The 57,671-nt window shown below is 50.1% G+C and carries 52 protein-coding genes (2 of these 52 running past the window's edge); 44 read left to right on the forward strand and 8 right to left on the reverse strand.

Annotated features, from left to right (window positions below):
* Positions 1–1,623: the 3' portion of a copper amine oxidase N-terminal domain-containing protein gene (locus tag MHH28_RS31965; protein WP_405109740.1), read on the forward strand. 651 nt of this gene lie to the left of the window's left edge; the window shows 1,623 of its 2,274 coding nt (coding positions 652–2,274); the start codon falls outside the window, past its left edge; the stop codon is at positions 1,621–1,623.
* 86 nt (positions 1,624–1,709) lie between these two features.
* On the opposite strand, the gene MHH28_RS31970 is transcribed toward MHH28_RS31965, so the two are convergent.
* Positions 1,710–2,165 carry a hypothetical protein gene (locus MHH28_RS31970; protein ID WP_405109743.1) on the reverse strand — a complete coding sequence of 152 codons (456 nt, stop codon included), beginning with the start codon at positions 2,163–2,165 and terminating at the stop codon, positions 1,710–1,712.
* A gap of 166 nt (positions 2,166–2,331) precedes the next feature.
* Between MHH28_RS31970 and MHH28_RS31975 the strand changes: the two genes are divergently transcribed.
* On the forward strand, positions 2,332–2,709 hold the full coding sequence (locus MHH28_RS31975) for a DUF423 domain-containing protein (RefSeq protein ID WP_405109746.1): 378 nt from the start codon (positions 2,332–2,334) through the stop codon (positions 2,707–2,709).
* 87 nt (positions 2,710–2,796) lie between these two features.
* Here the strand turns inward: MHH28_RS31975 and MHH28_RS31980 are convergent, their stop codons facing one another.
* Positions 2,797–3,330: a hypothetical protein gene (locus MHH28_RS31980; RefSeq protein WP_405109749.1), complete on the reverse strand. Its 534-nt coding sequence runs from the start codon at positions 3,328–3,330 to the stop codon at positions 2,797–2,799.
* Positions 3,331–3,545: 215 nt separating this feature from the next.
* Here MHH28_RS31980 and MHH28_RS31985 point away from each other — a divergent pair, with 215 nt between their 5' ends.
* Positions 3,546–3,848 carry a YunC family protein gene (locus MHH28_RS31985; RefSeq protein WP_405109751.1) on the forward strand — a complete coding sequence of 101 codons (303 nt, stop codon included), beginning with the start codon at positions 3,546–3,548 and terminating at the stop codon, positions 3,846–3,848.
* 277 nt (positions 3,849–4,125) lie between these two features.
* Complete coding sequence (locus tag MHH28_RS31990; RefSeq protein ID WP_405109754.1) at positions 4,126–4,587, forward strand: Dps family protein; 462 nt, start codon at positions 4,126–4,128, stop codon at positions 4,585–4,587.
* Between the two features lie 56 nt (positions 4,588–4,643).
* Here the strand turns inward: MHH28_RS31990 and MHH28_RS31995 are convergent, their stop codons facing one another.
* Complete coding sequence (locus MHH28_RS31995) at positions 4,644–5,126, reverse strand: MarR family transcriptional regulator (RefSeq protein WP_405109757.1); 483 nt, start codon at positions 5,124–5,126, stop codon at positions 4,644–4,646.
* Positions 5,127–5,344: 218 nt separating this feature from the next.
* Here MHH28_RS31995 and MHH28_RS32000 point away from each other — a divergent pair, with 218 nt between their 5' ends.
* The 8 genes from MHH28_RS32000 (at position 5,345) to MHH28_RS32035 (ending at position 15,869) form a co-directional block, all read left to right on the forward strand.
* Entirely contained in the window at positions 5,345–6,373 is a 1,029-nt protein-coding gene (locus MHH28_RS32000) for a nitroreductase family protein (RefSeq protein ID WP_405109760.1), read from the forward strand.
* Positions 6,374–6,546: 173 nt separating this feature from the next.
* The gene (sufC, locus tag MHH28_RS32005) at positions 6,547–7,329 is read left to right on the forward strand and encodes a Fe-S cluster assembly ATPase SufC (RefSeq protein WP_405109763.1); all 783 of its coding nucleotides are present in this window, start codon (positions 6,547–6,549) and stop codon (positions 7,327–7,329) included.
* Positions 7,330–7,355: 26 nt separating this feature from the next.
* The gene (sufD, locus tag MHH28_RS32010; protein ID WP_405109766.1) at positions 7,356–8,657 is read left to right on the forward strand and encodes a Fe-S cluster assembly protein SufD; all 1,302 of its coding nucleotides are present in this window, start codon (positions 7,356–7,358) and stop codon (positions 8,655–8,657) included.
* Complete coding sequence (locus MHH28_RS32015; RefSeq protein WP_405109768.1) at positions 8,654–9,880, forward strand: cysteine desulfurase; 1,227 nt, start codon at positions 8,654–8,656, stop codon at positions 9,878–9,880. Before sufD ends, MHH28_RS32015 begins: the two co-directional genes overlap by 4 nt.
* Positions 9,867–10,283 carry a Fe-S cluster assembly sulfur transfer protein SufU gene (gene sufU / locus MHH28_RS32020; protein WP_405109771.1) on the forward strand — a complete coding sequence of 139 codons (417 nt, stop codon included), beginning with the start codon at positions 9,867–9,869 and terminating at the stop codon, positions 10,281–10,283. The genes MHH28_RS32015 and sufU overlap by 14 nt, the downstream gene beginning before the upstream one ends.
* Positions 10,284–10,325: 42 nt before the next feature.
* Complete coding sequence (gene sufB, locus MHH28_RS32025) at positions 10,326–11,723, forward strand: Fe-S cluster assembly protein SufB (RefSeq protein WP_405109774.1); 1,398 nt, start codon at positions 10,326–10,328, stop codon at positions 11,721–11,723.
* A gap of 511 nt (positions 11,724–12,234) precedes the next feature.
* Entirely contained in the window at positions 12,235–14,004 is a 1,770-nt protein-coding gene (locus tag MHH28_RS32030; protein WP_405109777.1) for an ABC transporter ATP-binding protein, read from the forward strand.
* Positions 14,001–15,869 (forward strand): ABC transporter ATP-binding protein, encoded by a 1,869-nt coding sequence (locus MHH28_RS32035; RefSeq protein WP_405109780.1) that lies wholly within the window; start codon positions 14,001–14,003, stop codon positions 15,867–15,869. Before MHH28_RS32030 ends, MHH28_RS32035 begins: the two co-directional genes overlap by 4 nt.
* Before the next feature lie 79 nt (positions 15,870–15,948).
* On the opposite strand, the gene MHH28_RS32040 is transcribed toward MHH28_RS32035, so the two are convergent.
* Entirely contained in the window at positions 15,949–16,197 is a 249-nt protein-coding gene (locus tag MHH28_RS32040) for a hypothetical protein (RefSeq protein ID WP_405109783.1), read from the reverse strand.
* Between the two features lie 301 nt (positions 16,198–16,498).
* Here MHH28_RS32040 and licT point away from each other — a divergent pair, with 301 nt between their 5' ends.
* Both licT and MHH28_RS32050 read left to right on the forward strand, forming a co-directional pair.
* Positions 16,499–17,344: a BglG family transcription antiterminator LicT gene (gene licT / locus MHH28_RS32045; protein ID WP_405109786.1), complete on the forward strand. Its 846-nt coding sequence runs from the start codon at positions 16,499–16,501 to the stop codon at positions 17,342–17,344.
* 231 nt (positions 17,345–17,575) lie between these two features.
* On the forward strand, positions 17,576–19,441 hold the full coding sequence (locus MHH28_RS32050; protein ID WP_405109789.1) for a beta-glucoside-specific PTS transporter subunit IIABC: 1,866 nt from the start codon (positions 17,576–17,578) through the stop codon (positions 19,439–19,441).
* A 127-nt stretch (positions 19,442–19,568) separates the two neighbouring features.
* On the opposite strand, the gene MHH28_RS32055 is transcribed toward MHH28_RS32050, so the two are convergent.
* Together MHH28_RS32055 and MHH28_RS32060 are read right to left on the reverse strand one after the other, a co-directional pair.
* A complete protein-coding gene (locus tag MHH28_RS32055; RefSeq protein WP_405109792.1) occupies positions 19,569–20,609 on the reverse strand; it encodes an HD-GYP domain-containing protein in 1,041 nt (346 codons plus the stop codon).
* A 159-nt stretch (positions 20,610–20,768) separates the two neighbouring features.
* Positions 20,769–21,017 (reverse strand): MoaD/ThiS family protein, encoded by a 249-nt coding sequence (locus MHH28_RS32060; protein ID WP_405109795.1) that lies wholly within the window; start codon positions 21,015–21,017, stop codon positions 20,769–20,771.
* A gap of 154 nt (positions 21,018–21,171) precedes the next feature.
* Between MHH28_RS32060 and MHH28_RS32065 the strand changes: the two genes are divergently transcribed.
* The 11 genes from MHH28_RS32065 to MHH28_RS32115 all read left to right on the forward strand — a co-directional run bounded on the left by MHH28_RS32065 (position 21,172) and on the right by MHH28_RS32115 (position 35,506).
* Complete coding sequence (locus MHH28_RS32065; RefSeq protein ID WP_405109797.1) at positions 21,172–22,611, forward strand: bifunctional metallophosphatase/5'-nucleotidase; 1,440 nt, start codon at positions 21,172–21,174, stop codon at positions 22,609–22,611.
* A 76-nt stretch (positions 22,612–22,687) separates the two neighbouring features.
* On the forward strand, positions 22,688–23,509 hold the full coding sequence (locus MHH28_RS32070) for an undecaprenyl-diphosphate phosphatase (RefSeq protein WP_405109801.1): 822 nt from the start codon (positions 22,688–22,690) through the stop codon (positions 23,507–23,509).
* A 58-nt stretch (positions 23,510–23,567) separates the two neighbouring features.
* On the forward strand, positions 23,568–24,674 hold the full coding sequence (locus MHH28_RS32075; RefSeq protein WP_405109804.1) for an HD-GYP domain-containing protein: 1,107 nt from the start codon (positions 23,568–23,570) through the stop codon (positions 24,672–24,674).
* A gap of 204 nt (positions 24,675–24,878) precedes the next feature.
* Positions 24,879–26,021 carry a radical SAM/CxCxxxxC motif protein YfkAB gene (gene yfkAB / locus MHH28_RS32080; RefSeq protein WP_405109807.1) on the forward strand — a complete coding sequence of 381 codons (1,143 nt, stop codon included), beginning with the start codon at positions 24,879–24,881 and terminating at the stop codon, positions 26,019–26,021.
* An 18-nt stretch (positions 26,022–26,039) separates the two neighbouring features.
* On the forward strand, positions 26,040–27,398 hold the full coding sequence (locus MHH28_RS32085; RefSeq protein WP_405109810.1) for a hemolysin family protein: 1,359 nt from the start codon (positions 26,040–26,042) through the stop codon (positions 27,396–27,398).
* Between the two features lie 297 nt (positions 27,399–27,695).
* Positions 27,696–27,911 carry a spore coat associated protein CotJA gene (locus MHH28_RS32090; protein WP_036692819.1) on the forward strand — a complete coding sequence of 72 codons (216 nt, stop codon included), beginning with the start codon at positions 27,696–27,698 and terminating at the stop codon, positions 27,909–27,911.
* Positions 27,912–27,914: 3 nt separating this feature from the next.
* On the forward strand, positions 27,915–28,181 hold the full coding sequence (locus MHH28_RS32095; RefSeq protein WP_405109813.1) for a spore coat protein CotJB: 267 nt from the start codon (positions 27,915–27,917) through the stop codon (positions 28,179–28,181).
* A gap of 48 nt (positions 28,182–28,229) precedes the next feature.
* Complete coding sequence (locus MHH28_RS32100; protein WP_405109816.1) at positions 28,230–28,799, forward strand: manganese catalase family protein; 570 nt, start codon at positions 28,230–28,232, stop codon at positions 28,797–28,799.
* Positions 28,800–28,963: 164 nt separating this feature from the next.
* Positions 28,964–29,845 carry an Rpn family recombination-promoting nuclease/putative transposase gene (locus MHH28_RS32105; RefSeq protein WP_405117366.1) on the forward strand — a complete coding sequence of 294 codons (882 nt, stop codon included), beginning with the start codon at positions 28,964–28,966 and terminating at the stop codon, positions 29,843–29,845.
* A 359-nt stretch (positions 29,846–30,204) separates the two neighbouring features.
* A complete protein-coding gene (locus MHH28_RS32110; RefSeq protein ID WP_405109818.1) occupies positions 30,205–34,395 on the forward strand; it encodes an S-layer homology domain-containing protein in 4,191 nt (1,396 codons plus the stop codon).
* Between the two features lie 169 nt (positions 34,396–34,564).
* Entirely contained in the window at positions 34,565–35,506 is a 942-nt protein-coding gene (locus MHH28_RS32115; RefSeq protein ID WP_405117367.1) for an Rpn family recombination-promoting nuclease/putative transposase, read from the forward strand.
* 88 nt (positions 35,507–35,594) lie between these two features.
* On the opposite strand, the gene MHH28_RS32120 is transcribed toward MHH28_RS32115, so the two are convergent.
* The gene (locus MHH28_RS32120) at positions 35,595–36,356 is read right to left on the reverse strand and encodes an SDR family oxidoreductase (protein ID WP_405109821.1); all 762 of its coding nucleotides are present in this window, start codon (positions 36,354–36,356) and stop codon (positions 35,595–35,597) included.
* Positions 36,353–36,739, reverse strand: a complete 387-nt coding sequence (locus MHH28_RS32125) for a MerR family transcriptional regulator (RefSeq protein WP_405109824.1) — start codon at positions 36,737–36,739, stop codon at positions 36,353–36,355. Before MHH28_RS32125 ends, MHH28_RS32120 begins: the two co-directional genes overlap by 4 nt.
* Before the next feature lie 397 nt (positions 36,740–37,136).
* Between MHH28_RS32125 and essC the strand changes: the two genes are divergently transcribed.
* The 19 genes from essC to MHH28_RS32220 all read left to right on the forward strand — a co-directional run.
* Positions 37,137–41,126 carry a type VII secretion protein EssC gene (gene essC / locus MHH28_RS32130; RefSeq protein WP_405109826.1) on the forward strand — a complete coding sequence of 1,330 codons (3,990 nt, stop codon included), beginning with the start codon at positions 37,137–37,139 and terminating at the stop codon, positions 41,124–41,126.
* A 19-nt stretch (positions 41,127–41,145) separates the two neighbouring features.
* Positions 41,146–41,856, forward strand: a complete 711-nt coding sequence (locus MHH28_RS32135; RefSeq protein ID WP_405109829.1) for a hypothetical protein — start codon at positions 41,146–41,148, stop codon at positions 41,854–41,856.
* Between the two features lie 19 nt (positions 41,857–41,875).
* Positions 41,876–42,127 carry a hypothetical protein gene (locus tag MHH28_RS32140; RefSeq protein ID WP_405109832.1) on the forward strand — a complete coding sequence of 84 codons (252 nt, stop codon included), beginning with the start codon at positions 41,876–41,878 and terminating at the stop codon, positions 42,125–42,127.
* 27 nt (positions 42,128–42,154) lie between these two features.
* Entirely contained in the window at positions 42,155–43,609 is a 1,455-nt protein-coding gene (locus MHH28_RS32145; protein ID WP_405109835.1) for a hypothetical protein, read from the forward strand.
* Between the two features lie 45 nt (positions 43,610–43,654).
* The gene (locus tag MHH28_RS32150) at positions 43,655–43,960 is read left to right on the forward strand and encodes a hypothetical protein (RefSeq protein WP_405109838.1); all 306 of its coding nucleotides are present in this window, start codon (positions 43,655–43,657) and stop codon (positions 43,958–43,960) included.
* Between the two features lie 21 nt (positions 43,961–43,981).
* Positions 43,982–45,028, forward strand: a complete 1,047-nt coding sequence (locus MHH28_RS32155) for an SAF domain-containing protein (protein WP_405109841.1) — start codon at positions 43,982–43,984, stop codon at positions 45,026–45,028.
* A gap of 5 nt (positions 45,029–45,033) precedes the next feature.
* Positions 45,034–45,603: a hypothetical protein gene (locus tag MHH28_RS32160; RefSeq protein WP_405109844.1), complete on the forward strand. Its 570-nt coding sequence runs from the start codon at positions 45,034–45,036 to the stop codon at positions 45,601–45,603.
* Between the two features lie 5 nt (positions 45,604–45,608).
* Entirely contained in the window at positions 45,609–46,442 is an 834-nt protein-coding gene (locus tag MHH28_RS32165) for a hypothetical protein (RefSeq protein ID WP_405109846.1), read from the forward strand.
* On the forward strand, positions 46,435–48,282 hold the full coding sequence (locus MHH28_RS32170) for an ATPase, T2SS/T4P/T4SS family (RefSeq protein ID WP_405109849.1): 1,848 nt from the start codon (positions 46,435–46,437) through the stop codon (positions 48,280–48,282). The genes MHH28_RS32165 and MHH28_RS32170 overlap by 8 nt, the downstream gene beginning before the upstream one ends.
* Positions 48,279–50,360 carry a hypothetical protein gene (locus MHH28_RS32175; protein ID WP_405109852.1) on the forward strand — a complete coding sequence of 694 codons (2,082 nt, stop codon included), beginning with the start codon at positions 48,279–48,281 and terminating at the stop codon, positions 50,358–50,360. Before MHH28_RS32170 ends, MHH28_RS32175 begins: the two co-directional genes overlap by 4 nt.
* A 13-nt stretch (positions 50,361–50,373) precedes the next feature.
* Positions 50,374–50,886, forward strand: a complete 513-nt coding sequence (locus MHH28_RS32180) for a hypothetical protein (RefSeq protein ID WP_405109855.1) — start codon at positions 50,374–50,376, stop codon at positions 50,884–50,886.
* A gap of 12 nt (positions 50,887–50,898) precedes the next feature.
* A complete protein-coding gene (locus MHH28_RS32185; RefSeq protein ID WP_405109858.1) occupies positions 50,899–51,402 on the forward strand; it encodes a hypothetical protein in 504 nt (167 codons plus the stop codon).
* An 18-nt stretch (positions 51,403–51,420) separates the two neighbouring features.
* Entirely contained in the window at positions 51,421–51,945 is a 525-nt protein-coding gene (locus tag MHH28_RS32190) for a hypothetical protein (RefSeq protein ID WP_405109861.1), read from the forward strand.
* Positions 51,942–52,307 (forward strand): hypothetical protein, encoded by a 366-nt coding sequence (locus MHH28_RS32195; protein WP_405109864.1) that lies wholly within the window; start codon positions 51,942–51,944, stop codon positions 52,305–52,307. The genes MHH28_RS32190 and MHH28_RS32195 overlap by 4 nt, the downstream gene beginning before the upstream one ends.
* 15 nt (positions 52,308–52,322) lie before the next feature.
* Positions 52,323–52,874 (forward strand): hypothetical protein, encoded by a 552-nt coding sequence (locus tag MHH28_RS32200; protein ID WP_405109867.1) that lies wholly within the window; start codon positions 52,323–52,325, stop codon positions 52,872–52,874.
* On the forward strand, positions 52,861–53,847 hold the full coding sequence (locus tag MHH28_RS32205) for a hypothetical protein (RefSeq protein WP_405109869.1): 987 nt from the start codon (positions 52,861–52,863) through the stop codon (positions 53,845–53,847). The genes MHH28_RS32200 and MHH28_RS32205 overlap by 14 nt, the downstream gene beginning before the upstream one ends.
* A gap of 15 nt (positions 53,848–53,862) precedes the next feature.
* Positions 53,863–55,002, forward strand: coding sequence for a copper amine oxidase N-terminal domain-containing protein (locus tag MHH28_RS32210; protein WP_405109872.1), 1,140 nt, complete (start codon positions 53,863–53,865; stop codon positions 55,000–55,002).
* Between the two features lie 71 nt (positions 55,003–55,073).
* Positions 55,074–56,282: an S-layer homology domain-containing protein gene (locus MHH28_RS32215; protein WP_405109875.1), complete on the forward strand. Its 1,209-nt coding sequence runs from the start codon at positions 55,074–55,076 to the stop codon at positions 56,280–56,282.
* Between the two features lie 16 nt (positions 56,283–56,298).
* On the forward strand, positions 56,299–57,671 hold the 5' portion of the coding sequence (locus MHH28_RS32220; RefSeq protein WP_405109878.1) for a DUF5704 domain-containing protein. Its footprint extends 2,008 nt past the window's final position; 1,373 of the gene's 3,381 nt are visible here — the first part of the coding sequence; its start codon is at positions 56,299–56,301; its stop codon lies beyond the right edge, outside the window.

A 57,671-nucleotide genomic window follows, 5' to 3' on the forward strand; every position in this document is an offset into this window, starting at 1 on the left:
GCGAACCCTGCCGTGAAGCTGAACGCTGACGCCAGAACGATCGACGGCGACCTGATTAAGAATAATCAGGGCTATACCGTATACGTAGTGACCGTCGGCAAAGGCAATAATACCAGTGCCCTGTCCAGTGCGGCGGCGGTAACATTGCAGAACAAGGCAGTTCCGGCACTGGGCACCCTTCAGGTGAAGGATACCAGTGATTACGGGGACGGGCGGGATCTCTCCGTCAGCTTTAACAAGCTGGCTGATGAGAGCAAGATAAGCACTTACCGGATCTTCGTAGTCAAAGCGTCGAATTCCACCGTGTTTGACCTCGGTAGAGCGAACGCGGTTACTGGCAACAATTATACGCAGATCAACAAGACGGGGAACAATATCAGCATGAATCTCTCCTCCGGCTCCAGAGATACCGATGGAGCGCTGATCAAGACAGGCGTCAGCTACCGGGTATATGTACTGGCGGTTGACAGCAGCAATGCAGCGAATAATGTGCTGTCCCCTGCTTCAGCAGCCCTTACACTGGCCAATGCAGGGGTATCCAACCTGAATGTGACCGATGTGAACGACTATAATGACGGCCGGGATTTGAAGGTTACCTTCAACCATGCCTCAGATGAGACTAATATCAGCCAATACCGCATTCTGGTGGTGCCAACTAACTTGTACAGCACCTTCGGCCTGAGTGATGCGAATAACGTCTCCAGTGCCAATTACACGGCTGTAGGCACATCGGGAGGTTATACCGAACAGATTCTGAACGCCTCCAGCAGAGATGTGCGCGGTTCCCTGATCAGGAACGGTACCAGCTACAGAGTGTATGTACTCGCGGCAGGCTACGGGAACAATTCGGGCTCGAATGTACTCTCTGCCGCTTCTCCGGCGATAACGCTGGCGAATACCTCCGGCCTCAGTGCCATATCGAATCTGAGTGTGAGCGATGTCAGCGATTATGGAGACGGCCGCGATCTGCGGGTATCGTTCACGCATGCCGGAGACGAATCCTACATCAGCCATTACCGGATTCTGGTGGTGCCTATGAACTATTACAACAGCTTCAGCCTGTCGGATGCGAATAATGCGGGGAATTATACTACGGCAAGCACATCCGGCAACAGCACCAATCAGGTGCTCGATAGCGCAGCCAAAGACGTACGCGGCGCAGCCATCAAGCCTGAAATCAGCTACAGGGTATATGTATTGACTGTCAGAAACGGCAGCTACCAGGGAGCTAACGTGTTGTCGGAGGGATCGGCAGCCATCAGCTTATCGGCTAAGCTTCCTGTCACCTCCGTGACGAATGTGACCTACGGCATGGATAACGGTAAAGTAGTGGTTAACTTCACCAAGTCCGCCCGCGAGTCGAATCTCTCCGAATACCGGGTATTTGTGGTCCCGTCCAAGCAGAGCTTCGGTACGGCCGAAGCCCTTAACGTACAATCGTCTTACTATAGATCAGCAGTCCCTAACGGAAGCAATCTCTCGGTTGCGGCTGCAGCGAGGGACATCAACGGTAATCCGGTGGTCAAAGGCACCAAATATAAAGTATATGTGCTTGCCGTAGCCAACAGCTCAGGCGTGCAGAACGGCGGACTGTCCGATTCAAGCGATGAGTTCGAGTTCTAAGCGTCCAGGCCCCTGCTTATAGGACAACACAAAAACACAGCATGTCCCGGTGTGAGGGATATGCTGTGTTTGCTGTAGAGCGGATATCAGGACGCTCCGGCGTTCACCAGAACAACGGATAGCAGGAGCATGAACAGGAGCAGGAAGGCGGCGTTGACGATGGTGCCGATGACAGCGAATACCTTGCGCCGTCTGCGCAGGGTCAGACCGATAATACCGGTAACCGCCCCGATCACATTCACGGCGACAAGGATCAGCATGGATAAGCCCAGATACATGATCGTTTCTGCCGAACCGGCAATCAGCATTTTATTCTCATTCATGAGAGAAGCTGCTTGGGCTCCTACATACACGAATATTATGGCGTAGCAGACCAAGGTAAGCAGAGCAATTACGAACGAAGCAATACCGGGGCCGGAGTGTTTGTAGTCGCGTTTGTTCTCCTGGTATACGTAATCCGGGTTCGTGTCGTGTTCTGAAGAGTCCCATCTTGCCGGCTCAGCTGCGGTAGTGTCCGGTTTGGGAGGTGAATGATAGTCCATAGGCTGCACTCCTTGGGATATAGTAGATTACTACCACTTTTTCACAACCTGGCTTCAAATGCAAGTCTTCAGGGCATGAGCGCCGCAAAAAGTTACGGCTGGCAATCGGCAGAGCAGATACGATAAGATAGTAGAAGTTCAACTGGAGTGAAGGAGCTGTGAATCCATGCAACGAAGATTAATGGGCTGGGGAGCCTTGCTGGGTATGCTATCTGTGGCAATCGGCGCGTTCGGATCGCATATCCTGAAGCCTGTAATCAGTGAGCACTATCTGAAGGTGTATGAGACCGGTGTCCAGTATCATATGTTCCATGCGCTGGCACTGATACTTATCGGGCTGACTGCCGGCCAGTGGGGCGAAAGTGTCCGTCTGCGCTGGGCAGGGCGGCTGATGGTTGCCGGGGTGATCCTGTTCTCGGGCAGCCTGTACATTCTCAGTATTTCCGGTATCAAGGTTCTCGGAGCCATCACTCCTTTGGGAGGCGTATGCTTCATTGCGGGCTGGATCTGCCTGGCCCTGGAGGCCTTCTCGCGCAAGAAGTGAAGTGCGGCAGGAGCAGCGTATTCGCCGCAAAAGCACCAAGACGAAGAAGCACCCGCCCCGGAACCCGGGGCGGGTGCTTCTAACGTCTTACAGGAACTCATCGATTTCATTAAGCTTGAAGGTGTAGACCTGCTTCTCATCCACATGGTACACACTCAGCGAATTCTCCGTTTCGTCAAAGTTCAGAATACGGCAGGGCATGGATACCTGCTTGCCATGCCGGTTCGCGCGCAGCCGGACCAGCTGGTTATTCTGAATGTACTGCCTGATTTTGCCGAAGACATCAGCAGGAGTTTCTACCGGTGCTGTGTGCGGCTTCTTGGCGGCGGGTTTCTCCGCAGGCTTGGCTGCCGGAAGATCTGCCGGCTTGTCCGGCAATTTCACCGGCACCGGAGCGGGTGTGAAGCCATCGGTCTTCAGAGCCAGCTTGGCGGACTTCAGCAGGTGATCAATGGCTCTGCCAAGCTCCAGCCCGGAGTTGATGTTGAAATCAGTGACTTTGTCGCTGGAATTCAACATTTCAAGCAGGTACTGCAGCGCAAGCGGGTTCGTGCGGGCATTAATCAGGATGTCGACATTGAACAGATAATTGCCGTCGGTATGTTGTAGTTTCTTATCCATTAATCCCCCAAATTTATCGTTAGTCACGATTACATTAATTAAATTAGTAATATAAACTATATCATTAAACAGGTGAAAATTATATACCCTCCTGCTGAGAAATAAGGACTTACGGCCCTCCGTTTTTCTCCAGGAACTAGGACCATCGTCCACACGGGCCCCGAGCCGGAAGCATAACCTACTAACGTGAATGTGAAAAGAAGGAGGCGCTGCAAATGGTAACGTTAGAGCCTATGCAGGTGGGCGACCATGTCCTGGTGGGTGTTGAGGTGAAGCTGCCCAAAACTACACTGCTCAGCATCAGCACAGATAAAGGGTATATCATGTGCGGGGCGCTGGATATAGGACTGCTGAACGAGGTGCTGAGCGACCGGCAGATTATTGCGGCAAGAGCTGTCGGGGTACGCACTCTTCCTCAGCTGCTGGCCGCGCCGCTTGAGTCTGTAACTATAGAAGCACAGAAGCTGGGAATTGTGCCGGGCATGACCGGTGCAGAGGCCCTGCTGCTCATGATGTAAGGCGCGTAGCGGTGAGTAGTCAGCCATGGAGCTTTCCGGCCCCATGGCTGATTTCATTTTGCCCCTGAACAGCATCATTTAGCATAACCGGAGCTTGCTTGGTTCATCCTACGGGTTAGGACGGAAGCTTGCCTTGGGCGGGCGGGAAAAAGGGCTTGTCCGGTGTCCATCTTGTTTCGCCCTCCAGGCAAAAGGGTAAATGGAGAATAGACAACTGCAAGGCCGGACAATGGACAAGCAGCCGGCTAAATTCAATGGATAAGGAAGGGATCATCTCATGGCTAAAGCATCAAACAAAGTGAACACCGCTTCATTGGAACAGGTACTTAACCGTCAGGTAGCCAACCTGAACGTATTGTATGTGAAAGTGCATAACTATCACTGGTATGTGAAGGGTGAGCAGTTCTTCGCCCTGCATGTGAAGTTTGAAGAGCTGTATGATGATATCACACTCAAAATGGACGAAGTGGCGGAGCGCATGCTGAGCATCAAGGGCAGCCCGGCAGCTACGATGAAAGAATATCTGGAAATTGCAACCATTCAGGAAGCCACAGGCAAAGAAGATGCCCGGGGGATGGTTCAGGCGCTGATCGAGGATTTCGCTACAGTGGCGGAAGAGCTGACAGAAGGCATTGAGCTTGCTGAAGAAATCAGCGACCAGCCGACAGCGGACCTGTTCATCAAGATCCGCACGGACCTGGAGAAGAACCAGTGGATGCTGCGCGCTTTCCTGGGCTGAGTGCCGGATAGATGTCCAGAATGAAGAAGAGGAAATAAAGCCTCCTGCGGGAGGCTTTATTTTTTTGGACTATGATCAATCATCGTTTGAACAAATTTCAGGGAAGCCTGCAGCTCCGGCTCGGTGAAGGAGGTCATGGTCTCGAGAAATTTCTGTTCAAGATGCTCATGCATCCTGGCGTGGATGTCGAAGAGCTGTCTGCCTTTAGGGGCAAGGCTGAAGTACACCTCTTTCTTGTTGTCGTTCATCCGGCTTCGCTTGATGCAGTCATCCTGCAGGAGCTTGGTGCTGATTTTGGTGATGCTCGCCTTGGACAGCTTCATTTTGTCCGCGATTGCAGTACTGTTAATTGGCTCGTTATTGCCGATACAATCAAGGACATGAATGCTGGTTAGACTGGTTGATGAGAACGTAATCCCGTACTCCTGCAGGAGTTCTGCAACAGCATTCTCCTCCGCGGCAAAATACTCTTCGGATAAATGGGTTAAATGGATAAAACGGTCATACAGCAGGCGCTTAAGTCCTTCGGCTGGATACATGGGGCGGAGCCACTCCTTCTTGTATTTATTAAATCTATTCTAATCGATTTTTGTTCATTAGTAAACTATTGATTGGGAAACTTGATTTTTATAGATATTTAGTTAATCTAAAGGACTTGACTGCTATAATAATGGATTGACATTCCCCGTTTTCGGAAATATAGTTTACTGGTAAATCATTTTTTTGTATGCCAGACTATATCCGGGGAGGAATGAGAGTGAAGAATGTCTCCGGAACTATAAGAGAACGGCGGACTGTCAGGAGATTTAGCGATGTGCCGCTTCAGCAGGAAGTGATTGTATCTTTACTGAATGAAGCCGCCGGTTTATACGAGGCCGAGGGCACACCGCAATGGCGCTGTCTTTACTTCGGTACACCCGGGTCCCGGGAAGAGCTGGCTGAATCCATGATGGCGAAGGTGAATGAAAGCAATCTTGGAAAGCTCCTTCCTGCCAAAATGAAAGGTCTTTTGAAAAAACAAATCACGGCTACTCCCGCTCATATCATCTTTATTGCTGAAGCCGCCGAAACGCAGCAGCAGCGGGATGTGAATTATGCTGCAGTCTGCAGCATTATGCAGAACGTTCAGCTGCTGGGCTGGGAGCAGGGACTTGGCATGCTGTGGTACTCAGATCCCTTGATTCTGAGCGAATCGTTCTATGAGCTCATCGGTTGGCGGGAAGGTGAGAAGTTTGCCGGAATGCTGGAAATCGGCTGCTTCGACAAAGCGCCGCGAGGACGAAAAAGAACACCGGCAGAACGGAAATGGACAATCATCGGCGAAGACAACAGCCAGCTTGCGGATGCCGCCCCTTTCTCCGCATACAATGTTCTGAGGCTGCTGAACGAGGCGGTCTGGGCGCCGAATGATGGCATGCGGGAACCTTGGCGGTTCATCTATGTGACGGGGGATAAGACAGGGGCCGCAGGCAACCTGCTGTTCTCTGACGAAGCGCCTTCACTGCCATTCCTTCTAGTAGTAGCCGCAGAAGAGACGGACCCGCACAAGCAGAACGAGGATTATGCAGCGGTGTGCAGCTTGATACAGAATTTTCAACTGCTGGCCCGGTCCGAAGGGTGGCACTTACGCCGCAGGATTCCGAAATGGGTCTATGACCGGAAGCAATGTGAGTCCTTCGGGCTTCGTCCGCTGGAACGGATCGTTGCAGTGCTTGAATCGGGGGAATATAAGCACTATTCAAATTCCGGGTTTTCTTCGCCTACCGTGAAGATAACCATTAATTAATTTGATAAAAAAGGGCCGATGTAATAAAATTAGTGAGAATCATTGATAATCATCCTGATTCACTTTATAATAATTACAATGTGATAAAAAATCTAAATGCTTGTAATCAGGGTTAACCTGTGACAATACAACTTTCTGATTTCGCAAATCGATCAATGGAGGGAATAATAATTATGGCAGCAGAATTTGTCATTGAGGGACTGAAAGCGACGATTGAAGGAAAAGAAATTCTAAAGGGGATTAACCTTCAAATGAAGGGCGGGGAAATCCACGCCGTGATGGGACCGAACGGTACTGGTAAAAGTACACTGGCCTCAGCTCTGATGGGTCATCCCAAGTATGTGGTTACAGAAGGCACAGCTATGCTTGAAGGGGAAGACCTGCTGGAGATGGCAGTGGATGAGCGCGCCCGCGCCGGGCTGTTCCTGGGTATGCAGTACCCAAGTGAAATCAGCGGAGTGACGAACTCCGACTTCCTGCGCAGTGCGATTAACTCGCGCCGTGAAGAGGGCAGTGAGATCTCCTTGATTCGCTTCATCCGCCAGATGGAAGCCAAGATGAAGGAACTGGATATGAACCCTGAATTCCTGCACCGTTATCTGAATGAAGGCTTCTCCGGCGGGGAGAAGAAGCGTAATGAAATTCTGCAAATGATGATGCTGGATCCCAAGATCGTCATCCTTGACGAAATTGACTCCGGCCTTGATATCGATGCACTCAAAATCGTTGCCGACGGCGTGAACTCCATGCGCAGCCCGGAACGCGGATTCCTGGTTATTACCCACTATCAGCGGTTGCTTAACTATATCAAGCCTGACTATGTGCATGTCATGATGCAGGGACGGATTGTGAAATCCGGCGGTCCTGAGCTGGCACAGAAGCTGGAAGCAGAAGGTTACGAATGGATCAAGGAAGAGCTCGGCATTGAAGACGAAACTGTAGGACAAGAAGCTTAAGAAACGCTGGAAGGAGGAAACCACTTATGACGACGCAAACCATTCTTCCCGTGGACGCGCAGCAGCTCAGCACTTGGTCGCAGAGCAGCGGTGAACCGGGCTGGCTGAAGGACAGCCGCTTGAAGGCTCTGGAACTTGCCGCTGAGCTTGAGCTGCCGAAGCTGGAGAAGACGCGGGTTGACCGCTGGAATATCAACAACTATGGGACATACAAGCCAAGCGAGGCGCTGGCGGCACTTCAAGAGGCACCGGCCTCTATTGCCGGGCTGGTCGAGGGGCAAGAGGAAGGCAGCCTGATCATTCAACGGAATTCAGGTGCCGTATATGCGCGCCTGGCTCCCGAGCTGGCAGCGCAGGGCGTTATTTTCACCGATTTGCAGACGGCAGTCAGAGAGCATGGAGATCTGGTTCAGCGTTATCTGCATAAGGCAGTATTGCCTGATGAGCACTCCATTGCCGCGCTGCATGCAGCGCTATGGAACGGCGGGGTATTCCTCTATGTTCCGAAGAATGTCATCATTGAGACCCCGCTGCAGGCGGTGTTGCTCACGGATGATGCCGAAGCTGCTTTTGCACCCCATATTCTGATTGTTGCCGATGCTAACAGTTCATTAACCTACGTGGATAACTATGTATCGGATAAGTCTGAAGCGGGTCTGCATAACGGAGCGGTTGAGGTATTCGTCGGTGCTGGCGCTACCGTTAGATACGCTACCGTGCATCAGCTGGGACAGGACACTACGGATATTACGTACCGCCGCGCCGTTGTGGAGAATGACGGTACTATCGAATGGATCATCGGTGAGATGAACTATGGCGATACAGCCAGCGATACGAAGTCTGTGCTGAAGGGCAACGGCTCGAGCTCGGATGCGAAGGTCATTGCAGTAGGCTCCGGCTCACAGAAGCTGAGCTACACTACACAGGCCCAGCATTTTGGACGGAATACACCGAGTGATATGATTACCCGTGCCGTTATGCGGGATTCAGCAACCTCGATTATTAACGGAATTACCAAGATCGAGAAGGGCGCTACCCGAGCTGATGGACAGCAGACAGAGAAGGTGCTGATGCTGAGCCCCAAAGCGCGCGGAGACGCCAACCCGATCCTCCTTATAGATGAAGATGATGTCACCGCAGGCCATGCCGCTTCTGTAGGACAGGTCAATTACGAGCAAGTCTACTACCTGATGTCCCGGGGATTATCGCGGCATGACGCAGAAACACTGATCATCTACGGCTTCCTTGCACCTGTTGTGTCGCAAATTCCACTGGAGGGACTGCGCAATCAGCTCCAATCTCTTGTGGAAAGGAAGTTAGGCCAATGATTAGCAGCCACATCCGGGAGCAGTTTCCCATACTGAACCAGAAGATCAACGGCCATCCGCTGGTCTACCTGGACAGTGCGGCCACTTCACAGAAACCGCGCCAGGTTATTGAGGCGGTCAAGTCTTACTACGAATGGGATAATGCCAACGTACACCGCGGGGTGCATACCCTGGGGAGCCGGGCAACCGATGCGTATGAAGGCGCCCGTGAGAAGCTGAAGAATTTCATCAATGCCCGCAGCGTGAAGGAGATTATCTTCACACGCGGTACAACGACCGCGCTTAATATTGTAGCCTCCTCCTATGGTCCTTCCGTCCTGAAGGAAGGGGATGAGATTGTGATTACCCAGATGGAGCATCACAGCAATTTCATTCCCTGGCAGCAGCTGGCCAAGAACACCGGGGCGACCCTGAAATTCCTGCCGCTGCAGAAGGACGGGACGATCACACTGGAGGATGCCGAGCAGACGATAACCGCTCGGACCAAGATCGTAGCCATCGCCTATGTATCCAATGTCATGGGGGTTACCCATCCGATCAAAGAGCTTGCCGCGATTGCCCACCGGAACGGCGCAGTCATTGTCGTAGACGGGGCACAGAGCACACCTCATATGAAGGTGGATGTGCAGGAGCTGGATTGCGATTTCTACGCCCTGTCCGGCCACAAGATGCTTGCGCCTACCGGAATCGGTGCGCTCTACGGCAAGAAGGCGCTGCTGGAAGCTATGGAGCCCGTTGAATTCGGCGGCGAGATGATCGATGATGTCGGGCTGTATGAGTCTACCTGGAAGGAGCTGCCGTGGAAGTTCGAAGGCGGAACACCGATCATTGCAGGTGCCGTTGGCCTCGGGGCAGCGATTGATTTCCTCCAGGAGATCGGAATGGATGAGATCCACCGCCACGAGATGCAGCTTGCCGCTTATGCGGAGCAGCGGCTGTCGGAGCTCAGTGATCTGACGATCTACGGTCCCCGCAACCGGCAGGTGGGAGTAGTGACCTTTAACCTCGGGGATGTCCATCCGCATGATGTGGCCACCGTGCTGGATGCGGAAGGTGTAGCTGTCCGCGCAGGACATCACTGCTGCCAGCCGCTCATGCGCTGGCTGGAGGTCAGCTCTACCGCGCGGGCCAGCTTCTACCTGTATAATACCGAGCAGGATGTAGATTCGCTGGTTCAAGCCTTAATCAAGGCAAAGGAGTACTTCAGCTATGAACTTGGATGACTTATATAGACGCGTAATTATGGATCATTACAAAAATCCCCGGAATCGCGGCTCATTTGAAGATGACGCACTTAAGATCGAACTCAATAACCCGACCTGCGGCGACCGCATTACGCTTCAGCTTAAGGTGGAGGACGGCGTCGTCCAGGACGCCCGTTTCAGCGGCGAGGGCTGTTCCATCAGCATGTCGTCGGCTTCGATGATGACGGAAGCGGTCAAAGGCCAGTCCATCGCGCATGCGCTTGAGATGGCAGACAGCTTCTCCTCTCTAATGAAGGGTGAGGAAGCAGATTTCGGAGACTACGAAGATATTGAAGCCCTGTCCGGTGTTAATAAATTTCCTGCGCGGATCAAATGTGCCACTCTGGCCTGGAACGCGCTTCGCAAAGGCATAGAAACGTAAAAAAAGCTCATCAATAACATTACACTCAAGGAGGCTGACACCATGGCTAAGAAAGCGCCTGATATGGAGGAATACCAGTATGGGTTCCGTGACGAGCACAAGTCGATATTTCAGTCTGGTAAAGGACTCACGGAAGAAATCGTCCGGGAAATCTCCGCGATCAAGAACGAGCCGGAATGGATGCTTGAATTCCGCCTGAAATCCTTGGAGCAGTTCCGCAAGATGCCTATGCCTAAATGGGGCGGCAATCTGGACGATCTGGATTTCGAGGATATTCAATATTACGTAAGACCTTCCGAGAAACAGGGCAAGACCTGGGAGGAAGTTCCTTCCGAGATTAAGGAGACCTTCGACAAGCTGGGCATTCCGGAAGCGGAGCAGAAGTTCCTGGCCGGTGTCTCTGCACAGTATGAATCTGAGGTAGTCTATCACAGCATGCAGCAGAACCTTGAAGATCAAGGGGTTATCTTCACGGATACAGATTCCGCGCTGCGTGATCACCCTGAATTGTTCAAGAAGTTCTTCGGTACGATCATTCCGCCGGCAGACAACAAGTTCGCCGCACTGAACAGTGCCGTATGGTCCGGGGGCAGCTTCATCTATGTTCCGAAGGGTGTGAAGTGTGAAGTTCCTTTGCAGGCTTACTTCCGCATCAACTCCGAGAACATGGGGCAGTTCGAGCGTACCCTGATTCTGGCGGATGAAGACAGCTTCGTGCATTACGTGGAAGGCTGTACCGCACCGATCTACAGCACGAACTCCCTGCATAGTGCAGTGGTTGAGATTCTCTGCATGAAGAATGCCCGTGTCCGTTATACAACCATTCAGAACTGGGCACCGAACATCTATAACCTGGTGACCAAACGTGCGGTAGCCGAAGAGAATGCTACGATGGAGTGGGTAGACGGCAACATCGGCTCCAAGCTGACAATGAAATATCCAGCGGTTGTTCTTAAAGGCCGTGGAGCCAAGGGTTCTGTCTTATCCATCGCGGTAGCAGGCAAGAACCAGCATCAGGATGCAGGCGCCAAAATGATTCACTTGGCACCGGATACCACTTCCACCATTGTGTCCAAGTCGATCAGCAAGCATGGCGGCAAAGTCACTTACCGTGGACTCGCCTCCTTCGGCCGCAAGGCGGAAGGCGCGAAATCCAATATCAAATGCGATACGCTCATTCTGGATAACGAGTCCACCTCGGACACGATTCCTTACAATGAGATTATGAACGATAACATTGTGCTTGAGCATGAAGCCACGGTCTCCAAGGTTTCCGAGGAGCAGTTATTCTACCTCATGAGCCGCGGCCTCACCGAAGCCGAGGCCACGCAGATGATTATCATGGGCTTCATCGAGCCGTTCACCAAAGAGCTGCCGATGGAATATGCGGTTGAGATGAACCGCCTCATCAAATTCGAGATGGAAGGGTCTATCGGTTAACCCGAAGCCTCATCCATGAGCCAGGCAATATCCTAGACGTGTTCCTTGAATCTTAATGGCCTAAGGCCGGAGATTCGGGGGCACGTTTTTTTGTATGGGGACTCATAAGCGCTTATGTCATCATAAAGGCTGCAGATGGTGTTGGGAATAATACATAAAATTCCTATTATCAGGCTGGCAAAAAGCCCCTTCGCCCAGCTGAATCTTGCTATATCTTAATTGAGCAGGATTTGCGAGGAAATAGCAGCAATTAAAACGACAGGCGTCCTTTTGCCCCTGCTTAACCCCGGTTTATTCCGAAAAAAGAGGGAAAACGGAGGTTTCTCCCCTTTGCCGCTTTAAATTAGGGATGATAAACTGCTTAAAGTCCCTAAACTGAAAGCGCTAAAAAGCTAGCTTAAGGTGCGAAGGTTAGAGACCCAGTTTATGCTTACAAGCAAGGTTACTTCGTAAAGCCAAGTTTATGCTTACGGAGCCAGCTTTACTTCGTAAAGCTTTAAGGAGGAGAGATATGGATGTTCTCAGGCAACTGCGGGGCTTTTATCGGGAGAAGCTGCACTATCTGATTCTGTCGATTGTATGTTTGGCGGCCGCAACTGCAGTGGGGCTTATTACCCCCAATTTGTTAAGGAGATTGATCGATGATGTTATTCTTCCCCTAAAGTTTACTGAGGTGCCCGTACTCGCTCTCAGTGTGCTTGCTGTTATTATTGTCAAGGCGTGCTTGCAGTTTGCCCATGGATTCTTCGGCGGACGGCTGGGGAATTTCCTGGCTTACCGGCTGCGTAATGCCTGCTATGAGAAGCTGCAATTTCTGTCCTTCCGCTATTATGATACGGCGAAGACAGGCGACTTGATGTCCCGGCTGACCGGGGACTTGGAAGCGATCCGCATGTTCATCGGCTTCGGCTTTGCCCAATTGCTGAATGTATTCTTCATGGTTCTATTCGGCTCTATTATGATGTTTACCATCAATTGGCAGCTGACGCTGGTTACTCTGATCACGATGCCGTTTCTGGCGGTAGTTGCACTCAGATTTGAATCCAAAATTCATCCGGCCTTTCAGGAGATGCGCCTGGCGTTAAGTTCCCTGACAACGGCTGTACAGGAAAATGTCACCGGGGTAAGAACAGTCAAATCGTTTGCCAGAGAGGCCTACGAAGTTGAGAAATTCTCACACCGTAATGAACGTTATAAAGATAATCAGATTTTTGCGGCTGAGCTGTGGAGTAAATTCTTCCCGTTCATGGAGCTGCTGGCTTCGGTCAGTGTAGCCATCCTGCTCGGCGTTGGCGGTACGCTGGTCATTAACAAGCAGATGTCGCTGGGTGAGCTGGTAGCCTTCTTCAGCCTGATCTGGTACATCATCGGTCCGGTATGGGGACTCGGGTTCCATATCAACAACTATACCCAGTCCAAGGCCTCCGGCGAACGTGTGCTGGAAGTGCTTAATCAGCAGATTGATGTAAAAGATAAAGAGAATGCACGCGAGCTTGCACCGGCTGAAGTAAAGGGTGAGGTGGAGTTCGATCATGTCACTTTCGCATACGGCAACAAAATGCCGGCAGTCAAGGATATTCACTTCCATGCCGAGCCTGGCGCGGTCATAGGATTCCTTGGCGGAACCGGGTCCGGGAAATCCACGATTACCCAGCTGATGATGCGTGCTTATGATGTGAATCAGGGCAGTATCAAGCTCGACGGTGTGGATATCCGCGAGTTCCAGGTCCGCAGTCTGCGCTCGCAAATATCGACGGTGTTCCAGGAGACCTTCCTGTTCTCCTCCTCGATCCGCAATAATATCTCTTATGGGCTCAAGAATGTCAGCATGGATGAGATCATCCGCGCCGCTGAGCTGGCGAAGGCGCATGACTTCATTATGGAGATGCCGGAAGGCTATGATACGGTTGTTGGTGAACGGGGAATGGGTCTCTCCGGCGGACAGAAGCAGCGGATTGCCATTGCCCGTGCGCTCCTGAAGAATCCGCGGATTCTTATTCTGGATGATGCGACCAGTGCGGTGGATATGGAGACGGAGCATGAGATTCAGGCCGGCTTCCAGGAGGTTATGCGCGGACGCACCACCTTGATTATTGCCCACCGGATCTCCTCGCTGCGCCATGCCGATCAGATCATTGTGATGAATGAAGGAAGAATGGTACAGCAGGGCACCCATCAGGAACTGATCGCGGTTCCGGGACCTTATCAGGATGTGTACCGGATTCAGTACGCCGATTATTTAGCCAGGGATAACGGACGAGAGGCAGGTGATCCGGCATGAGTCTTGAGACCTCCAAGCAGACTGCTGACGGTGTATTAAATACCGACAACAGTAAGGTTGAAGAACAGACGCTTGAAGAACGTTTTATCTATAAAGATGACGATGTGATTGACAAGGCCTTTGACTGGAGGCAGTTCACCCGCTTGTTCGGCTACATGAAGCCTTATGCGAAGCAGATGCTGCCGCTCGTCTCGATCATGATGATTCTGGGCACGATTACCAAGCTAACGGTTCCTTTCCTGACAAGTATGGCGATTGATAAAGCGATTGCTCCAAAAGAGGGAAGCGCCAGCTTGACACTGCTCTACACGTTAACGGCCAGTGTAATTATCCTGTATCTGATTCAATGGATCGCCGGTGTATACCGGATCAAATACACGAATGTGATTGGCCAGCGGGTGATCTATGATCTGCGTTCGGACCTGTTCCGGCATATCCAGAAGCTGTCCTTCAACTTCTTCGATAAACGTCCTGCCGGATCCGTTCTGGTCCGGGTGACTAACGACATCAACTCGCTGCAGGATTTGTTCACCAACGGGGTCGTCAATCTGATGATTGACTGTGTGCAGCTGCTGGGCATCATGATTATTCTGCTGCTGATCAACTGGAAGCTGGGGCTCGCGGTGATGATTACCGTTCCAATTATGTTCCTGATCTCGACCAAGCTGCGGCAGCGGATCCGGATCGCCTGGCAGGATGTGCGGATGAAGAATTCCCGGATCAACTCCCATCTTAACGAGTCGATTCAGGGGATTCGCGTAACGCAGGCCTACACCCAGGAAGAAGAGAATATGCATTATTTCGATGCCATGAATATGGATAGCCGGAAATCCTGGAACAAAGCCTCTGCTATGAACCAGGGGTTCGGCCCCATTATTGAAGTTACCGGCGGCTTCGGAACGATGATTCTCTTCTGGTTCGGGGCTTATCTGATTCAATCCGGTGAGCTTACCGTTGGTTACCTGGTGGCCTTCAGCAGTTATGTCAGCAACTTCTGGGACCCGATCAACCGGCTGGGACAGATGTACAATCAGCTGCTGGTTGCCATGGCCTCCTCCGAGCGGATCTTCGAGTATCTCGATGAGCAGCCTGCGGTTCAGGATAAGCCGGGCGCAACGCCGCTGTCCAAGATTAAGGGAGATATTCACTTCGATAATGTTGTATTTGAATATGAGAAGGGCCGTGCGGCACTCAAGGGCATTAACCTGGATGTCCGGGCAGGCCAATCCATTGCTCTCGTAGGGCATACCGGCTCCGGCAAAAGCACGATCATCAACCTGATCGGCCGGTTCTATGATATCAAGAGCGGCGGCATTACCATTGATGGGCGGGATATCCGCGATGTTACCCTCCAGAGTCTGCGCGAACAGATCGGGATAGTCTTGCAGGATACCTTCATCTTCTCGGGAACGATCCGCGACAACATCCGCTTCGGGCGGCTGGATGCCACGGACGAAGAGATTGAAGCGGCCGCGAAGGCCGTGGATGCCCACGACTTCATCGTCAAGCTGCCTGCCGGCTATGATACCGAGGTAGAGGAGCGGGGCAGCGCATTGTCTATGGGACAGCGCCAGCTGCTGTCCTTCGCCCGGGCGCTGCTGGCCGACCCGCGGATTCTGATTCTCGATGAAGCGACCGCTAGCATCGATACGGAGACGGAGATCAAGATTCAGGAAGCGCTGAAGCTGCTGCTTCAGGGCCGGACCTCCTTCATCGTCGCCCACCGGCTCTCGACCATCCGCCATGCGGATAAGATCGTGGTGCTGGATCACGGTGAGATTAAGGAAGAAGGTAACCACGCCGAGCTGACCAAGCATGACGGTATTTATAACGGATTAATTGAAGCGCAGTTCCGCTTTCTTTAGCAGCACAAGCAGCAGCCTGCCCCCATTTTGAGGGAGCGGCTGCTGCTTTTTTGTTAACCGTCTGAGTTTTTTTAACGGCTTACTCCCGTTTTTTACCGGACTTGCCGTTCACCCGGACCTCCAGCAGCTGTGCGCTGATCTCCTGCTGCCACCGGGTGTCTTGTGTATCCATTGCCAGCAGGGCTTCGATATTCAGACGCGCCATCTCCCAGCAGTAGACAGTGTTGATATGCAGGCAGTGCTGAAGCTCGTCTTGTTCCGCCGGAGCCAGCGGATGCTTCAGACTCAGGGTGTACAACTCAGCCAGGCGCTGATGAACCGCAAGCATAGATTCGCCTCCTTACAGGAATGTGAGCATGGGAGTCCGGCTTCATTAGTTCAGTCTCTATGATCAGCGTGGCCCTTGAAGATCGCCTTCAAACATTATTTGTGCAAAAATCTGATTTTTCAGAACAATGAATAAATAAAGTCTTGAAATCGCTTTTATTTATGCTACAATAGCAGTAATACAGGATTGTGACCGGTAACGCGGGCAATGCCTAAGCTGATGCGAGTATCATTTTATGAATGATATTGGGATCAACTTAGGCTTTTTTTGTACAAACTATATGTTAGGAGGTGACATTGAGATGATTATCGAGAAGGTGCTGAACAATAATGTGCTCCTGACCAAGAACCAGAAGGGCAAGGAGGTTATTGTGATGGGCAGAGGAATTTCCTTCAATAAAGTTGCGGGGGATTATGTTGATCCTGCCAAGGTGGATAAGATTTTTCTGTTGAACGAGAATGAATTCACCGCCCGGCTGACCGAGCTGCTGAATGATATTCCTGTGGCACATCTGGAGCTGGCCAGCGGGATCGTCACCTATGCCAATGAAGTGCTGGGGACGGAGCTGAACGATAATCTCTATCTGACGCTGACAGATCACATTCATTTCGCGCTGGAGCGTTTTGAGAAAGGGATTCAGCTAAAGAATGCGATGCTGTTCGAGATCAAGCGCTTTTACCGCAAGGAGTTCGAGATCGGGCTGGATGCCCTGAAGATGATTGAACAGACCACCGGCCTCTCACTGGGTGAGGATGAAGCCGGGTTCATTGCCCTGCACCTGGTCAACGCGAGAATGGATGGCACGGAGGTAAGATCCACGATTAAGATGACGGAGATCGTTCAGAATATCCTGAACATCGTTACCTATCATTATAAGGTGGTCCTGGATGAGAGTTCGCTTAATTATTCGCGGTTCCTGACGCATCTGCAGTATTTTTCCATGCGGGTGCTGAAGAAGGAGACCAATAACAGCGGTGAAGAGTTCCTGTATAACCAGGTGAGACTGACCTACGTCAAGGCCTTCGAATGCGTTGGCAAGATCAATGAGTATCTGGAGAAGACCCACGGCCAGAGCCTCAGCAAGGATGAATATGTGTATCTGACGATTCACATTCAGCGGGTAACGGAACGCAACAGCCTGGAGTAACCCCTAACGCTAATTTCTACATCAGGCTGCATAATTTCATATTTCATCGGACAGGGTGTAACTGGTCATGCAGGCAAAACCTGAACTGATGGCAAAATAGCGTGTACTTTCGCTTTCTTTTGCCTTGAGTTCAGGTTTTTCTTGTTTGCAGAGGGGAACGATATACTATGCTGGCACAATCCGCCTCTGCAGCGATGCTTATATTACAGATCTCAGAAGGAGCAAATTCAAATGAGCAATAAAGATTTATCCAAACAGATTATTACACTCGTTGGCGGAGAAGAGAATGTCAATTCCGTATTCCATTGTGCCACACGCTTAAGATTCAAGCTGAAGGATAACAGCAAAGCCAATAAAGCAGCGCTGGAGAAAACTCCGGGAGTCATTACCGTAGTGGAGAACAGCGGGCAATTCCAGGTGGTCATCGGCAACAATGTGAGCCAGGTATTCGAGCAAATTATGAAGGAAACCTCACTTCAGGATGCGGAGAAAAGCGGCGGCGAGGAGAGCTCGGAGAGTACCGGCGTTCTAGGCAAAGCGGTAGACATTATTTCAAGCATTTTCTCGCCAATCCTTGGAGCGCTGGCCGGAGCAGGGATTCTTAAGGGGTTGCTGGCCCTGATTCTGTCACTGGATTGGATCAGCGCCACCAGCGGCACTTACATGATCCTCAATGCGGCTGCCGACAGCGTATTCTATTTCCTGCCGGTCTTCCTGGCGGTTACAGCAGCCCGTAAATTCAAGGCGAATCAGTTCGTGTCCATTGCCATAGCCGGAGCCCTAATCTATCCCGCAGTTATTGCGGCCGTAGGCTCACCAGACCCGCTGCACTTCCTGGGGATTAAGATTGTGCTGATCAACTATTCCTCCAGCGTGATCCCGATTATTCTGGCGGTATGGGTGCAATCCTATGTGGAAAAATGGTTCCGTTCGTTCATTCATGAGTCGGTGCGCAATATTCTTGTTCCCATGTTCGCACTTCTCATTGTGATTCCGCTGACGTTCCTGGCCTTCGGACCGGTAGGCTCCCTGATCAGTGACGGATTGGCCTCCGGCTACACTTGGCTGTACAACCTCAGTCCGCTGGTGGCCGGAGCGATTGCCGGGGCGTTCTGGCAGGTATTCGTAATCTTCGGGGTACACTGGGGCTTCGTGCCGATCATGCTCAGCAATATTGCTACCTTGGGACAGGATACCATGCTGCCTATTCTCAGTGCAGCCGTCCTGTCACAGGCCGGAGCCGTATTCGGCGTATTCCTGAAATCGAAGAACCCGCAGCTTAAGGCGCTCGCTGGTTCCTCCACCCTGTCGGCCGTCTTCGGGATTACAGAACCGACGATTTACGGTGTTACCCTGAAGCTCAAAAAACCGTTCATCTACGCCTGCATCTCCGGTGCTATTGGCGGTGCGATTATCGCCACAGGCGGCGCAAGAGCGCTGTCCTTCTCCCTGCCGGGTCTGCTGGCCTTGCCGACTTACTTCGGCACCGGATTCATCTGGGTCGTTATCGGTATCCTCGTAGCGTTCGTGCTGGCTGCTGTACTGGTGTTGGTGCTTGGCTACAACGAGCCGGAGACAGAGGCCGCGGCTTCAGCGGGCCCAAGCGGAACCTCGGCTACTGCTACAACTCCGACGCTGATTGATAGAGAGCTGGTTGTAAGCCCGCTGAGCGGAACGCTGCAATCACTGGATACGCTGCCTGATGAAGCCTTCGCCTCCGGCGCCATGGGCAAGGGGATTGTCATTGAGCCTTCCTCCGGCCGGCTGACCAGCCCTGTGAACGGAACTGTAACCACTGTATTCCCGACAGGCCATGCCATCGGCATCACTTCGGAGGGCGGTGCGGAGCTGTTGATTCATGTGGGAGTCAACACCGTGAAGCTTAAGGGTCAGCATTTTACCAAAAAGGTAAAGGAAGGCGACGAGGTGGTCAAGGGTCAGCTGCTGCTTGAATTTGACCTTGAAGCCATCCGTGCAGCGGGATTCGTAACCGCGACACCGGTGATTGTGACCAACTCGGCACAATACCTTGATGTGCTGAAGAGCACGGGAACGGAAGTCCCGAGCGGTGAGCTGCTGCTCACACTAATCCGATAAAATAATAGCCTCCCCCGGGGAGGCTTCAGTTGTTCTTCAACTTCAAGCAGCACCCCTGCGGCAACGCAGGGGTGCTGCTTGATTTTATTTGAAATATAAGAATTTATCCTGCGGACAGAAGGTCCCGCTACTCCATATAAATCTCAACCACGGCAATTTTGCGTTCGCGTGACAGGTCAAGGAACTTGCCTTCGCTCTGTACAAGCGGACGGAAGACATCCAGCGGGTTGTTCATCACGATTACACCCATATCACCGGTGCTCAGCAGCACACGCTTACCGATGAAGTTAGGCATCAGATGATTGATGAAGGCCTGGACCGGTTTGCCGTTCAGCTTGCCGAAGCTGAGTGAGTTGATCTCGCGCAGAACAGAAATCAGCTCCTGCTTGGACTGATAGACCCGGTGAGTGGTCATGGCGCTGTAAATATCCGCCACGGCTGCAATCTGGGCATAAGGATGGATATCCGTCTTGGTCAGCTGCCGGGGATAGCCTGACCCGTCCTCACGTTCATGATGCTGCAAGGCAACCAGAGCTGTGTATGGATCGTTCATGGAATTCTGTATGATTTCGTACCCGTAAACCGTATGTAATTTGATCTCTTCGTATTCGGCAGGCGTCAGTTTGCCCGGTTTGTTCAGAATGGCGGGGGAGATGCGGCAATTGCCGATATCAATCAGATATCCCGCACGCCCGATCTCGTAGCACTCAGTCTTGGAATATCCAAGCCATGAGGCAAGATAATAGGAGAGCATGCCGACCTGAAGGGAGTGGTTGTAGGTGTAATTATCCTCCCGGTCCAGCAGTAGCAGGAGGGTGACTACGTCCTTATGTTTGTCCAGTGTGGACAAGGTCGGCTGAAGTATATCATCCACTACAGACTGATTGAAGCTGCCTTTGCTGAGCGCTTCCATATATATAGACTCGAAACCGTCAATCATGATATCGAAGCTGCCGGTTGCGGACTGAATGATTGAGGTCCGGCTGGAAGGGGCAGGCTCTTCCTGCACCGTGTCAATATCTACATAATCAACGCCATGCTGTATCAGCTTGGCGATTTCCTCCAGTTGCAGCCGTGATCCCTTAGGAAGTACATGCAGCCCGCGGGAGCTGAAGGTATCCATCCGCAGATGATCACCCGGTTTAAGATCCATCACGTGTACTCTCAATGAATAGGCCACCTTACTATAGCAATTTTTTACAGCATAGCAACAAAGTCCGCAATATTCAATGGTGTAAGAGTACTGATTGCTGTTTGCGGATTGTGCAACCCGCTGGTCCTACCTTATGGTGTAGCTGTGCAGATTCGCGGAAGGGGAACGGTCAGGTTAACCTCCGGACACAGGCGGAATGAAAGCCACCTCGGAGCCTTCGGTAATATCTGTATCATCAGACGCATATTCCTGATCAATGGCAACCAGGGATACACCGATCTGTGACGAGGCATCGGGATAGGAGGCGGAGAGCAGCTCCTTCAGTCTGCCTGCTGTCAAAGGGGACTCATGGGCGTGGAAGACCAGAGTGGAGGAGCCGATGATTTCGGCCAGACCGGCGAACAGCCGGATCGAGATATGCATGCTTTCTTCAACCCTTTCTGGACTTAAGCTTTGGACAGCTTATAATGATTACAATATACCATATTGAGTCTGAAAATGTTATGCTAACTCTAGAACAGCACAAGCCTGCCGCTTACTCTATAAACGGCTGTACAAGTGGGAGGGAAGCTAGATTATGAAGCCTGGGGCGCAAAGATTAACCATTATTCATACCAATGATATACATAGCCATTTCGAAATGATGAGTCCGCTCGCGGCAGTGATCTCCGCCATGAAGGCAGCGGCAGGCGAGGAGCCGGTGCTGCTGCTTGATATCGGCGATCATATGGACCGCGCTGCTGTAGAGACGGAAGGCACGATGGGACAGGCCAACATCGATATTATGAATCTGACCGGATATGATGCGGTCACCATCGGCAACAACGAGGGCCTCACCTTCTCCAAGGAGATGCTCTCAGCTATATTTACCGGCATCCAGTGTCCTGTGGTCTGCTGCAATTTCCTGGAGTCCGCAACCGGTGAGCCGCCGCATTGGATGCAGCGTCACGCGATTCTGGAGAAGGACGGCATCAAGATAGGACTGACCGGTGCTACCGCGGCGTTCACCTCCTTCTATTCTCTGCTCGGCTGGGATGTGCTGGACCCGGAAGAAGCGCTGCGCGGGCAGGTTCAGCTGCTTGCCCCGCAGGTGGATATCGTGATCATTCTGTCTCATCTGGGGCTTCAGGCAGACCAGAGGCTGGCAGAGAAGCTGGAAGGCGTGCATGCCATTCTGGGCGGGCACACCCACCATCTGCTGGAGCAGCCGCAGATGATAGGCGGGACAGCCGTATGCGGCGCCGGCAAATTCGGGCGGTATGCCGGACGGCTGGTGTTCGAGCGGGAGCAGCCGCACGGAGCATTTTGCCTGGCAGAAGGCGGCTGCACGGCGGTCGATCCTGCCTTGACGGAGGAGCTTATCGCTCCGGCGGCCGCGATCCATCTGCAGCGCAGCCGGGAGGCCTTACAGGAGACGGTGGCCATCAGCGACCGCATGCTGCCGCTGGACCTTCAGGGGGAGTCTCCTTTCGGCAATCTGCTGGCCCAGGCGGTCCGCCGGTTTACAGGCAGCCCCATCTCGCTCGTGAATACAGGCCAGCTGCTTGGCCCGCTGCCGGAGGGCAATATCACCGCAGGCATGCTGCATGCCTTATGTCCTTCTCCGATTAATCCCTGTATTGTACAGCTGACAGGCAAGGATATCCGCACCGCACTGGAACAGAGTCTGATGGCAGAATTCCGGAATAAGGTCATCTACGGATACGGCTTCCGGGGAGAGGTGCTGGGCACCCTGGCCGTGGACGGATTAAAAATCTTGTACGATCCAAGGGTCATGCCTTATGATAACGGTATTGCGATTTTTGCCGGCGGGGAGCAGCTGGAGGATACCAGGGTTTACAGTGTCGGCACGCTGGATATGTTTACTTTCCGTACAGGCTATGAGAGTATAGCCAACGGCCGGGAGGCGGTCTATTTGCTGCCTCATTTCCTGCGCGATCTGCTGCGGATGGAGCTGCAGCGGCCGGGGAGCCTGGATGAGTGTGAAGCTGTCCGCTGGGAGAGGCACTCCACCTGATGATCCACACCATGCTATAACAACATTGATAGTTCCCGCAGTACAAGGTTTCATTGACTAGATCAGGAGGAGTAAAATGGATACAATTACAGCCATCATTCTGGCAATTGTGGAAGGCATCACGGAGTTCATTCCGGTATCTTCCACGGGACACATGATTTTAACGACTAAGCTTCTGGGTTTCAATGAGCAGGATTCGATTATGAAGACGTATGAGATTGTGATTCAGCTGGGGGCCATTCTGGCCATTGCGCTGGTCTACCGCCAGCGGATCGTGAACCTGCTCGGATTCGGCCGCAGAGACAGAGGGGGCGTAATGCCGGCATCCCGCCTGAACCTGATTCACGTGCTGCTGGGTATCGTGCCTGCGCTCGCTGTAGCTTTTTTCGCCCGGGATTTCATCAAAAGCCTCTTCGGGGCATCGACCGTACTCTGGGCTCTGGTGGCCGGCGGTATTCTGATGATCATTGCCGAATGGGTCAACACCCGCAAGATCCGCGTGACTGCGCATGATCTGGATGATCTGTCCTACGGGCAGGCACTGTCGATCGGACTGTTCCAGATTATTTCCGTACTCTGGCCCGGGTTCTCCCGCTCCGGCTCGACGATTTCCGGGGGGATGCTGAGCGGGGTAAGCTACAAGGCCTCGGCCGACTTTTCCTTCCTCATCGCGATTCCCATTATGTGCGCAGCCTCGGGGTATGAACTGCTGGATTCTTACAAGAATTTCACTAGTGAGACGATCGGGTATTTTGTCATCGGCTTCATTATTTCCTTCATCGTGGCCTATGTGGTGGTGGTTATGTTCATGAGAATGATCCAGAAGATCAGACCGACTCATTTTGCCATCTACCGCTTTATCCTTGCAGCCGCCTTCTGGCTGTTTATTATGCGTTGATTCTCAGCTTGGCATCACAAAAAAGCAATTTTACCGTTAAAGGCAGGAGTGAGCCAAGGTGCGTCTAGTATCCGTCAATCGGCTTCAGTCGGGAATGAAGCTGGGTAAAAAAATATATAATGATGAAGGGCTGGTTCTGCTCGCGGACGGGGTGGAACTGACCGATTCCCTGATCAAGCGGCTCGCCAGAATCGATATCGGCTATATCTATATTGAGGATGCGCTCACGGAGGATATTGTGATTCCCGGAATACTGCAGGATGAGACGCGCAATCAGGCGCTCAAGGTTATCCGGAACCAGTTCCAGCAGATGTCCGGGGCCTCCGGAATTACCAAGGGCTTTTATCATCTGGACAAGAAATTCTCCAAGGTGATGGATTCCATCCTCGATGATATGTCCCTGCAGGAGGACCCGATGATCATGCTGCTTGACATGCACACGGCTGACAACTACCTGTACGTCCATTCCCTGAACGTATGCCTGTATACGCTGGTGCTGGGCATTGCCCATGGCTACAGCAAGGAAGAGCTTCGGGTCATCGGACTTGGTGCGCTGCTGCATGATATCGGTAAGACGCAGATTCCTGTCAAAATTGTACAAAAGCCGGGTATGCTCAGCGAGGAGGAATTTCGCCATATGCAGGCGCATACCGAGATCGGATACCGCATTCTCAAGGAAGAGCCGAATATCCCTTTGCTGGCGGCTCACTGTGCCCTGCAGCATCATGAACGGATTGACGGCTCCGGCTATCCGCGCGGCTTGACGGGCCCGCAGATCCATGAATATGCGAAATGGCTGGGGGTAGCCGATTCCTATGATGCGATGACCTCCAACCGGATCTACAAAAAAGCCATGCTGCCCCATCAGGCGGTAGAAGCGCTGTATGTCGGCTCTGGAACGCTGTATGAGCAGAAGCAGCTGGAGCTGTTCAGAGACCGTGTGGCCATCTATCCGCTGGGGCTTACCGTAAAGCTCAGCTCCGGCGAGAGTGGTGTGGTGGTCAAGATTGATCCCAGCACACCGCATCGGCCTGTGGTTCGGGTGCTGAACGGACCCGAAGGAGAGACGGTCACCCCCTATGAACGTGATCTCAGCAAAGCCCTCTCTGTAGTCATTGTTGATGTGACGGACGGAGGAGAACCTGTAGTGAAGAGTACCGGATAGATGTTCTGCGCAGCGAGGAGAGAATAGGGTATCTGCAGGAATTGCGGAGCTGTATTCTCCGCCTTGCTGTTTTTTTGAAATCCGGGACATAGCGACCGAATGCGCAGTTTTGGAGTAGTCGTGGTATGATATAGGATAATTATCGTTCTTTTTCTTTTGTTTTGGGTTAATAATAAGGAATAAGCATTAAAGGAGCATTAAGAAATGAGTATATTAGAGCCATCATCATCTATCATTCCTGTAAAAGAGCTGTCGCCGGAGTACGATCCGTGGGACCCGATTACTTCACTCCGCGAGTACGGACAGCATGTGCTGACCAGTGTAGAGATGACGGTCACGAATCTGTGCAACATGCGCTGCGAGCATTGCGCCGTCGGCGACAGTCTTACGATGAAAGAGGGAGAACTGCTGCCTTTAACCAAGATGCTGAAGCGTCTGGAGGAGGTGGAGCATCTCCAGACCATCAGCATTACGGGCGGTGAGCCGATGTTCCGTGCCGGAACGGTGGAGAATACCATCGTACCGCTGCTGAAATATGCGCGTGAGCGGGGTATCCGTTCGCAGATTAACTCCAATCTGACCATGCCGTATTCGCGTTATGAGCAGCTGCTCCCTTATCTGGACGTCATGCACATCTCCTTCAATTATGTGAACGGGGATGACTTCCACGAGGTGGGCTTCGCGAACAGCGGGCATCCGGTCTCGAAGGAGGCCGCCTACCGGCTGTACGACACGATGCTGGAGAATTCCCGCCGCCTGAGCAGCGACGGGATGCTGATCTCCGCCGAGTCGATGATCAATTACCGTACACATACCAAGCTGCCCGAGATTCACCGGCTGATTGGGGACATGGGCGCTAGAAGGCATGAGGTTCATCCGATGTACGCTTCCAGCTTCGCCTCGAAGCTGCCTGTGCTGTCGCTCCGGGAGATGAATACTGCCATTCATTCTCTGCTCGATCATCGTGACCCGGAGATGTGGATGCTGTTCGGCACGCTGCCGTTCTTCGCCTGCAGCTTCCTGGAGGAAGACCAAAAGCTGCTGAGCAGACTGCGCAGCGAGAAGAATGTAACGCTGCGCAATGATCCGGACGGAAGAAACCGGGTCAATGTGAACCTGTTCACGGGCGATGTCTTCGTCACCGACTTCGCCGACATCTCCGCCTTTGGCAATATCAGCAGCGCCAAGCTGGATGACATTTTCACCGAGTGGCAGACTAAGCATCCGCTCAATCAGCAAGTGAATTGTTACTGTGATGCAGCAGGCTGCTGCGGGCCTAACCTGCTCGTAGCCGATATGTATTATCCCGGGGTCGATTTCAAAACAAGAAAAGCGATCACTTTGTAGAAATGGGGCGTTATTATAGTGCATACGGAATTTGAAATAGGAAGATTAGTGCTTAATCTTTTGCTCGTTCTGGTGCTCGTATTATTGAATGGCGTATTCGTTGCGGCGGAATTCTCGCTGGTTAAGGTCAGACAGTCCCGTCTGACCCAGCTGGTCAGCGAAGGCAACAAAATGGCCGGCTATGCGCTGAAGGTCAATAAGCGGCTGGATTCGTATCTGTCAGCCACCCAGTTCGGAATCACTCTCGCTTCTCTTGGACTCGGCTGGGTCGGGGAACCGGCGATTTCGGAGTTGCTGGTATCACCTCTGATGTACCAGATTGGTGTTACAGACCAGACGCTCATCTCAACGGTATCTGTGATCATCGGTTTCTCGATTATTACCTTTTTACATATTGTGCTGGGGGAGCTGGCACCGAAATCTCTGGCTATTCAAAAAACAGAAGGCTCCGCGCTGCTGCTGTCCGCTCCGCTGATGTTCTTCTATAATCTGTTTCTGCCCTTCATCTGGGTGCTGAATGCATCGGCGAACGCGCTATTAAGACTGTTCGGCGTGGAGCCGGCCAGCGAAGCCGAGGCTGCCCATTCAGAGGAGGAAATCCGCATTCTGATGAATCAGAGCGCGAAGAGCGGGGTTATCGATCAGGATGAAATGAAGCTGATGGATAACATCTTCGAATTCTCGGATCTGCTGGCCCGTGAAGTCATGCTTCCGCGCACCGATATGGATGTATTGTACAGCAATCTTCCGCTGGAAGAGAACATGCGAATCATCACGGAAACGAAGCATTCGCGTTATCCGGTGGCCTTCGAGGACAAGGACCGGATTATCGGCTTCATCCATATCACGGATCTGCTGTTCGCTCCGCCGGAGCAGCAGAATGATCTGGCTTCCCTGGTCCGGCCGATTCTGAACGTGCCGGAATCGATGGAGATCAGCCATGCGCTGCGGCTGATGCAGAAGAACAAGGCCCAGCTGACGCTGGTCGTTGACGAGTATGGCGGGACAGCGGGGCTGCTGACCGCCGAAGAGATTCTGGAAGAGATTGTCGGCGATCTGCATGACGAGTTCGAGGATGAACGCCCCAGCGTGGAACGCAACGGAGATTACATCTCCGTGGAGGGCCGGATGCTGATTGAAGACGTCAACGATCTTACGGGCGTCGTGATCGAGGATGATGAAGTCGATTCCATCGGCGGCTGGCTGTTCAAGGAGCTGGAGGGCAACCCGGTCAAGGGCAAGCAGGTGGTCGTTGGCGATGTCACCTTCGAGGTGGAGGAGTCCACCCGGCTGCGGATCACCAGGATCAACATCCACCGCGAGCCTTCGCCAGAGCCTGAAGAGGAGGCCGAAGGCGGGGAAGAGGAGAAGGAGTAAGGAGAAGTGTAACTCGTATTTTTAAATATAGCAGGGTACTTCAGAAGCCGGATTGCCGGGCTTTTGGGGTCCCTGTTTTTTTGTTGCGCAGGAATGAAGATCATCGGCGATAGTAGCTGTACTAGTCCCACTCGTTTGCCGTAAGGTTACCGTTCGCTGGCGCATCTCAGGGTGATTTTATTCGGCAGCTGTTCTTTTCCACCCTTAAGCCGTCATAAGTTAGTTACGAAGGTAATGATCAGAGTTCTGGAATGTCATGAAGCAATACCGTCAAAACCCAAAGAGGAGGAATGATCATTGAACTCCCAGGATCGCGTATGGACACCGTACAGGGGACCGTTTGATCCTTGTCCGCCGGTGCCGTTCAAGACGTATGTTGTGCCGCCGAACCAATTCGTCACATTTCAGCCCCCGAATCTGCCGCAGTTCTCCCTGCCGGAAGCATTGAAGCATGGAACGTTATGGCCATCGCTATACAGCCCTTATGAGTCCAAGTTCAAAGGAGGGAAGTAGGCTATGGAAGCTAATCCTTGCGAGCCCCGTTATTACGAGATGCTGGAGCAGCTGCAGGTCCTTGATTTTGCACTCGTAGAGCTGAATCTGTTCCTGGACACTCACCCGCAGGATGTGAAGGCGATCGAACAGTTCAATCAGCTGACGTATGAGCGCACCCAGCTGGCGAACCAGTTCCAGGAGCTATACGGACCTCTGCAGAATTTCGGCCGCGCCTATTCCAAGGCTCCATGGCAATGGATCGAGAGTCCTTGGCCTTGGCAAGTCTGAGGCACGAAGCCGGGAATGAAATAGCCTTAAGGAGGGGGAAGTTCACGAATGTGGATCTATGAGAAAAAGCTGCAATACCCGGTACGTGTCGGCAAATGTGATGTGCGAATGGCCCGGTATCTGATGGAGCAATACGGCGGTGCGGACGGTGAGCTGGCTGCGGCGCTGCGCTATATGAACCAGCGGTATGCAATCCCTGACAAGGTAATAGGTGTATTAACGGATATCTCCACCGAGGAATTCGCACACCTCGAAATGATTGCCACTATGATCTACAAGCTGACCAAGGACGCCTCAGTGCAGGAGCTGGAAGCCGCAGGCTTAGGTCCGAATTATGCGCAGCGGGATCATGCGTTGTTCTACCAGAACTCCGCCGGCGTGCCCTTTACAGCATCCTATATCCAGGCCAAGGGCGATCCCATCGCTGACCTGTATGAAGATATCGCGGCAGAAGAGAAAGCCCGGGCTACATACCAGTGGCTGATTGACATGACCGACGATGTGGATCTGCAGGACAGTCTCAAGTTCTTGCGCGAGCGGGAGATCATTCATGCGATCCGGTTCAAGGAATCGGTGCAGATTTTGATCGAGGAGAAGGATAAGAAGCGGGTGTTTTGAGCGTTGATGCATATACAAATAGTTTGAAACGAAGAGCCACAGGAACAACATCTGCGGCTCTTCTTGTATTGAATGCGAACGTGTGTGCTTTTTGTTATATTTAATTCCACTAAAATGGAATATACTCACAAGAAACAAGCAAGATATAACAGGAGGCGACTAAAATACCCTTACCGCATGATGAAGCTTTTAAGAAGCTGCTGGAGACGTTCTTTCAGGAGTTTATTGAGTTGTTTTTTCCTGAGCTGGATTCTATGCTGGACTATAGTGAAACCCGGTTTCTGATGCAGGAATTGCTCGTGGATATTGTTGGGGAGGAAGCGCGGGAACTGGATCTCCTGCTGGAAATCCGGTACAAAGGACTGGACGGTTATATTTTGATTCACCTGGAGCCGCAGTCGTATCGGGATTCACAGTTTCATGAACGGATGTTCATTTACTTCAGCCGTCTATTTGAACGTTACCGTAAAGAGCATAAGCTGATTATTCCCATTGCCATCTTCACTTCAGATGAGATCAGGGAGGAGCAGGACACCTTGGAGATGGTTATTCCTGAGCATCAGATCCTGCGCTTTCAGTTTCTCAAGGTAGAATTGCGTAAACAGAACTGGCGAAGATTTATTGATTCAGACAATGCAGTAGCTGCTGCGTTACTAGCCAAGATGGGGTATACTACAAGAGAAGCGAGAGATGTGCGCCGGGAGTTCCTGCGCATGTTCATGAAGCTGAAGACACGACTGGATCAAGGACGGCTGGCGCTTGTGATGTCAGTGGCAGATTTATATTTCAAGCCGGACCGGGCCCAGGATGAAGAGATTATAAAAGAATTGATGATACAATATCCGGAGGAGGGTGAAGCGATTATGGAACTCATGCCAGCCTGGAAGCGTTGGGGATACGAAGAAGGTATAGCTGAAGGAATAGAACAAGGCATAGAAAAGGGCCAAGCTGAGATTATCCGTAAGTTACTGCTTCATGGATTTACCCCGGAAGAGGTGTCCGAAGCCGTGGAGTTACCGGTGGACGAGATTAAGAAGCTGGTGTAAGCCAGATCTCTATGTTAAGAGCACTGCAAATAACGCCTCCAGACCCTAATTAAGGGTAGGAGGCGTTTTAAATGTAATTTCTTGCTGAAACGGATACCGTCTTTATAAGGATGCCATAGCCGTTTCCATTTGCAAAAAAATTAATATGCTTACATTGTGATGATTCTACGAACATATTACGCCGTTATGCTGACTATTAGTACAGACAACAAGGAGCGTGAAAGTTCGTGAGTAATTATCCATTTGTAAAGAAAGTATTGAGCGGGATCTTGGCTATGACGGTTCTGCTTCCCCCCCTTATCCCTGCTCTATCTCATTTACCGACTGCCTTTGGGGAGGCAGCGGAGCCCAGCGGGGTCGTGAAGGTTGAGGATTTTGAACTGGTGAGCTTAGCGGACTTAACCTTTGACAGTGCCCGCATTCATAGCGGCAGTCTGGCGCTGGAGTCGAATCCGAAATACGTACATAGCGGAGCGAAGTCCCTGCGGATTGATTATGACTTCATTGGCATAACCGATAACCCCTCTCAGGTTGCCGTTGGTCCGGCGGCTCAGCTGCCGCTCACGAACAGAACCCCAAAAAGAATCGGGATGTGGGTATACGCGAATCAGGAAGGTCATGGTCTTACCTCCAAGTTCTACGTGTCTTCCACCGGTAAATCCAAAACGTATGAAATCCGGAGTGAAGAGACCGGGATCGATTGGAGCGGCTGGAAGTATGTGGAGGCTGATATAGGCTCAGATTTGACCATGCCGGGTACACTGGCCTTCTACTTCCAGATGAAAGAAAGACAAATGAGCAAAAAGAATAAAGGTTCCATATGGATTGATGACGTCAGGCTGATCTATGATGAACCGCTGAATGAAGATATGGATGTGCCTGTGTTAACTCCAGCGGCACCGGCGCCTAATCAAACCTTGAGCGCTCCTGTCTCTGACCTTATTCTGACCGGGGAGGATGCCCAGTCGGGCATTGATCCGGATTCCATCCGGTTAACGGTGGATGGTCAGCCTGCGGCACCGTCAACTTTTGCCTATGATCTGAATCATAAGCAGATTACCTATCACCCGGAGCTCCCGCTGGCCGGAGGGTATCATCAAGTGCTGGCAGAAGTGAAGGATAGGGCTGGCAATCCGGCAGCGGCAGAATATGCTTTTCAGATTGATCATGGGGCCCGATTCACCTTGGAAGCCCCGGAGGAGGCTGTCAGTAATGAGACCTACCGGCTGAAGCTGAAGGCGATAGACACAGGCGCAGCCAAGAGCTTCCATGCCAAGCTCAAGTTCGATCCAGAGACCTTGCAGGCGAATAGGATTACTGCATACTCCGGCTTGAGTAATGTACAGACCACCTTCGATAATACAGGCGGATATGTTGAAGTCAGTGCAGAGGGTCTGCAAGGGGATCGGGCGGATGCGCTGGCAAATATTGATTTCGAGGTGAACCGGTCTGCGAAAATGGAACGCGGTGAGACAGCTAAGCAGATGGCCATGGTGGAGGGCGGTTTCGGGTACGGAAGCGGGATGCCAGTTAGTTCCTTGGCCTCCCCGCTTAGGTATAAGATCGGGTTTCCTTACAAGCTCAGCATCAAGGGATCAGCTTTGCACACCCAGAATATCATTACGGTCACCTCTCGTGCAGGAGCTCCGGTGGAAGGAGCCCGGATTGATTTTACCGACACCAGCGGTCCTCAGACTTATGTGAGTATAACCGCCGAAAGGTCCAATGTATATGCCAAAGCCGATCCGTCGTCCGCAGTGTTGCTTGCTGTAGAGAAGAACGCGCGAATGTTCGCTACCGCAGGCAGTGCCAGCGGATTCATCAAGGTGTATTTGCCGGATGGCAGTAAGGCAGGGTACATCTCATCCGCAGATGTGGAGCAGAGTGATCTTAGCACAGGAATCGGCTTAACGGACGCCAAGGGAGAGATCCATACGTCCCTGACTAACCTTGCCATTGGTACATGGAGTGTGCAGGCCTTCAAGGATGGCGGTACCAGCGAGAGTGTCAGTATGAATGTCGTAGCTCCGTTTGGCGGGGCAGAACCCCAATATATTCAGACCTTTGTTAGCGAAGATATGAAGACGATGCTGAGCGTAGGGTGGCAGACGGCGCCTGGCGTTCAAGAAGCTTACATCCAGTATATGAAAGATAGTGACTGGGCGGACAGTGACCTGACGAATGCGCCGGAAAAAGCAGCTATGCAGCGTGCGCTCTCCGAGGTGGAGGTTATTCCTGAGATTGCAGGGGGACCTATGGGCGAAATCAAGTTCCATAACGCATTAGTCACGGGTCTTGAGCCAGGTACGGGCTACCGTTACAGAGTCGGCTACGAAGGCCATTGGAGCAATTGGTCCTATTACAAGACGGTGGAAGCTGCGCCGGACAAGCCTGTTTCTTTTGTATTTGTAACCGATTCGCATACCAAAGGGGATAACGGGCTGGAGACCTATCAGCAATTGATCAAGAATGCGTTCACTAATTATCCCGACACCCAGTTCGTTATGCATGGCGGTGATATGGTCGATGATGGGGCGGTTTTGAATGAATGGAACCAGTTCTGGCAAGCCTCGTCGGTCTATTCCTCCTCTGTTCCTTCAGCGTATGCCATGGGGAATCATGATGTAAAAGGGGGAGGGAAATATATTTTCGCCAAAGGATTGGGGCTACCAGTAAATGGGCCTGAGATCCAGAAAGAGTATGCCTATTCGTTCGATTCAGGAGAGGTGCATTTCGTGGTGCTGAACTCTGAAGCAGACGAAGTAACGATGGGCAAGCAAGCGGAGTGGCTTCGGCAGGATCTTCAAGCCAGCAATAAAAAATGGAAGATTGTCATGTTCCACAAACCTGCCTATCATACCGAAGATGGACGCGGCAATCTGATTGAATACACTCAGACTTATTTTGCCCCTGTTCTCGAAGAATTGAAGGTCGATCTGGTGCTGGAAGGCCATGACCATGTATATGCGCGGACCTATCCGATGAGCAAAGGCAAACCACTGCCAAGCGGAGAGCAAGGAACGGTCTATCTGGACGGCGGGGCGTCTGGATGGAAGTTCTACGATGGAAGCAAATACGAGTATATTGATTTCATGTTTGACGAGGATGTTCCGGTCTATTCTGCCATTCAGGTGAGCCATGATCAGATCATCATCCAAGCCCGCACTACGCAAAGCGCAGAATTAATTGACAACTATACGATTGTGAAAAAGGATGAGCGGACAGTGACTTCCGTCGCAGTCGCCCCGGCCGAATTGAAGCTGAATGTCGGCGACAAGCACGCGACGGTGCTTACGGCTACCTATAGCGATAACTCCACTGCCGATGTCACGAATCAAGCGGTATGGACATCTTCGAATGAGCAGGCAGCTACAGTAGACGCCGAGGGCGTTATTCATGCCGTTGAAGTTGGCGAGGCTACTATCCAGGCGAATTACGGCAACCTGCCGCCGGTGAAGCTCCCTGTCACTGTTCAGGCAGAAGGTACGCTGCCTAAGCTGCTGAAGCTGATCGCCGATCCCGGTACACATACCTTGAAGGTGAACGACCAAGCGGCTTCCGTGATTACAGCGGTATATGACAATGGAGTAAATACAGTGGTGACGGATCAGGTCCGTTGGACGACTTCAGATCCTGCGGTCGCCTCGGTATCAGACAAGGGCATAATTACAGGCGTTGCAGCGGGGGATGGAGTAACGATTACAGCTTCCTTCGGCGGCTTAACCGTTGCGATTCCCATCGTGGTTGAGGGAGGAAAGGTACCGGTGGTAACGCCGACGCCGACACCAACACCAGCGCCACAAACGGGAGTAACACCGGTAGCAACGCCAACACCAAAGCCGGCGGTAACACCGACAGCAACACCGTCACCCAAAGCAACGATGACACCTGCACTAACAACACCAGCTATAACTGCCGGTCCCATGAAACCGACTGTCACTAGACCTGTGCTGAAAGACAGCTTGGACTTAGATAAGGTTAAATCAATCGTAGCCAAAGGCCGGACAACTACTGTTGTTAAGTTCCAGGATGTACCTGCCGTTCTGTGGAGTGCATCATTCATTGAACGTGCTGCCCGGATGGGGATGATAACCGGTTATGCGGATGGTTCCTTCCATCCTGACGCCAAAGTAACACGCGCCGAGTTTGCTGCCATGCTTGCAAAAGCTTTTGGCCTGACGGGCTCGCAAGGGGCCGGATTCTCCGATACACAGGGGCATTGGGCTTCGGAGGCACTTGCGGCGCTTAAAGAGCATGGTGTGATCCAGGGCTACGCCGATGGTTCATTCCGCCCCAAACAGCAGGTCACCCGTGCGGAAGCTGTAGCTATGCTGGCGCGTCTTACGAACTATGTTCCCGGTGCACCGGCGTCATTCTCTGACCTCACAGCAAGCTGGGCGGCAGAGCCAATCCATGCCTTCGCTAACGCAGGAATTGTCTCGGGGAAAGGCAACGGCGTCTTTAAACCGAAGGAAACTGCTTCCCGTGCTGAATCCGTAGTGATGATTATCCGTCTCCTGGACAAGCTTCTTGAAGCGGGTGAGAAGTAGGTTAGATAGATAAAGCTAATGCTTCTGAGCAGACAAGGGCAGCCATTTAATCGGGGCTGCTCTTTTTTAAGATTGAAATAGGAACGCATGTGCGTTTTATTATACCAAATTCCATTGAATTGGAATATAATCACAAGAAACAAGCAGGATATAACAGGAGGCGACTAAAATACCTTTACCGCATGATGAGGCTTTTAAGAAGCTGCTGGAGACGTTCTTTCAGGAATTTATTGAGTTGTTTTTCCCTGAGCTGGATTCTATGCTGGACTACAGTGAGACCCGGTTTCTGATGCAGGAATTGCTGGTCGATATTGTTGGCGAGGAAGCGCGGGAGCTGGATCTGCTGCTGGAAATCCGCTACAAAGGATTGGACGGTTATATTCTGATTCATCTGGAGCCGCAGTCGTATAGGGATTCACGGTTTCATGAACGAATGTTTATTTACTTCAGCCGACTATTTGAGCGCTACCGCAAAGAGCATAAGCTGATTATTCCGATTGCTATCTTCACTTCAGATGAGATCAGGGAAGAGCAGGACACCTTGGAGATGGTTATTCCTGAGCATCAGATCCTGCGCTTTCAGTTTCTCAAGGTAGAATTGCGTAAGCAGAACTGGCGAAGATTTATTGATTCAGACAATGCAGTAGCTGCTGCGTTACTAGCCAAGATGGGGTATACTACAAGAGAAGCAAGAGATGTGCGCCGGGAGTTCCTGCGCATGTTCATGAAGCTGAAGACACGACTCGATCAGGGACGGCTGGCGCTTGTGATGTCAGTGGCAGATTTATATTTCCAGCCGGACCGGGCCCAGGATGAAGAGATTATACAAGAACTGATGATACAATACCCGGAGGAGGGTGAAGCGATTATGGAACTCATGCCAGCCTGGAAGCGTTGGGGATATGAAGAAGGGATAGCTGAAGGAATCGAACAGGGAATAGAAAAGGGAATAGTTAAGGGCATAGAACAAGGCATAGAACAGGGGATAGAGCAAGGAATAGAGAAAGGCCAGGCGGAGATTATCCGTAAATTACTCCTTCACGGATTTACTCCGGAAGCGGTGTCCAAAGCCGTGGAGTTACCGGTGGATAAGATTAAAAAGCTGATGTAAGCAGGCTTTCTCCAAATAACGCATACGCACGAAAAACAGACCGTCTACCCTAAGACGGTCTGTTTTCGTGCGTTCGGATTCAAATCTTTTATTCAATATAGCTCTTCGTCGCTTCATACATCTGGGCTGCATATTCGTCAATCCGGTCCCGTGACATCCGCAGCCGTTCCACCGAACTGCCATAACCGATCTCTTGAAGTCCCTCCGCCAGTCCCTGAAAGATTCCATCTGTGAATGCATCTAACGGCTCGCCATGGACATGCAGTCCTGATCCGCCGAGATCTGTATTTACGGCCGGCGGGGCAATCTCGATAATTTCAACGCGGGTCCCGGACAGCTGGAGCCTTAGGCTCATGGTGAAGGAATGAAGGGCTGCCTTCGTAGCTGAATAGATCGGTGCGATGGCGAATGGAGTAAAGGCCAGACCTGAAGTCACATTCATGATCGTTGCAGCTTCCTGTGCTGCGAAGAATGGGGCAAACAGCATAGCCAGATGAAGAGGGGCTTCAAGGTTAGTGGTGATTTCATGATTGAAATCAGCCCAATGATTCCTCACATCCGCTGTCTGTATATTGAAGCGCTGCTGAATCCCCGCATTGTTCACCAGGACATTGACTCCGGGATAATTTGCAGTTACCCAGTCGAACAAAGCGAGACGTTCAGACTCTGCTTTTAAATCACATACATGGGTAATTAGATCCGGGAATCTGTCCTGGGCAGCCTGCAATACCTGCTCACGCCGTCCGGTAATGATAACCGTGTTCCCCATATGGATGAGCCGTTCAGCCATGGCAAGTCCAATGCCGGAGCCTCCGCCTGTAATCAGAATGGTGTTTCCTGAGAGCTTCATGGTATAACCTCTTTTCCGTTAAGTTCTAAATACTCCGTATAACGTTCTATTTTCTTATCAATGCCCTGCAAGGATTCTGTCATGAGTGCGATTTGTGCCAATACAGCCTGCTTATGTTCTTGAAACATGGCGAGCCGCAGCGCAGTGGTGCGCTCTCCTTCCGCCATCCAGTCCACATATTGCCTGATCTGGCTTATAGGCATCTGTGTGTTTTTCAAATAAAGAATGATCTTAAGAAAAGCAAGGTAATCTTCCGAAAAAATCCGCCTGCCCGCCTCATCCCGCTCCATCCGGGGCAGCAATCCCTTCTTCTCATAATAACGTATGGTAGATTCCGGAATCCCGAGCCGGGCTGCCGCTTCGCCAATGGAATAATAATTCATCTGGAGGCCTCCAAGTGATGGTTTAGGTGTCGACATTTATAGAATACGACTTAAACCATGGTTTAAGTCAATATCCTTTTTTGGATGTGGTTATTGAAGCAAGTGCAAAATGTAAATCAGACGTATTTCTTATCTTTAGAAATCCTCTTTCATAAAAACAATACTAAGGAACTACAACTTTATACTCTGTTAACTTTAGATTGCTAAAGATAAAAAACACTAATAAGGGATCAATGAACTATATTAGCAGAAAATGTTATGTAAAATATAAACTATTACACAGATGATCCGATAAAAATTAAAGCTCATCCCAGTTTAATGAAAATTTACAATAATTGTTTAAAAATTTAATTATCTGCTCTGTAATCCAAAATTCCTATCCAGTGGTGATGAAAAAATGAACATTCAAGAAATGACAACCAATCAGGTACAAAGAACCCCCCGGATTAAACCTAACTACCCGGTAGGAGTGCTGGAGCTGGAAGATCCCGCCAGGCCTTCGGAAAAACCGTCCTTCTCCTGGTTAACGATTATCGTCCCGCCGCTGGGAATGCTGATCATATCCATTTTTATGTCAACCCTGACCAGGTCCTATATTATGCTTGTCTCCACGATGGGGATGACGGCGCTCACGGTTATGGTCTCGATCATGAATTATAGGGGCAGTGTGAACAAGCATCATGAGCAAAACAAAAAGTTGGAAAAGAAATATCTCAATTACTTATTTCAGGTTCGCAACGATCTGCAAGGTGCAGCCAGTACACAGCGTGAAGCTCATACATATATTCATCCAAGTATTCAAAGCTGTACAGAAATTGCCCGTAGCCGGAGTAAACAGCTCTGGGAGAGAACAGCTATTGAAGACGATTTTTTACATATACGGATTGGGGTGGGGGTTCAGCCGATCTCTCTGGTACCCACATACACGCCGACCACCAAGGCTATTGACGACGAGAATCCGCTCGAAGAGATTGCCAGTAAGATCTGCGAAGAGATGTATTACGTAAAAGATATCCCGGTCTATATCCCGCTAAGCAGTATCAATACGCTCGGGTTATACGGTAAAAGGCCGGAGGTTCGCCATTTCCTGAATGCTGCAATCGTTCACCTCACCACGCACCAGGGATACGATGATGTAAGAATAGTGTGCGTTATGCAGCCGGAAGATCTGGAGCACTGGGAGTGGCTGAAATGGCTGCCGCATACCTGGAATAAGGACCGGGGCCAAAGAACTCTGGCCACGACAGCCTACGAGGCTTCCGCGATTGCCGATGAACTGCTTGCGGACCTCAGGAAGAGAGAAGAAGGTAACAAAGGAAGCTATGGCCTGCAGAATTTGCAGACGCCGCACTATGTTTTTTTGGTTTTTGCTCCTGAACTGTGGGACAGTACGGAAATGATGAAATACTTGTTGTCAGGTGATTCGAAGCTGGGAGTGACCAGTATTTTTGTATCGGAGAAAATTGACGTTGCTTTGCCGCTGAATTGCCAGGTCATTCTGGAGATGAAGGACGGGCAAGGACTTGTCCGCAAGGATACTCATGACCTGCTGGGTCATTTGGCTGATTTTTTCACAGCAGATTCTATGGATAACGTTCAAGCAGAATTTTTCGCCCGTTCACTGGCGCCGCTCCGCATTAAGGCCGGACAGAATAACAGCTACATTCCGCCTATGGTTACTTTTCTGGAGAGCTTTGAGGCCCGGCAGGTCGGGGAGCTGAAGGTACTGGAACGCTGGTCCAGTAACCAGGCCAACCGTACGCTGTCCACTCCCCTTGGGCTGGGTGCAGGCGGAAAGTCCCTTGTCTTCGATATGCATGAGAAAAGCTATGGTCCCCATGGACTGGTAGCGGGTACAACCGGATCCGGGAAAAGTGAGCTGCTTCAATCTCTGCTGCTCGGTCTGGCGGTGAATTATCATCCGCATGAAATTGCGTTTGTGCTGATTGACTATAAGGGTGGCGGGATGGCCAATGCCTTCATAGGACTTCCGCATCTGGTGGGAACGATCACCAACCTGGGCGGCAATCAGATTAACCGGGCGCTGGCCTCAATCAAAAGCGAGCTGATGCGCAGGCAGAGACTCTTCAGCGAAGCCGGTGTGACCAGCATTGACAGCTATATTGTTCTTTACCGCAATAAGGAGGTTCGGCTACCCCTGCCGCACTTGATTATCGTGGTCGATGAGTTCGCGGAGCTGAAATCGGATCAGCCGGAGTTCATGAAGGAACTGGTCAGTGCGGCGCGGGTTGGAAGAAGCTTGGGCATTCACTTAATACTGGCAACTCAGAAGCCATCCGGTGTGGTGGATGACCAAATCTGGAGTAACTCCAGATTCAAGCTGTGCCTGAAGGTGCAAACCCCCTCAGACAGCAATGAGATGCTGAAACGTCCGGAGGCTGCCGAGATCAAGGAAAAAGGCCGTGGCTATCTGCAGGTGGGCAACAATGAGCTGTTCACCTTGTTCCAGTCTTCCTGGAGCGGGGCACCTTATCAAGCGGGCGAAGCTGAAGGCGAGGGGATGCCTAAGCTCGACATCGTTTCATTAAGCGGGGAACGTAGAGCATTGCTTCCGAAGCAGCAGCAGGGTGACAATGCCTCGGTCTTAAGTGAACTGCAAGCTGTAGTACAACACATTGCCGATATTTCAGCAAAAGAATCCATTGGAGAGGCCTTCCAGCTGTGGCTGCCTCCGCTACCGGAGATGCTGGCACTGTCGGCGGTCCTTGATCAGGAACAGATATGGGATGGACAGCAGTGGCAGGCGCCAAGGGATCAGCTGGTGGCAAGCGTTGGGCGGGTAGACAACCCTTCAGATCAGGAGCAGTACAATCTGGATATTAATTTTAATCTAAATGGACATTTGCTGGTCTATGGAGCGCCAAGCAGCGGCAAGACCACTTTGTTAAAGACAATGATCATGTCGCTTGCCATGAAATATGATCCCGGGTATGTGAATTTTTACATTCTGGATTTTGGTACAAGAACTTTGGGCGTCTATCATGAGCTTCCGCATTTGGGGGATGTCATTTATCCGGAGGATGAACAAAAGCTCGGAAAGCTGATTAGCTGGCTGCTCGCCCAATTAAATGAGCGTAAACGCAAATTTTCTCAACTTGGCATCAGCAATCTGGTCTCTTACTGTAACGCAACTGGAGAGAAGGTCCCTTATATCGTTATTATGCTGGATAATTTCACAGGCTTCGCAGAGGCGTACGATGACTATGTTATGGATCTGGCCAAGCTTGTGCGCGAAGGGGGCGGCTACGGAATTTACTTTGTGTTCACGGCCAATACAGTCAGCTCCTATCCTTACCGGATTAGCCAGAATATTAAGCAGTCGCTTGTGTTTCAAATGTCTGACAGGCTGGATTACTCCAGCGTTCTGGGCAGGACAGATGGAATGGAGCCAACCAATACCGTAGGCCGTGGATTGCTAAAAGAAAACGGGATTCTGGAATTCCATATTGCACTGCCTGCTGACGGCGGCTCGGATGATCAAATAGCGGCCTCCATACGCCGGATCAGCGCAGAGATGAGAGCAGTAGCAGGAGACATAAGTCCTGCCGAGATTGCAGTAATACCGGATAAGCTGTCGCTTGCTGAGCTTCTGGAGCGTGCAGAGAAGAACCGGCCGGAAGGAACCGGGGGAACTCTGGTGCCGCTTGGACTCGAACAGGCCACAACGCTGCCGGTAGAACTCAATCTGAAGGAAATCAGCAGCTTTGTAGTCTCTTATACCGAACAGCAGCATGTGGAGTTAACATTTACTTCAATCCTGAAGGCGTTCGAAGCCTCTGCGGATTCCATAACCAAGGAACTGTATGTATTCGACAGCAACACTTCTAAATGGGCGGGTCTGAGATCCATGTCCGCTCTTACGGTTACGGATACAGCAGAGGAATTTCTGCAGTTCACCCATTCTTTCATAGAGCAATTGCAGCTGAGAAAAAATGATGCCCGTCAAGCTTTGGCTGACAGCTCCGCACCTGGAGAATTTGATGAAACGGATTATATTTTGTCCAAGTATCCGCTCCTTGTCATGGTAATGCCGCATTTCAAGTCGGCCTTTGACCGGATGGAGAATGATTCACTGGATCACCTGGAGCGGATTGCCCGCTTTGGCGGCGGACTTGGCGTGCTGCTCATGGTTGGCAGTGATGTGCATGAGCTTAACCAGCTGCAGCTGATCACGAACCTGGCCGGAGAGATGATCAATAGCGGCAACGCGCTGCTGACCGGCGGAAGGTTGAGCGATCATATGGCTTATGCCCATTTACTGGAGAGCATGGAGTATAACGAGCTTAATCAAATGATGGAGCCGGCGGAGGCTATGCTGCTTATTGCAGGCTCCAGAACGCAAATTAGAATGGTGACAGATTTATAGATGGCAGGTGAATGAAGCGATGGAACCGGCACGTGAGATTTTTGAATTACAGGCGCTTGAGATTATATATTTAGCTGCATTAACCGGGGAGACGGGTTTTCCGGGGTTAGCCATAGATTTAGAAGCAGAAACGGAGAACAGGCAGCGCACCTTGATGAATGCCCAGATGAGAACACTTGAGGCGAAGGGATATCTGGAGATCGACTTCATGGGGGTTGCCAAAGTAAATGAGGTGCTTCATCAATGTATTGCCGCAGGTGCCAATAGTACTTCTTACCTCTGCCAGCTTGTACAGAACGGAGATAAACCTTCTAGAATCTATTATTTTCATCAGGGGAACACGCGGTTTCAGCTGGAGCATCTGCCTGAGACAGATACATATATATTGCAGGAACTCTATGCACAGCATGAAATGATGTTCCAGGTTATAGAGCGGATTCCGCTGCTCCAGAGCCTGGAGGACGAAGGGGAATCTGAACAAGTATTCTTCGAAGAGCCGGACCTTAAGCGTTGGGCAGAGGGACTTCTTCACGCTGGAGCATCGCTGTACTCACTGGCGGAAATTGCGTGCATCGACAAGGAAGCTCAGGTCATCCGTGAACTGAACCTGGTGATTGATAAGAATCTCATGTGGATGCTGCAGCGTGAGCCGGAAGAGGAATTCACCCGAGACAGAGTAGCATTGTCAATGGCTATTGAGGAGTTATGCCTATGGCTGCAAGCCGAGTAATGATCAGGGGGGTCAGGAGATGTTAACAGCAGTTACCACAGTAATATTTAATGGAGCACACAAGAAAACAATGGATTTGGAGATCACTCTCTCAATGACCGCAGAGCAATGTCTTGAATGGCTGAAGCAGGCCGGCTGGCTCCCCGGTGACTGGGAATTCAAATGTGAGGTTAGCAGCACTGGAGAAGAGTGGACGGAGCTTGGCCAGCAAGTGGTACTGGCGGATATGATCCAGGGGGACGGAGCGCTTATCCGGATTTGGCCCTATTGAACAGGAGGATTATAGAGGAGGTTACATATGAAAAGCGTACATCTGGTCTGCTCGCCTGATCTCATCATGCTTCTGTCACGGTCGCTGGAGCATGAGGGTTATGTGATCTCAGGCAAACATTCTACACTGCATAGCTTTATTAAGGGCTTCAGCAGTAAAGAGGTAGATCCTTCTTCCATAGTCATTATAGAAGGCGGAGCAGGTCTTAGCACACCTGTGAAGTCAGCCGAAATTGCCTCGCTCATGACACTGATCCGGAAGTATCTTAAAGCTACCCGGCTGATTGTCCAATTAGATCCTGCACTGAAAACAGATATTGAGTTCATCCGGACGATGGTCAATATGAATATTCACGATCTGCAGTTCACCACGGAATTCCGGGGTGAGGAGCTTTTGAACTGGATCAGGGAGAAAAAAACGACAAGAGATTATTACAGCATCCTTGGCAAAAAGAAGCGCCTGTTCTCATTTAAAGGCTCAACCGCAGCCCCTGCTCCTGTTCAGCCTGTGGAAGAATCTGAACAGGCTGCTGCAAGAAGCGTAGATTCGCTTGCCCGTCCGCAGCCGGCTGCAAGTCCAAGAACATCAGCGGCACCGGCTGGTGTCAGGTCTGCTCCTTCAGTCTCTGCCGGAGGGAGAGGTGGACCCCGCCCGAGGCCAGCAGCCAGGACTGAAGCACAGGCAACTGATGCTGGAACGCTAGAGAGTCTGGAACGGTCTATACCAGTAGAAAGCCAGCAACAGCCTTCCTTAGCAGGGAATGCGAGAATACTAGGCAGCCATGTGCCGCTGGTGATTGGCATCTGCGGTGCCGGGGGAGAAGAGGATGTTGGTGCTGCGGCCTTTTTGCTGGCTGCTGGTCTGGCAGATCTCGGCTGGAAGCCGCTGGTATGCGGAGATAACCGGCCGGAGATTAGTTCGCTGGAACAGATCGTATTTGAGGGCGAGCAAGAGGATTCCACATCGACCATGTTTGAATATGAGGGGGTCACCTTCTATCGCAGGGGTTATGCGTGGGATATCTCAGAGCTCTTGGCCAGTGAGTTCACCCATATTATTTTATGGCTGGATATTCATCAGGAGCGTAAGGGAGTTAGCGGACTGGAGCTTTGGTGGAATTCGCAGATTCCGATTCTGATCGGCAATGGAGCCATGTGGAAATACGAGCTGCTGAAAGAAAAACTGAACACGCTGAATCCATATGAACGTAAGCGCTGCAGACTGCTGCTGGAGAATGGGCATCAGGAGGTGCTGCAAATGCTAAAGAAGGACTTCCCGGAGATACAGGCGATGCTGATGCCTGCACATCAAGATCCGCTATACCCGGATAAGGCTGCTGTGGAATGGGTCATGAAGCTGCTGAGTGTTCAGAAAAAACTCATCCGCAAGCAAACAATGCTTTGGGCCATTGCAGGCACCGTTCTGTTTGTGACTTTACTATTAATAGGCATTGGATTTTCGTTTGTTCCGCAGAGCCGCTAGATTTGCAACAGCAGGATACCTTACCAACTTATAAGGAGGCTGAATATGGATTCAGGTACGGTTAGAGGGCTCGCATTCAATTGTCACCGGCTGTTGTCTCCTGCCCAGGAATGCAAGGATAAAATGACCGCTGCCATAACCGGACTTCCGGGTTATTGGGTGGATCTGGGCGGGGAAGAGTTCAAGAATCATTGCACAGACTGGATCAGAAAGATGGAGACCTTCAAGCAGGCGATTAGCAGCCTGGAGACGGATATGCTGAGATATGCGGATACCCTTCAGGCAGAAGAAAAGGCCGCTGCTGACAGGGCTAAAGCAGCTGCAACAAAGATGACGGGGAAAATGAAATAGTCTTAGAAAAGAGGTCATGAAGTGGCAGTACGCAAGCGCAAAAAGATTCTACGCTACACGATTATTTCAGGTTCTCTGGTTGCCGTTATAACATCGGGTGTATGGTTTGCAACCTATCGCCACTATAATGCCAAGCTGATTGACGAACGGGCCGCTTATGAGCAGCAGCTGCTGGATAAGGATCAGGTCTTGCAGCGTTACATGGATCAGTCCCAGACCGCTTATGTGCTGATGACCCCTAAGCTGGCGGGTGAAGTTATTGCTGAGGAGGATGTAATACAGGAGAAGCTCCCGAAGTTCTCCTCGCCGGATAATCTGATCGGTGAGTCCAAGGCGATTGTCGGTAAATATATGAAGATTGATGTGATGCCGGGTACAGCTGTAACGACGGAGATGGTCCGTGATGAGGCAAGACTCGACCCGTCAGAGCGTAAAGAAGAGACGGAATATATTAAACTTCCGCTCCGTCTTACCAAGAAAGACGTTGTAGATATCCGGATTGTATTTCCTAACGGTGAAGATTACATAGTAGTGGGCAAGAAATCTCTTAAGGACGTTGATTTGGCTAACCAGTATACCTTCTTCAATGACAATGAAGAAGAAGCGCAATTGCTTAATTCTGCTCTGGTTGATGCTTATATTAACAATGCAGAGCTGTATATGAAGCAGTATGTAGAGCCGGAGCTCCAGCCTGAACCCGTGATTAACTATGTGCCTAATCTGGATGTACTGGGCGTGATCAAGAGCAATCCGTCCATTATTGAACAGGCCAAGTGGGGACTTGCCGAGAAGCTTCGTACAGAGCTGGATAAACGCCTTAAGGCTATTGACGATGGCCACAAAATCCGTATAGGGGCACAGGAACCAAGCGGAAGCGGAGTCAGCAAGCGGAAGTCTGAGCAGGGAGCGGCACTGGATCAGGCTCCGCCAGTTGATAACTCTCAGTCGGTGAATGGCATTATCGATCAGACCCATCAGGCGCCTATCGACTCAAGTACAGATCAGAATTCAGCGGGCGTACCTACGGAAGCACCGGCAACTGAGAATCAACTGCTCGAAGGAGAGTGACAGCTATGAATATCGTTGTGGCAGGAGATTGTGAGAAGCATGACTTCATACTTGCAGCAGCAATGCTGCTGAAGAACTATTTTAACAATGAGGTTATGGTCATCACGGATAACAACAGGCATTATCAGTATCTGGAAGGGGAGGTGTCCGGTATAACCATCACAGATTCCTCTGCTTCCGTGAAGCCGGATATTGTGCTCTATGACTGGCATCAGGGTTATCCTGAAGGGCTGGCGAATGAGGTTGTTGTGTTTGCAACCACCTATGAACGTCACGCTATGGAGAACATAGATGAGCTGCTTAATCAGAAGCATATCCCTGTTGTATTGCTGGTTATCGAAGAAGAGTGTGGCCTTGGCTTGAAGTACATAGATCAATATTATCCTGTGATTACTTCAAAAATCAGCTACATTAGCAGCCCAGGCCGAAGAATTGACTGGATTCATGATGGAAGAGTGAACCTGAAGGTAGACAGGGATTTCGCTGAAGCTGTAAATGACTTTTTGATTGAAATTTGTAACATTCCAAAGAAAGAGATCAAGAAGCTGTGGCAGTATGCACGGAAACGGGGGTAGTCATTATGCTTGTAGCTTTCTGGGGACCTGCCCAAGGGCAGGGGAGTACGACCTCGAATATGGCCGCTGTGGCGGCAACCATCGCGCTGGATCATCATATCCGGGTGCTGATGACACATACACATTCCGGGCAAGGCATGCTTGAGTATGTCTTCTCGCAGACAAGATCCCTTGGGCTTCCTGTAAGAGGCTCGGGCGGGCTGGATGCGATTGAACGGTTGGTGCAGTGCGGGATGCTTACTCCTGAAGGGATACGGGATCATGCAGAATCCATTCTAAAGAACCGTCTGGAGCTGTTAAGAGGGTCGGCGAGTATGGAGAAGCATGCGATGGAGCTGTTGCTTCCGCACATATTCAAAGATTATAGGCGCTTTTACGAATTGTTGTTTGTCGAGATTGCTGCCGGTGAAGACTCTGAGGTGGCTGCGATGGTTATGAAGCAGGCAGATTTAATTGTAGTGAACCTGAATCAGAGCCAGTCCAGTCTCAATGCCTATTTCGCGCAGAAGGGCAGAGCTCCAGTGCCGGACAACAAACCAGTCTTGTATTGTCTAGGTTCTTATGAGCGTAAAGCCAGATTTAATAAAGAAAAAATTATGAAGCTATACGGATTACATAAGAATGAGGTCGGCTTCATTCCACATCATATCAATTATATGGATGCTCTGAACGAACAACGCATCATTCAGTTCCTGCTCAAGACGCGGGAAGCCAGGAAGCGGTTCCTGGACTTCAACGAGGATGTCTACTTCAATGATGCGGCACGACAAATGGGGAAGCTGATCCTGCAGACCCTGGAGATTTTCCCTGTCATGGAATTGGACGCTGCGAATGATTAATATCGTCCTGATCATTATTGTGTTGGCTGCTATTGGAGTATTCCTGTACTTATGGGTAGGCAAAAGCAAGAAATCGGCGCCCCCTGCCGTTCAATTGAAATATGATATGAACGAAATTGTGCAGTTTCTGAGGAGAGCCTTCGAGGAGATTATTGCTTCTTCTCTATACGAAGGAAGCCCGAGTGAGGAAGAATACAACCGCCGTAAGGCACGGCGCAGAGAATTACAGAAGGCGCTGCGCTCTTGTATGCACGGGGATTTATCGGCGAAGAGATATGTGAAGCTCTATATGAAGGATCTGCTGTTGCAGACCTATGGGCTGGATGAAGGGAACGCGGATAAAATAATCCCCTTCGGTCATGCCAACCGGCTTACTTCTCAGGATTGCTTCGACATTCTGCTCTATACCTTCAAGAAAGACCATGGGCAGGATGCCTTCAATGAAATGGTCAGCAAATACAATTTGGATACGCTGCATAGATTGCCTGATGGTTCTAAAGGCTACAAGGTCACTGAAGAGCAGATTCGCAGCATCTACAGCGCAGAGCAGCCGGGATTGTCCTTTCAGGACAAGGTTGAGGTCATTGTGCAGAGAGCGTACCAAATCTATAAAGGTCTGGGTGTGATCGATGAGCTTCGGGACCAGAATATTGACGGTGTCAACGGGGGGACAAGCGGGATGCCGCCGGATGTTGTCCAGACCACAGACTTTCTGGAGTATACGAAGCAGCAGCATTTCCTTCCTCAATCCTATGATGCTGTCTGGACCTTCTATCGCGGAAAGTCACTCCATCTTGAATTCTTAAGCTTTGGATCGGAGAAGGAGCTCAAACGGGTCTGTCAGAATATCTACGGCTTCGGGAATCCGGGACAGCTGAATGAATCCAAGGGTTACATTATTAACGACATGGCGGATGGAAGCAGAGTTGTGGTGGTCCGCCCCAAAATGGCGGAGAGCTGGGCTTTTTTTGTCCGCAAATTTAATGACTCCTTGGTAGAACTGGAGCAGCAGATCAAAGATGAAGGGGCACCGCTGGCTATAGAAATGCTGGAGTTCCTGATTCTGGGTCATCAGGTTACTGCAATTACCGGCCGTCAGGGCTCCGGGAAGACTACCTTGCTGAAGGCGTTGATCAAATACATTGATGCGAAGAACATCCGGATTCAGGAGACGTCATTTGAGATCTGGGCGAGAAAAATGTATCCGGGCAAAAATATTCTGTCCTTCCGGGAGACTCCTTCTGTCAGCGGACAGGATGGGCTGGATGTGCAGAAGAAAACCGATGGTGCGGTGAATATCGTCGGTGAAGCGGCCACGCACAGCGTTGTCAGTTATGTCATTCAGGCAGCTCAGGTGGCTTCCGAATATACTCTTTTTACGCATCACGGCAAAACATTGCCTAATCTGATCAGCGCTTTGCGCAACAGTCTTGTGGCTTCGGGAGCCTTCAGCAATGAGAAGATTGCCGAGGTTCAGGTCGTTGAGGCGCTCGGCTTCAATGTTCATCTGGTATTGCGTGCCGGCAAACGGTATATCGAGCGCATTACCGAGATCATTCCGGCAGATTCACAGTTCGAGTATCCTCAGGAATATAAGAACCAGGAGACTCCCATGGAGAAGCTGGATGCATTCATGGATACTATGTCCGAATATTTCGGACGGATGACGGACCGGCGTGCTTACAGTTATACAGATATCATCGTATGGGAAGCCGGGGAGTACGTAGCGAAGCAGCCGATCAGCAGCCGGAAAATGGAAGAGATGCTGAAGAATATGGATAAAGATGAGGGTGAGCGTTTTGAAGCCTTTATCGAACAATATTGGGGGCAGTCCGCATGAATCTGCAAACGGTAATGTTGATTGTCCTGATCTCACTGGGCCTGCTGCTGGCGATTCTGCTTATTCTGCTCAGTATAGTGCAGCGCAAATTAAGAGGAACACAGTATCAGGAGCAAAGACGCCTGAAGGCACTGCTGCCAACACGAACCAAGGAGAAAAAATGGCTCGAACAAGCACATAAAGCCTATCCGGTATTGGATGAGCTGCCGGTGGTGAAGAAGCTTCTGCACCGTATCCGTTCACGCCTGACGATCATCCATGCCGGGAATGAGATCATGGTCAGAAGCCGTTCGGCTGCATTGACGGTCATGATCCTTGCCTGTATTGTGCTGATCTCGCTGCTGTCCTTCTTCTGGACCACTTCATGGGTAAGCCGGGTGACCATCATGCTGGTCTCCATCTACATGGGAGGGATACTGAGTGATCTCTTCATCGGACGGTTAGTGAAGCAGATGCTGTATGACCAGTCCTCCATGATTCTGGACATCCGGCATGAATATCATCAGACGCATATGGTACAAGTCAGCCTGGAGAATTCGGCGGAGCGCTCTAAGCCGATGGTTGCTGTTCACGCCCGGCAGATTGCCGGAATTCTTGCGGCAGTAGACCCTGAGGATGAGCTGCAGAAATATTATGAAGTGGCGCCGAACCGGTACATGAAGCAGTTGGCCGGAGTCAGCTACAAGATAGGCGAATACGGCGATGCGGATATTCATAAAGGAGAACGTTCCATTTACTTATCCATGCTCGGTAACATCAGAGAAGAGATACATATGGATATTAACCGCCGGGAGCGGATTGACCGGCTGCTGTATGGCATCGTTTTTGTGGCGATTTCACCAGTCTTCATGCTGGACCCGATCCGTAATTGGGCGGAGAATATGTTTCCGGTTGTGTCTAATTACTATAATTCGGCGTGGGGGCTGTACTCCCTAATCCTGCTGTACATTACTTTCATTGTATCGTTCATTGCATTGCGGATTCTAAAGGGTGTGGATGAAGATACCCAGGCGATCAAGGATGAAGGGAAATGGCTGAACCGGATGCTGAAGCGGAAATGGGTCTTCCGGGCAGCAGACCGGATTACTCCGGCAGAGCATGAGCCTGTTCATTTCAAGGTTGCCCGGCGATTGAAGGATGCCAACTCGGGGCTGTCCCAGCATGCTTATTATCTGCAGAAAAGCTTAACGGCAGCAGCGATTTTCCTGCTGGTTCTGGTGCTTCAATTTTCTATTCATGGGAGTATCAGGCATAACCTTTTGCACCCCAATGTGCAGATTACGACAGGCGGCAATCAGACCGAATCGCAAAGGATGCTCAGCGAGGAACGATATGCCTTTGAACAATCTTTAATGGGCGAACTGATAGCAAAGGATATTACACCGGATGAGATGCTGATCTATATTCAGGAGAAAGCGGAGAACAAGCATTTTTTGCAGTTCAATACGGATCAGAATGCGTATGCGCAGCAATTGATTCACCGGGTAGACCAATATCATCAGGAATATTTCAAATGGTATGAGCTTCTGCTGGCTTTTTCACTGGCCTTTGCCGGCTTCTATGTGCCCGATCTGTTCCTGCTCATCCGCACACAGCTTCGGAAATGGGAAATGCAGAATGAGGTAGACGGCTTCAATACCCTCTCCATGATGTTATCCCAATTTCCCAATATCAGCGTGTATGAAATGATAGAGTGGCTGCACCGGTACAGCTATATATTTGAACGGCAGCTGCTGCGGTGCATGCTGGATTATGAGGCCGGTGGCTGGGATGCGATAGACCAACTGAAAGAGGATGCAAGGTTCGTACCCCTCGAACGTCTGGCCGACCGCTTGCAGGTTGCTGCAGATCTGATTCCAGTGAAGAAGGCGTTCGATGACATGGATGCAGAGCGGGCATTCGCCATGGATCAGCGCAAGGAGCACTATGAGAAGGTAATCAGCAGGAAAAACACACTGGGTAAAATGTTCGGGTTCTTGCCGATGCAGGCAACGTTCACCTTATATTTACTGCTTCCCTTCGTCTATATGGCCTTCCAGCAGCTGGGTGACCTGACTGTTGTAACTGGCAAAATGTGAAGGAGATACAGGTATGGAGAATATAGCAAGCTTCTTGAAGACCACGATATCCATTCTGATTACACTAGCCATCATCTCAGCGGGGCTGTTCCTCTGGGGGAAGACACAGCCTGTAGTCGAGCTGGCCAACAACCAAGCGGCCGCACAGGCCAGGGAGCTCTCCGAGCAGCAATATTCCGCCTTCGACAATCAGCTGGTCAGCGGATCACAGATTCTGACCGCTTACCGGCGGTATGAATCGGAGCAGAATTTCTGTCTATATGTGGAGCGGCCTTATGTCTATGGTCAGACTGATGCTAATAGACAAATTAGTATGAACCCAAGCGAATCCGGCTATTGCCGCGCCTTTGATTACTCGGGGGGGAGCTTCAAAGAGGGAACGGAGAAAGATTATAACAAAGTGAATGACAAGATCATTTCGGATGCTTCTAGCGGATTCTATATCAGTCCCCAGTCCAGGTTCAGGGCGACGCTAATCAAAGACCACAATGAGCGGATTGCCGCTATCTACTTCAGGGCTAATTAAAGGGAGGGCACTATGGAAAATATCTCAACAGGACTTAAATGGGTGATCGGGATCATCGTTACCATTCTGATTATCGCAGCCGGAGTCAGTATCTATCTGGTCATTAACAACTACTTCATCCGCGCCCAAGAGCAGACACTGGCTCAGACCCAGATGATTAACCAGGCAGAGTTCAACAGCTACGACAACAAGGATGTCTCCGGCCAGGATGTCATTAATGCAGCGATGCGTTATAAGGGGCGCCCGCAGTTCGCGATAAAGATATATACAGGAGAGAATAAGACAGGGTTCTATGCTGAGAATACTTATGGTGCTAATTATAAAGATCCGGGTTCTGGTGGAATTGTAGACTTAACTAGCAAAGGATCGACGAATGCAGATGTAAGTATTTCCGACATGATGGATATCGAAAAAGATGATTGTAACGTGAATACGCTGGGACGCTTCCACGCTCAAGTTTACAGAGATAAGAACCAAGAAGTCAGACTCATTGTATTTACACAGCCCGATAAATAACCCGAGAGGAGAGCAACTATGGAGAATATATCAACCGGACTTAAATGGGTGATTGGAATTATAGTAACCATTCTAATTGTAGCTGCAGGTGTAAGTATCTATCTGGTGATTAACAATTATTTCATCCGCGCCCAGGAACAGACGCTGGCCCAGACCCAAATGATTAATCAGGCAGAGTTCAACAGCTATGATAATAAGGAAGTCTCAGGACAAGATGTAATTAATGCAGCTATGAAGTATAGAGGCCGTCCGCAGTTTTCCATTCTAATTAAAACCGGGGTGAATACGAAGGGCTTCTATGCTGAGAATATTTATGATACCTATTACGCTCTTCCATACAAAAAAAATGCTGATGATTTAGAAGAAAAATTTCATTTCGATGAGAAAAGTGCCGGTGAACATTATAGCGTGTCGCAAATGCTTGATCAAAGCGAAACTGCAAAGGATGAGGAAAACTGTAATATTAATACGCTCTCGATTTTCAAAGCTACCATATACAAGGATAAAAATGGTGAGGTTAGAGTCATTCAATTTAAACAATGAAAACTAGCACCCAGTTCCTCCTAACCCTCTTTGCCTGGATTTTGTTCGCTGTGGGCGGCTTTACGTTTCTGCGGCTGGAAGGGGAGAACTCTGCTGCTGAACTCCGGCAGCCGGAGCAGCGAACAGTTGCATCGGCGCTTTACACAGGAACAGGTGATTTAAAGCGGATAAGCGGAGAGCAAGTGCTGGGCATGATCCCTGCGGCGATCGAGGGGGACTATATTTTATATATCGACGGCATGGTTATTAATGAAGCTACAGATCTCACAGCAATTGATTTACGTGGAGTGCCGGGTACGGCTTATCAGTTAGAGGTTACCCGGACGGATGAGATGATTAAGCAAATCTCTGCTACCCGTTGAGAAAGGAGAGCCTGTATGGCAGATGCACTTAAAGGTGTAATTATCGTAATTCTACTGGCTTTCGTGTTCGGGGTGTATCCGGCATTCCGCCAATCTGAAGTTGTCGAGAGGAATACTAAGCTTGCAGTCAATGCAGCAGTGGTAGAATTCGTCGATACGGTTCGCAGCAAAGGGTATGTGGACGTAGGCGATTATGAGCTGTTCCTTCATTCGCTGGATGCCTCCTACGGTGTATTTGACGTCAAGCTGGAATATTACAAAAAGAACCTGCAGCCCTTATACGGCAATCCGGATGACTACTCCACGTTCCAGAACAGCTTCAGTGTCCGGTTCGATGGCTACTTCACCAAAGATATACTGAATGTCTTGTATCCGGCTTCTGGTCCTTCATTCGCAGAGGATGATCCCCATAGAAGATTCACTATGCATGTGGGCGACTTATTCAATGTCCGGCTGGAATCCGAAGGCACAACGCTGGCCTCACGGATGCGCTCTCTGCTGTTTCATAGTGAACTGATTCCGGTCAATCTGAAGTACGGGGGGATGGTACGTAGTGAAGCCCCTTAGTGTGGTGCTTATTTTTCTGATTCTGATTATTCCACTGGTGCTCATGAATGACACGCGAGCGGAGCTTCAGTTATCCAATCAGGAGATGTATAAACGCTATTCGGATGACTTTCAGTCTGCGGTGGATGATGCGGGCGGCTACCTGGCAAGGCTGGAGAAGCAGCCAACCACCACAGCGGTGCATTACGGGAGGGAAAGACAACTGCAGTTGGATCAGGATGTGCTCAGTGTATTTTACAGTAATCTGGCTATGAAGTTTGGACTGGAGAACAATCAGAGCGCAATCCATAATCTGAAAATACATATACCTGCACTGGTGATGTTCGGTTATAACGGATACACCTTAGTGACTCTGGACGACACAGCCAGCTACAGCGGAGATAAAGAGCTGACACCCGTCAGTTGGCCTGAGCGGCCCTATTACTATAAGCTGAGGAACGGTAATTTGCTCTATTTTACTTTGGATGATCATGCGCGGGTGTATGATACCGGCTCTAATGAATTCTATGAAGGGGAGTATGCAGCACTGACTGCGGAGACCAATCTTGACCCGCTTACTTCGATCGATAGATTTCGTGAGGTGAGGCAGAGTACGATCACTTCACTGGTGGAAAAGGATCTGGCCACAGCCATTAACAGGCATCTGGAATTGGTGAGACGGATGGGGTTATCCGTGCAGTTCACCCTCCCGCGCGGCTTACACGAGCAATCCATACAGGACACCGGTATTATGGCGTTTATCCAAGGATATCCGCTTCCAGGCGGAGAACTGCTGGATGCTTACTCCTTAGGCAGCGGGGCGGTCATGAAGCGGAAGGGTCTGGTCGGAACCCGGAATGGTGCAGGCAGGCATATCGCTTACGGAGACAGCTGCGTACCAGCCGGAGCTACTGTGATAGAGAGCCTATTCGATCCGGAGGAGGCTGTGCGGAAAGGGTATTTTATTGAGGATTGTTCGGTTTATATTCATTAGCAAAGGAGAAATGAAATGAAATTATTCGGCATCAGTAAAAGCTTAATCATAGGAATGAGCGTAATGGTGAGCATGGCATTGACCATGGATACTGCGGGGGCTGAAGGAACGTCATCCCAGGCAGTTAGCGTGATTTTTGACGGGATCAAATCCCCGTTATCGGCAGGATATCCCTATGCTGAGAATGGAATAACAATGATTCCGTTCCGCATCATCTCCGGCAAGCTGGGGACACAATCAAGCTGGAATGCAGCTGCGAAGGTGCTAACCCTTAAGCAGAAGGAGAATAGTATTATTCTTACTGTAGGTTCTTCCTATGCCAAAGTAAACGGAGTGCCTACAGCTCTCGGAGCCAAAGTGGTACAGAAAGACGGGATGACGATGATTCCCCTAACGGTTGTTAGTGAGCTTCTGGGTGCAGAAGTCGAAGTGGATGAATTGATTCAAAGCGTACATATTCATACACCAGGCAAGGAGCTTGGCAAGCTGGACGATTTCGGCAGAAAAATTCGTACAACAAACCTTCCGAAGAATTATAAGGACTACCCTTATATTCTGGAAGACATCCCAAATGAGATGTATGAGATGAAAAAAACAATAAATTACGTTGCCAAGGAAGCTGACACTGGGGCAAAATTGTATGCTACTAAAGAAGTGACAAGTGAAGGTATAGCAAAGGTCATAAACCGGATGAATATCGGATATAATCTGCGCTTAAATGTTGATTACAAGACCATCAATCCGGCAAGTTATGCCCGGGAAGTCTTTAAGTATGAGAATCAGTCCGTATCTATCCGGGAAGATGATATCAGAAAATATGCCGAATGGGTGAAGAAGAACAGAATTCAGATTGAAGGGTCACTCGATCCGGAGCCTTCGGTCATGTATTATCCGGGAACCGGGGATTACCGTGTCCGGTCCAAGTTCCGGTTCAGAATTAATAGTTTTACAGAATATAAAGATTTGATGCTTGATGAGTATTTTTCGACCACACACTATATGAACAATGAGAGATTAAAAAAGGGAGTCTGGTATGAGGGTTACGCAGATATATCTGTGTCCACAAATTACTATAATGGGGACCCATTTGAGCACATCGCATTAGATGCATTTTCCAGTTTGTTTGAAAATTCTATTAAGTATGAAGCGAAGTGATGGAAGAGTGAGTTAGATTAAGTCTACATAAACATTGATTCGAGAGGGTGTTATCTATGAAAGGTGATCGAGTGAAAAGTATCAAAAAAACAATGCTGGTTCTCGTACTGCTAGCTACAGGCCTAGCTTCATTCCCAGCCTCCGGAGTAAGGGCAGATTCTGTTCAATTCAGTGATATTCCGGCGAATCATTGGGCGAAAGGCGGAATTGACTCAGCAGTAAAAAAAGGCATTGTAGTTGGATATCCCAGCGGATTATTTATGCCGAACGCGAATGTAAGCCGTGCAGAATTCATCAAGATGATTGTGACTGCAACGGGTCAAACTGTGGAGTCGACGGAAGGTAAGTGGTATGAAGGCTACGTTAATGCTGCGGAACAGGCGAAGCTGTACGCTACCAGTGATTTTACTAATTCAGAGCTGGAATGGAACGCGAAAATAACTCGCAAGGAGATGGCACGTATTGCTGCCCGTGCGACCGGATTAGAGACAAAAGAAGATGACAAGTGGATGTATCTGGCTGCGAAGACAGGCTTAATCTCTGGACTGGGCTCAGGCAAGCTTGGAGAAAAGGAAAATACAACTAGAGCCCAAGCAGTAGTTACTGTTGAGCGCGTGTTGACTGTTAAAGGCGGAGGTAAGCTGCCTATAGATAAGTACGCCGTTGGAAGCGCAGAATTGGTCTGGCACAAAACGAATATTTTTACGGTAATGCCGGAGATTATGACGACTGGTGATCCTGTGAAGGATTTAAATGCAGCCGATCTTTGGAAAGAAGATAGGATGAAAATCACTTCTAAGGATGGTCTTTATAGCGCCGAACTAGATGAACTGCTTGTCATTGACTTAGCTGATAAAAATGATCCGAATTTAGCTCAAATTCCTCCTTTATCTACTTTGAAATGGAAAAACACCTATGATAATTCACCTGATGGGATTGGAATAAGTGAAAAATATTTGAATAGTTACTTGCTCTATTCAAAGAGCCATGTGAACTTTAATAATGATACTACAAGATATTCGCCAACTGGTTATTTTGAAGCCACTTTTTCAGGTCTTAATAATGATGATTATAATTCCTTTGCCAAAGGGAATTTAAATGTTCAAGCACTTGTATTTCAAAAGATACCATTCGATTTACCAATGATTATACTACCCAAAAGTGGGTGGGTGAATGATAGAGGCATAATTGTTACTATTAGAGTTCCGTCATATTCAGGTTACTATCTCTTACGAAATGAAATTTTGAAAATTGCAGGTCCTAATCGTCAACGTAAATAAGAGGGGTGGAGAAGCATTGTTAAAAAAACGATCAAAAATCATAACAATGATAAATATAGTATTGTTTATCCTCGTTATTTTTTTGATCTTGTTCCTACAATTCAAACCGGTACAAATGAATGCTGCGGGTACGGGCGAAGTTTTGTTTCAAACAAAGGATCTGCAATATCAGGCTGAAAATGAAAATCTGAAACGTGCCTATCAATCCGTCTTCCATAATAACAAAGAAATAAAAACAGTTCCATTCACGCTTAATGTAGGGGCAGGCAAAATAATCACAAGGATTATACTAAAAAAAGATAATCAGGTCTTACAAACTATTAATGTTAATGCTCAATCCTATAATCAAACTCTAACATTAAATGGAGAACCCGTTGCAGTAAAATCTGAAGGAAATATAGCAAATGGAAGCTGGTTTGCTTGGAGTAGAAGTATTGCAGGGACATCCTGGGATCCAGGATTAGGAGGGACTTGGCATTATGACACACCAAAAAATAGTACTAACGAAGTTGAAGTAATTGGGGGTATAACAAGAGATAAATGGCCCGGAAAACGGATCATCATGGATAATGTCCCCTTTCAGAGAAATAAAGCTTTCAATAGTATTGGTACAGTAGATTACGGAAGTTTTGCTACCTCATTAATAGATAATGATGCCAATAGGCTTGAAGCAGCTAATCCTATGAGTATAGGGAATAATGTTAAAATTTTCAATAAAGAAAAGGTAGTGGGGCCTAACGGCGTATCAGGATATACTGATCCAAGCACTGTGATCAAAGATTACAAAGTAACAGATTTAGAGCATGGGCTCGTGACATACGGACAAGATTTTGGCCACGAGGGACTGCGAGTTAATATTGCCAGCAATGGCTCCTCGGCCATGATGTATTATTTCGCAAATTATGAATTTGATATCAAATCCTTTACTTACCGTTACCCTAATATCTTTGAAGTATATGTGAAGGAGGGACCTGCAACATCGCCTACCCCTACACCGGGGCCAACCCCTGGTAACTCGTCAGTAAATTGCACTGAACCTGTTCCAGCCTCAGTCATCCCGGGTGAATATCTAGAACCTGGAGTGACTGCCGAGATCCGGGCGGATCAGCGCGGGAATGAGCAGTTTGATGTTCTGCAGGGGATTCCAAGCTCAGAAAGTTTGTATGGGCACACTTCTACCCGAGGTTATCTGTATAAGAATAACTTTGTTCAGATGAAAGGAACATGTACTTATGAAATTAAAATCAAAAAAACATATACCTTAAAATGGGACCCGACTAAACCTGCTCCTTCCGGGACAGGGACTGTACCCGCTCCAACAAGTGAACCGAAGGAAGTTGAATACTCCTACAGCATCAATCGTCCGTACTCGTATTGGACAATTGATAC

The organism is Paenibacillus sp. FSL K6-1217 (assembly GCF_045040735.1).
Classification (GTDB): Bacteria; Bacillota; Bacilli; order Paenibacillales; family Paenibacillaceae; genus Paenibacillus_AQ.

What these genes read in the sequence shown, in the direction of transcription:
- MHH28_RS31970 (WP_405109743.1), bottom strand. Translation starts at nt 2,165, where the DNA reads ATGGACTATCATTCACCTCCCAAACCGGACACTACCGCAGCTGAGCCG.
- MHH28_RS31975 (WP_405109746.1), top strand. Translation starts at nt 2,332, where the DNA reads ATGCAACGAAGATTAATGGGCTGGGGAGCCTTGCTGGGTATGCTATCT.
- MHH28_RS31980 (WP_405109749.1), bottom strand. Translation starts at nt 3,330, where the DNA reads ATGGATAAGAAACTACAACATACCGACGGCAATTATCTGTTCAATGTC.
- MHH28_RS31985 (WP_405109751.1), top strand. Translation starts at nt 3,546, where the DNA reads ATGGTAACGTTAGAGCCTATGCAGGTGGGCGACCATGTCCTGGTGGGT.
- MHH28_RS31990 (WP_405109754.1), top strand. Translation starts at nt 4,126, where the DNA reads ATGGCTAAAGCATCAAACAAAGTGAACACCGCTTCATTGGAACAGGTA.
- MHH28_RS31995 (WP_405109757.1), bottom strand. Translation starts at nt 5,126, where the DNA reads ATGTATCCAGCCGAAGGACTTAAGCGCCTGCTGTATGACCGTTTTATC.
- sufC (WP_405109763.1), top strand. Translation starts at nt 6,547, where the DNA reads ATGGCAGCAGAATTTGTCATTGAGGGACTGAAAGCGACGATTGAAGGA.
- sufD (WP_405109766.1), top strand. Translation starts at nt 7,356, where the DNA reads ATGACGACGCAAACCATTCTTCCCGTGGACGCGCAGCAGCTCAGCACT.
- MHH28_RS32015 (WP_405109768.1), top strand. Translation starts at nt 8,654, where the DNA reads ATGATTAGCAGCCACATCCGGGAGCAGTTTCCCATACTGAACCAGAAG.
- sufU (WP_405109771.1), top strand. Translation starts at nt 9,867, where the DNA reads ATGAACTTGGATGACTTATATAGACGCGTAATTATGGATCATTACAAA.
- sufB (WP_405109774.1), top strand. Translation starts at nt 10,326, where the DNA reads ATGGCTAAGAAAGCGCCTGATATGGAGGAATACCAGTATGGGTTCCGT.
- MHH28_RS32030 (WP_405109777.1), top strand. Translation starts at nt 12,235, where the DNA reads ATGGATGTTCTCAGGCAACTGCGGGGCTTTTATCGGGAGAAGCTGCAC.
- MHH28_RS32035 (WP_405109780.1), top strand. Translation starts at nt 14,001, where the DNA reads ATGAGTCTTGAGACCTCCAAGCAGACTGCTGACGGTGTATTAAATACC.
- MHH28_RS32040 (WP_405109783.1), bottom strand. Translation starts at nt 16,197, where the DNA reads ATGCTTGCGGTTCATCAGCGCCTGGCTGAGTTGTACACCCTGAGTCTG.
- licT (WP_405109786.1), top strand. Translation starts at nt 16,499, where the DNA reads ATGATTATCGAGAAGGTGCTGAACAATAATGTGCTCCTGACCAAGAAC.
- MHH28_RS32050 (WP_405109789.1), top strand. Translation starts at nt 17,576, where the DNA reads ATGAGCAATAAAGATTTATCCAAACAGATTATTACACTCGTTGGCGGA.
- MHH28_RS32060 (WP_405109795.1), bottom strand. Translation starts at nt 21,017, where the DNA reads ATGCATATCTCGATCCGGCTGTTCGCCGGTCTGGCCGAAATCATCGGC.
- MHH28_RS32065 (WP_405109797.1), top strand. Translation starts at nt 21,172, where the DNA reads ATGAAGCCTGGGGCGCAAAGATTAACCATTATTCATACCAATGATATA.
- MHH28_RS32070 (WP_405109801.1), top strand. Translation starts at nt 22,688, where the DNA reads ATGGATACAATTACAGCCATCATTCTGGCAATTGTGGAAGGCATCACG.
- yfkAB (WP_405109807.1), top strand. Translation starts at nt 24,879, where the DNA reads ATGAGTATATTAGAGCCATCATCATCTATCATTCCTGTAAAAGAGCTG.
- MHH28_RS32095 (WP_405109813.1), top strand. Translation starts at nt 27,915, where the DNA reads ATGGAAGCTAATCCTTGCGAGCCCCGTTATTACGAGATGCTGGAGCAG.
- MHH28_RS32100 (WP_405109816.1), top strand. Translation starts at nt 28,230, where the DNA reads ATGTGGATCTATGAGAAAAAGCTGCAATACCCGGTACGTGTCGGCAAA.
- MHH28_RS32120 (WP_405109821.1), bottom strand. Translation starts at nt 36,356, where the DNA reads ATGAAGCTCTCAGGAAACACCATTCTGATTACAGGCGGAGGCTCCGGC.
- MHH28_RS32125 (WP_405109824.1), bottom strand. Translation starts at nt 36,739, where the DNA reads ATGAATTATTATTCCATTGGCGAAGCGGCAGCCCGGCTCGGGATTCCG.
- essC (WP_405109826.1), top strand. Translation starts at nt 37,137, where the DNA reads ATGAACATTCAAGAAATGACAACCAATCAGGTACAAAGAACCCCCCGG.
- MHH28_RS32135 (WP_405109829.1), top strand. Translation starts at nt 41,146, where the DNA reads ATGGAACCGGCACGTGAGATTTTTGAATTACAGGCGCTTGAGATTATA.
- MHH28_RS32140 (WP_405109832.1), top strand. Translation starts at nt 41,876, where the DNA reads ATGTTAACAGCAGTTACCACAGTAATATTTAATGGAGCACACAAGAAA.
- MHH28_RS32145 (WP_405109835.1), top strand. Translation starts at nt 42,155, where the DNA reads ATGAAAAGCGTACATCTGGTCTGCTCGCCTGATCTCATCATGCTTCTG.
- MHH28_RS32150 (WP_405109838.1), top strand. Translation starts at nt 43,655, where the DNA reads ATGGATTCAGGTACGGTTAGAGGGCTCGCATTCAATTGTCACCGGCTG.
- MHH28_RS32160 (WP_405109844.1), top strand. Translation starts at nt 45,034, where the DNA reads ATGAATATCGTTGTGGCAGGAGATTGTGAGAAGCATGACTTCATACTT.
- MHH28_RS32165 (WP_405109846.1), top strand. Translation starts at nt 45,609, where the DNA reads ATGCTTGTAGCTTTCTGGGGACCTGCCCAAGGGCAGGGGAGTACGACC.
- MHH28_RS32170 (WP_405109849.1), top strand. Translation starts at nt 46,435, where the DNA reads ATGATTAATATCGTCCTGATCATTATTGTGTTGGCTGCTATTGGAGTA.
- MHH28_RS32175 (WP_405109852.1), top strand. Translation starts at nt 48,279, where the DNA reads ATGAATCTGCAAACGGTAATGTTGATTGTCCTGATCTCACTGGGCCTG.
- MHH28_RS32180 (WP_405109855.1), top strand. Translation starts at nt 50,374, where the DNA reads ATGGAGAATATAGCAAGCTTCTTGAAGACCACGATATCCATTCTGATT.
- MHH28_RS32185 (WP_405109858.1), top strand. Translation starts at nt 50,899, where the DNA reads ATGGAAAATATCTCAACAGGACTTAAATGGGTGATCGGGATCATCGTT.
- MHH28_RS32190 (WP_405109861.1), top strand. Translation starts at nt 51,421, where the DNA reads ATGGAGAATATATCAACCGGACTTAAATGGGTGATTGGAATTATAGTA.
- MHH28_RS32195 (WP_405109864.1), top strand. Translation starts at nt 51,942, where the DNA reads ATGAAAACTAGCACCCAGTTCCTCCTAACCCTCTTTGCCTGGATTTTG.
- MHH28_RS32200 (WP_405109867.1), top strand. Translation starts at nt 52,323, where the DNA reads ATGGCAGATGCACTTAAAGGTGTAATTATCGTAATTCTACTGGCTTTC.
- MHH28_RS32210 (WP_405109872.1), top strand. Translation starts at nt 53,863, where the DNA reads ATGAAATTATTCGGCATCAGTAAAAGCTTAATCATAGGAATGAGCGTA.